The sequence below is a fragment of the Caballeronia sp. AZ7_KS35 genome (assembly GCF_023631045.1).
Taxonomy (GTDB): domain Bacteria; phylum Pseudomonadota; class Gammaproteobacteria; order Burkholderiales; family Burkholderiaceae; genus Caballeronia; species Caballeronia zhejiangensis.
Genome location: NZ_JALQDV010000031.1, coordinates 1 through 52,389, shown reverse-complemented (window position 1 = coordinate 52,389; position 52,389 = coordinate 1). Strand labels below are relative to the sequence as shown.

Below are 52,389 nucleotides of genomic sequence, written 5' to 3'. Positions count from 1 at the left end.
TCCGCCGCCCGAAAACGCTGAGGACACTGGTTCAGCACGAAAGAGCTTCGGCACAGCGCTACGCGCTGCCGCCGGGTCCGCAAGGGAAACCAAAGGGCGGCGATTGCAGTGAGATGGAGACGTTAGTAGAGAAGCACGCGCGGACCCGATTGACCGGTCGGCCGCGAAGCGGGCTGGAGCTGTTTGGTGCTGAACCAGTTTGTTGTGTGGTGCGACGAGGCGGACCGTGCGCGAGCCAAGCCCGGTTGGGCCTATGAGGGCACTCTTTAGGCAGCCCACGAACGACGAGAGGACTACCCAAATTGCGTGTGACCGCGGGCGTATCAGAGGCTGCTTTCTTTGCTTACTTTCTTTGCAGCAGCAAAGAAAGTGAGTGCCGCCCCGCACAGGGGCAGTGCTAATAGACCGACACGATCACAGGATTTCCCCAAAAGCCGAAAAAGAAAAATGCTGACGATAACAAACCTCCACGCCGGTTACGGCAAAGTCAAAGTCCTCCACGGCATCTCACTGAACGTGCCGAAGGCAAAAGTCGTCACGCTGATCGGCTCGAACGGCGCCGGCAAGACCACGACGATGCGCGCCATCTCCGGCATGATCAAGCCGACCGAAGGCGAAATCACAATGGGCGTCGGCAGCAACTCCAAGCGCATCGATTCGCTCGATTCGCACAAGATCGCGCGCCTCGGACTCGCGCATTCACCGGAAGGACGCCGCGTATTCGCGACCATGTCCGTCACCGATAACCTGCTGCTCGGCGCTTTCCCGCGTCTCACATGGTCGCGCCCGAAGGGCGATGTCAGCGCCGATCTCGAACGCGCGATCGAACTCTTTCCGCGTCTGAAAGAACGCCGCAATCAACTCGCCGGCACGCTATCGGGCGGCGAACAGCAGATGCTCGCCATGGCGCGCGCCATCATGCTCAATCCGGACCTCGTCCTGCTCGACGAACCGTCGATGGGTCTCGCGCCCATTCTCGTCGACGAAGTCTTTCGCATCATCGAGCGCCTCAAAGCGGACGGCGTCACGATGCTGCTAGTCGAACAGTTCGCAGCCGCAGCGCTCAATGTCGCGGATTACGGCTACGTGCTCGAAAACGGACGCGTCGCGACACACGGCCCCGCAGAGCAGTTGCGCAACGATCCGTCGGTGAAGGCGGCCTACCTCGGCGCGAGTCACTGATTGCCGCACTGCGGCAGACGCAATCCGCTCTATCATGATCGGAGCGCGACCGCGCGCGTCCGACATCGTGAAAGGAGCTGCCATGATCAGCGGCAAGACCACTCTGATTGCTCACCTCGGCTACCCGACCGAAGCGTTCAAGGCGCCGATGATCTACAACCCCTGGTTCGACAAACAGGGCATCGATGCGGTCGTCGTGCCGATGGGCGTCAAACCCGACGATTACGTCGCGTTCCTGCCGCATCTGTTCAAGCTGACGAACATCCGCGGCGCGCTCGTCACCATGCCGCACAAGATCACGACCGTCGGCCTGATGGATGAAGTGAGTCCCACCGCGCGCATCGCCGGAGCCTGCAACGCAATCCTGAAGCGCGAAGACGGCAGGCTCGTCGGCGATCAGTTCGACGGCGCGGGCTTCGTGCGCGGCGTCGAGCGCAAGGGCCGCAAACTCGCGGGCACACGCGTGCTCGTGCTCGGCAGCGGCGGCGTCGGCTCGCCGATCGCGGCATCGCTCGCGGCGGCGGGCGTCGCGGAACTCGCTATCTTCGACACCAACACGGCGTCCGTCGAAGGGCTCGCCTCGCGCTTGCGCGAGCACTATCCGAACCTGATCGTCAGAACCGATACGAAAGATCCCGACGGCTTCGACGTCATCGTCAACGCGACACCGCTCGGCATGAAGGACACGGACCCGCTGCCGTTCGATATCGACCGCATCGCGCCAGGCACGTTCGTCGGCGAAGTGGTGATGAAGTCGGAATACACGCCGCTCCTGCGCGCCGCGAAAGACAAGGGCTGCGCCGTGCAGGTCGGCACGGACATGCTGTTCGAGATGATTCCGGCGTATCTGGAGTTCTTCGGCTACGGCACCGCCACTGCCGACGAGCTGCGCGCGGTCGCTCAGATCAAATACGCGTAACGAAGCCTGCGCGGACATAACCGCGCTTCGTTCCTATACTTTTATCGACACAGCAAGGCAGACGCTCATCCTCTGACAAATAGGCCGCCCGCATGCGCGGCTCGGAAAAGCAGGGAGGAATCATGGGATCGACTGCACCCGGCTTGCCGGCCGATGACAATCACGCGCCGAAGCCGCACGGCCATCCGGCATTGATGGGGCTCTCGCTCGCGGCGCTCGGCGTAGTCTACGGTGATATCGGCACGAGTCCGCTCTATACGCTCAAGACCGTGTTCGATCCCGCGGGCGGCCTGCCTTTGCAGCCGGCGAACGTGATCGGCATCGTGTCGCTGATCTTCTGGTCGCTCACCATCATCGTGTCGCTCAAGTACGTGACGCTGATCCTGCGCGCCAACAATCACGGCGAAGGCGGCATCATGGCGCTGCTCGCGCTCGCGGCATCGTCGGTGGAATCGAAGAAGCGGCTGAAGCATGTGCTGCTGCTCGTCGGCGTGATGGGCGCGGCGCTCTTTTACGGCGATGGCGTCATCACGCCCGCCATTTCCGTGCTGAGCGCAGTGGAAGGCCTCGAAGTGGCGGCGCCCGGCCTTCAGCCTTATGTCGTGCCCCTCACGCTCGTCGCGCTGGTCGCGCTGTTCGTGATGCAAAAGCACGGTACGTCGGGCATCGGCGCCGTCTTCGGGCCGGTGATGGTGCTGTGGTTCATCGTGCTGGCCGTGTCGGGGCTCATGAACATCAAGGATTCGCCGCATATCCTCGCGGCGCTCAATCCGCTCGAAGGACTCGAGTTCTGCATGCGGCATCGGTGGCTCGCGTTCGTTGCGCTGGGCGCGGTCGTGCTTTCGCTCACGGGCGCCGAAGCGCTCTATGCCGACATGGGCCACTTCGGTTCGCGGCCGATCCGCCTGACATGGTTCGCGATCGTCTTCCCCGCGCTCGCGCTCAACTATCTCGGTCAGGGCGCGCTTCTTATCGCCGATCCCGCCGCGTTGCAGAATCCGTTCTACCGGCTCTTTCCATCGTGGATGCTCTATCCGATGGTCGTGCTCTCCACCATCGCGACCGTCATCGCATCGCAGGCCGTGATCTCGGGCACCTATTCGATGACCAAGCAGGCGATGCAGCTCGGCTTTCTGCCGCGCATGAGCGTCGTGTACACATCGGCGCGGGAGATCGGGCAGATCTATGTGCCGGGCATCAACTGGACGCTCCTGCTCGCAGTGGTCGCGGCCGTGCTCGGCTTCGGCTCGTCGACGGCGCTCGGCTCCGCATACGGCATCGCGGTCACGGGCACGATGCTCATCACCACGTTGCTGACGTTCTTCGTGATCCGCTATGCGTGGCGATACAACTGGGCACTATGTATCTTCGCCACCGCATTCTTCTTCGTGATCGACGCGATGTTCTTTTCGGCGAATTGCCTGAAGATTGCGGACGGCGGCTGGTTCCCGGTGGCGATCGGTCTCGTGATGTTCACGATCATGGCGACGTGGGGACGCGGTGCGCAGATGATGATCCAGGAAGCGCGCGCGCGTGCGGGCACGATGCCGCTCAAGCCGTTTCTCGCCAACCTGCTCGAACGTTCGCCGGCGCGCGTGGAAGGCACGGCGATCTTCATGTCGAACGATCCGAGCGGCGTGCCGCATTCGCTGCTGAACAACCTCATGCATAACCGCGTGCTGCACGAACACACGGTCTTTTTGACGGTCGCGACCGAGCCTGTGCCATGGGTCGACGAAGCGCGCCGCGTGTCGATCGAAACGCTCGGCAACGGCTGCTTCCAGGTGACGGTGAACTACGGTTTCAAGGACGAAGTCGATCTTCCCGCCGCGCTGGAAAAGTGCCGCGGGGCCGGGCTGAAATTCGATCGCGCGACGATCTCGTACTTCATGTCGCGCGCGACCGTCGTGCCGACGCCCGGCGCCGGCATGGCCTTATGGCGCGAACGGCTGTTCGCGATCATGTTGCACAATGTCGGCAACGTCGCGGCCTATTTGCGATTACCGGCCGATCGCGTGATCGAACTCGGCGCGCGCGTCGAGATATGACGGCGCAAATCAGCTGATTTGCGTGCGTTCGACGCAAGCAGGCGGCGCGTATTCAAGCGAAACTCACGATAAGAAATGCGGCAGACAGGAGACGCCATGACCGCCAGCAACACGCCGACCCGCCATCCGTTTCCATCGACAGCGCGCCTCGTCGAACGCGGCAAGATCTCGTCCGCGCGCGAGGCCGTGCGTCTGATCCGCTCGGGCGACACGATCGCGACGAGCGGTTTCGTCGGCATCGGCTTCGCGGAAGAAGTGGCGATCGCGCTCGAAGAACGCTTCGTCGAAGGCGACGATCCCATCGCGGACCTCACGCTCGTGTATGCGGCGGGCCAGGGCGATGGCCGCAGCAAAGGCCTCAATCATCTGGCGCGCGAAGGGCTCGTCAAGCGCGTGATCGGCGGGCACTGGGGACTCGTGCCGGGCCTTCAGAAGATGGCGATAGAGAATCGCATCGAAGCGTATAACCTGCCGCAAGGCGTGATCTCGCAGCTCTTTCGCGATATCGCCGCGCATCGGCCAGGGCAACTTTCGACGGTCGGGCTCGGCACCTTCGTCGATCCGCGCAACGGCGGCGGCAAGCTCAATGCGCGCACGACGGAAGATCTCGTGCGGCTCATGGAGATCGACGGCACGGACTATCTCTACTACAAGACCTTTCCGATCGACGTCGCCATCGTGCGCGGCACGACCGCCGATCTCAACGGCAACGTCACGATGGAAAAGGAAGCGCTGACGCTCGAAGCGTTGTCCATCGCGATGGCCGCGCGCAATTCGGGCGGCATCGTGATCGCGCAAGTCGAGCGGCTTGCGGAATCGAACACGCTCAACTCGCGCCAAGTGAAGATACCCGGCGTGATGGTCGACTGCGTCGTACTGGCAAAGCCCGACAATCACTGGCAGACCTTCGGCGAGCAATACAGCGCGGCGTTTTCGAGCGAATTGCGCGTGGCCGCGAGTTCGGTGCCGCCGATGTCGCTTACGGAACGCAAGATCATCGCGCGGCGAGCGGCGTTCGAATTGATGGCCAATAGCGTCGTGAATCTCGGCATCGGCATGCCGGAGGGCATCGCGAGCGTCGCGAACGAAGAGCAGGTGATCGATCTCTTCACGATGACGACGGAGCCGGGCGTGATCGGCGGCATTCCCGCGGGCGGCCTCAATTTCGGCGCGGCGACGAATACGCAGGCGATCATCGATCAGCCGTATCAGTTCGACTTCTACGATGGCGGCGGCCTCGACATCGCGTTCCTAGGCCTTGCGCAAGCGGACGGCGAAGGCAATCTCAACGTGAGCAAGTTCGGGCCGAAGCTCGCGGGCGCGGGCGGCTTCATCAATATCAGCCAGGCGGCCAAGAAGGTCGTGTTCGTCGGCACTTTCAATGCGGGCAAGCTCGATGTCGCGATCAACGAAGGCAAGCTCGAGGTTCGCCGCGAAGGCGAATGCCGCAAGTTCGTCGATGCCGTCGAGCATCGCACGTTCAGCGGGCGTTATGCGGCGGAGCGCGGGCAGACCGTGATCTATATCACCGAGCGCTGCGTGTTCGAACTCACGGACAAGGGACTTGCGCTGACCGAGGTCGCACCGGGCGTCGATATCGAGCGAGACATCGTCGCGCAAATGGGTTTCGCGCCGATCATGGACACGCCGCCGCGTCTGATGGACGAACGCATCTTCCGCGATGCGCCAATGGGCTTGCGCAATATCCTGCTGAGGCTCGATCTCTCCGAACGCTTCAGCTACGACGCGGAGAAGAATCTCTTCTTCATCAACTTCGAAGGCCATGAAGTGAAGAGCCTGAGCGATGTCGAAGCGATTCGCCGCGAAGTCGAAAAGCAGTTAGCGGGCGTGACGACGAAGCCGCACGCGATCGTGAACTACGATAACTTTTCGATTCGCCCCGACATGCTCGACGCGTATTCGGAAATGGTCACGAAGCTCGTCGATGGACACTATGACCGCGTGACGCGCTATACGACGAGCAGCTTTCTAAGGCTGAAACTCGGCGACGCACTGAAACGTCGCGGCGTCGCGCCGTATATCTACGAAAGCCCTGAAGAAGCGCGCGAACACGAATCGAAACGCGCGTCGGAATGAAGCAAGGGCCGCGATTCGAGCGGCCCTTCGAATGTCATCCGCGAGCGGGGCGACGCGGCGCGGCTTCTCGCTGATTGCGCAGCCTGCTATGACGTATGCCGTAGCCGAAGTAAATGACGACGCCGATCGCCATCCAGACGATGAGCCGTATCCACGTATCGGCGGGCAGGCCGGACATCAGAAAGAGCGATGACAACGCGCCGAGCGGCGCGACCACATACACCGCGGGCGTCTTGAATGCGCGTTCGAGATTCGGCTGCGTGATGCGCAACACGAGCACGCCGATGCACACCACCATGAACGCGAACAGCGTGCCGATGCTCACGAGTTCCCCGACGAGACCGATGGGCAACAGTCCCGCAAGAATCATCACGATGATGCCGGTGATGATGGTCGTGATATAGGGCGTGTGAAAGCGCGGGTGAATCTTCGATGCGAACGGTGGCAAGAGTCCGTCCTTCGCCATCGAATAGAAGATGCGCGGCTGCGACAGCAACAGCACGAGAATCACCGACGTCAGACCGAAAATCGCGCCCAGTTTCACGATGGGCGAAAGCCAGCGCATGCCGATCGCATCGACGCCGACTGCGATCGGGTCCGACACGTTCAGCTTGTCGTAAGACACGATGCCGGTGAGTACGTACGAAACGAGCACGTAGAGAATGGTGCAGATCGTGAGCGAACCGAGAAGGCCGATCGGCATGTCGCGTCGCGGATTGCGCGTCTCCTGCGCGACGCACGATACCGAATCGAAACCGATATAGGCAAAGAACACGACGGCCGCGCCACGCAACACGCCGCTCATGCCGAACACGCCCGACTCGCCGGTATTCGGCGGTATGAACGCGCCGGTCGGATTTTGCGGAGTGACCCAGTGGTTCGTATCGACATAGGCGATGCCCGCCGCGATGAACGCGAGCACGATCAGCACCTTGATGACGACGATGAAGCTGTTCACACGCGCCGACTCGCGTATGCCGATAACCAGAAGAATCGTGATGAGCCCGACGATCACCATCGCGGGCACGTTGAGGATCGCGCCGACATGACTCCAGCCGTGACCGGGATCGTAAGCGAAAGGCGCTTTCGCAAGCTGTTCGGGTATGTCGATGCCGATCGAATGCAGAAAGCTCACGACATAACCCGACCATCCGATCGCGACGGTCGTTGCGCCGACCGCGTATTCGAGTATCAGATCCCAGCCGATGAGCCACGCAATCAGTTCGCCCATCGTCGCATAAGCGTAGGTGTACGCGCTCCCCGATACGGGCACGGTGGAAGCCATCTCTGCATAACACAGGCCAGCGAGCGCACAAACGATTGCGCCGAGCACGAAAGAGATGATGATCGCGGGGCCGGCGTTGGTGGCGGCCGCGTGGCCCGTCAGCACGAAAATCCCCGCGCCGATGATGCAGCCGATGCCGAGCAACACGACATCGAGCGCGGTGAGCGAACGCTTCAGCGCGTGGCCGCCGTGTTCCTGAAGCACTTCCTCGCTTTCGGCCGCTTCGCTTTGCAACGCAGCAACGGACTTTCTTTGCATGACGGTCACGATCGCCTCCTTATGCGGCGGCAGCGTGGCCACGCCGGGTGGCGCGGCGAATTCTGTCGCCTGTTCGACTGCGCGATGATCCAGGTGCCTGCGGCCTTGCACTTGCACGTTCGGTCTGACGTATGTGTCTCGTGATAGCAGATTTCGCCGGCGAATTCGAGCGCGGCGCCGTCCGAAACGCGAGCAACGGACATTTACGAAATATGCTTATTCACGGCGTCGCGGGTACGGAGCAGGAAACGTGCCGCTGGCTATATCCGCCGTGGCTCGTGCGGCGCGACGCATGACCACACGACGCCAGCGGTCATCAATTGCCGATGCATCGCGCACTATAATCAGATTCACGATTGCAATCCTTAACCCGGAAACCGTTCTTATGCATATGGAACGTTCACCGGCCTTTTCCTCACGTGGAGATTTGATATGGCTATACGCATTGGTGATGAAGCCCCCGATTTCACGGCAGAGACGACCGAAGGCACGATTCGCTTTCACGAGTGGATCGGCGACAAATGGGCAATCCTGTTCTCGCATCCGAAGGACTTCACGCCGGTTTGCACGACCGAGCTCGGTTATATGGCCAAGCTCAAGCCCGAGTTCGACAAGCGCAATACGAAGGTGATCGGCCTCTCGATCGACCCGGTGACGAATCACTCGCAGTGGGCGAAGGACATCGAGGAAACGCAGGGCACGGCGGTCAACTATCCGATGATCGGCGACGCGGATCTCAACGTCGCGAAGCTCTACGACATGATCCATCCGAACGCGAGCGGCGCGAATCCGCGCACGGCGAACGACAACGCGACGATCCGCGCGGTGTTCATCGTCGGTCCGGACAAGAAGGTGAAGGCCACGTTCACGTATCCGATGAGCGCGGGCCGCAACTTCGACGAAGTGCTGCGCCTGCTCGACGCGCTGCAACTGAACGCGAAGCACACGGTCGCGACGCCGGTGAACTGGAAGCCGGGCGATGACGTCATCATTCCGACGTCCGTCTCGGATGAAGACGCGAAGAAGAAGTATCCCGAAGGCTTCAAGACGCTGAAGCCCTATCTGCGCACGGTCGCGCAGCCGAAGTAAGACACGGCGCTTCCGGGCGTCTCAGGCGCCGGTCCGCGAAATGCGGACCGGCGCTTTTCATTTCGCTCAGTTATGCCCCGTGCGTCGCTCGGGCGACGTTTCGACTTCGCCGGGCCTGCGCAGCATCTTGTCCACTTCGCCCGCGTGCAGTTCCTCGACCTGGATCATCTGCCGCGCGTATTCCTCCAGCGCGACGGAACGGTCTTCGACGAGCGAGAGCAACTCGCGATAATGACCGAGCGCGACGTTTTCCGATTGCAGCGATTCGCGCAGGATCGTCGCGATGTCGAACGTGTGATTGTCGAGCAGCGGGCCTATTTCAAGCGACGGATACGCGCCGAGGGTCGTGATCCATTCGCCGGCCTGATGCGCGTGCAGCAGGGATTCATCGGCCTGTGCGCGCAGCCACGAGACGATGGGAATGCGTCCGAAGCCGAAGACGAGAAACGAATAGTGCGTGTAACGCACGACACCCGCCAGTTCGGATTCGAGAATCTTGTTCAGGACGCCGACGACCCTTTCCTTTTCGAGCTCTGCCATTCTTGCCTCCGTTTTTCAACGCCGCGCATGCACAGGCATGACTCATTGTAGTCACGCGCGCGGCGCATGCGAGGCGAAAGTGCGGCGTCCGGGCGCGCAAGATGCGCTCCCGGCGGGCCATGAAGGCGATGCGGGCGGCCTGCCCGCCGCTGCATCCGAATGGTGATTCAGAACCGGCTTCAGGCGATTTCTTCGATCCAGAGCGAGGCAGTGCGCGACAGCACTTGCGACATGGCCGCTCGCGCGCCGTCGCCGTCGGCGGTTTCGATCGCGCGCACGAGCCTGCCGTAATCGCCGAGCTGCGAATCGGGCACGCGCGGCAGCGCATGAGGCTGATTGCGCAGCGCCGCCTTCATGGTGCGGATGCCGACGCGCACGACGCTGCCCATCTGCCGTAGCACTTCATCGCCGCTTGCATCGACGATGGCGGCCTGCAGCGCCTCTTCGGCGGCGGACTGCAAGGGTTCGGACGGGCTCGCATGCAGGAGCCGCTGATAGGCCGCGTTGATGGCGATGCGCTGATGCCGGTTCGCACGCGTCGCGGCGAGCGCGGCGGCAGGCGGATCGACGAGCGCACGAAATTCCATCAGCCTGCGGATGCAGTCGGGATCGTGCAGCGCACGCATGCGCCACTCGGCGACTTCCGGGTCCATGATGAGCCATTCGCGTGCAGGCTTGATGCGCGTCCCCGTCTTGGGCCGCACGTCGAGCATGCGGCGCGAGATGAGAATGCTCAACGCCTCTCGCATGATGGTCCGGCTCACACCGTGCTTCTTCGAAAGAATGACTTGTGGCGGAAGCACGTTGTCCTGGTATTCGCCGCTCACGATGCCCGCGACGAGTTGATTCACCACGCGCTTGACGAGCGATGCTTCATATCCATGATTCATGTTTTTGTTCTCGTGATAACGCCCGCGCCTGCGGCTTCGAGCTGCTCGTCGCCGAGCGGCAAGGCCAGCGCTTGTCTAAGTTCACGGCGCCTCGGTGCGCCGCACGGTCGACCGCTCGCGCGATGCGCTTGCCCGGCACGCCGTGTATTTGGTCCCCCGGATTTGACTACTCGATGCGGCCTTGGCCGCACACCCCGCAGCGGTCGGCATTGTTTGGACAGCATCGTCGATCCGCTGAAAGAAGCGTATTGTGCGTGGCCCGTTTTAACAATATGGTGAGCCGCGAATTCGACTGACTATGGTGCGTCCGACCACAAAATCGCGTGGACACGGGCAGATGCGCGAATCCATGCGAAGTCCGCAAGCGTTTGCGCAACATCCGTGACGTAACGAACCGTCCGCAGCCATGTGTTACCTTTTCGAGCCACAGTTCAACATCGCAACGGGAGAAGCGAAACATGAAAGTCGCCGTCATGGGTGCGGGCGCGGTCGGTTGTTATTACGGCGGCATGCTCGCGCGCGCGAGTCACGAGGTCGTGCTGATCGCGCGGCCGACGCATGTCGAGGCGATCGAACGCGACGGCTTGCGGCTCGACACGCAGCATTTCGACGAACGGGTACACGTCGCCGCGAGCACCGATGCGAGCGCCGTGAAGGGCGCGCAACTCGTGCTCTTCTGCGTGAAGTCCACGGACACCGAAAGCGCCGCGAAGGCACTCGCGCCTTATCTCGAACACGATGCGCTGCTGCTGTCGCTGCAAAACGGCGTCGAGAATGCGGAGCGCCTGCGCGAACTGTTGCCGCAAGAGGCGGCGGCCGCTGTCGTGTACGTCGCGACGGAAATGGCGGGGCCGGGGCACGTGAAGCACAACGGACGCGGTGAACTCGTGATCGAGCCATCGACGAAGAGCGAAGGCGTTGCGCGTGCGCTCGTGGCGGCGGGCGTGCCGACCGAAATCTCCGACAACGTGCGCGGCGCGCTATGGGCGAAGCTCGTGCTGAATTGCGCCTACAACGCGCTGTCCGCGATCACGCAGTTGCCTTATGGAAAGCTCGTGCAGGGCGAGGGCATTACACGCACGATGCGCGATGTCGTCGACGAATGCCTTGCGGTCGCGAAAGCGGACAACGTGACGATTCCCGGCGATGTCGATGCCGCCGTGCGCCGTATCGCCGAGACGATGCCGAATCAGTTCTCGTCGACGGCGCAGGATCTCGCGCGCGGCAAGAAGAGCGAGATCGATCATCTGAACGGGCTGATCGTGCGGCGTGGCGAAGCGCTCGGCGTGCCGACGCCGGCGAATCGCGTGCGGCATGCGCTCGTCAAGGCAATCGAGAGCAAGGGTTCGTAGGCGCGTTTTAGACGGACGACGGTCGTTGCCGGGCACGGGCGATGCTGAGTATGAAGCACGCACAGAAATCACCGTGCGCAGGCCAACATACCGGAGGTTCACCATGAAATCGTTCGTCAAAGCCGTGGCCGTCGCCGCTGTAGTGGTGGCGCCGGCGCTTTCATTCGCGCAAACCGATTCGTCGCTTACGCGGGGTCAGGTGAAGGAAGATCTGAGGCAGGTCGAAGCAGCGGGCTACGATCCGTCGCGCTCGGACCAGACTTCGTATCCGTCGGATATCCAGCGCGCCGAGCGCCGCGCATCGGGGCAGAACAATGCCTATAACGCCGATATGAATTCCTACGGCGGCGCGACCAGCGGCCGCTCGGCTGCAGGCATGCGCGCGATGCCGCGGATGGACAACGACGGCACCAAGCCCCTTTATTTCGGTCATTGATGCTGCGAGGGGCCGGGTTCTGCGTGTTCGACGCAACGGCGTTACCATCGATTCTTCCGTTCGCTATGGTGCGTTCGTTCGCAGGAAGACACTCATGGATAAAGCCGTCAAGATTCCCGGTCCCGATCATCCGATCACGATCGAGCGCAGTCCGTCGCGCGTGCTGGTCAAAGCGGGCGGACGCGTGATCGCCGATACGACCGAAGCGCTTTCATTGCGCGAGGCATCGTATCCCGAGGTGCTATATGTGCCGCGCAAGGACGTGGACATGTCGCAACTCGAACGCACGTCGCACTCGACATACTGCCCTTACAAGGGTGAGTGCAGCTATTACAGTATCCCTTCAGGTGGACAAAAGTCGGCCAACGCCGTGTGGTCGTATGAGTCTCCTTATGAGGCTGTTGCGTCGATAAAAGATCATCTCGCGTTCTATCGAGATCGCGTGGATTCGATCGAAACCCGCGAAGCGTAATGCTCAATCGAGAAACGATCTGGCGCGATGTTTGAGCATCGCGCTGAAGTCGTCCAGCCAGCCGATCGAAAGACGCCAGCTCTGCCAGTAGAGATCGACGTCGAAGCGCGCACCCGGCGACACTTCCACCAGGTCGCCGTTTTCGACGTGTTGCGCGACGAGCCGTTGCGGACACATTCCCCACGCCAGCCCCGACGTGCACGCGCGCACGAAGCCCTCGCCATGCGGCACGACATGCGCGGGCGGTTCGATCTCCGCGCGGCTCATGCGTTTGATGAAGCGCTTCTGCAATTCATCCTTTTCGTTGAAATTGACGCAGGGCGCGCGGCGCAACGCATCGCGCGTGAGGCCATCGGCGAAATAGCGCGCGAAGTACGCGGGCGAACATACCGCGCGATAACGCATGCGTCCGAGCTTCATCGAACGCCAGCCGGGAACGGGCTCGGCTTGCGTGGTGATCGCGCCTTGCACATCGCCTTCGCGGATGCGTTGCGCCGTGTGATCCTGATCGTCGACGACGACATCGAGCAGCAGTTCACGTTCGATGCAAAAGTCCGCCGCGGCGTCGATGAACCATGTGCTCATGCTGTCGTCGTTCACCGCGATGCGCAATTTCGCGCGCCGCCCGCTCTGCGCGCCCGGCAAGGCTGGCATGTGCCCGCCGAGTTCGGCTTCGAGCAATTGCACGCGTTCGGTGTGGCGGCACAAGAGCGCGCCGGAAGCGGTTGCTTCGCATGGTTGGCCGCGCTTGACGAGCAGGGCGCCCACGCGCTCTTCAAGGAGCTTCACGCGCTGCGAGACGGCCGAAGGCGTGACGTTCAGTTCGCGCGCCGCACGCTCGAAAGAACCGGTGCGCACGACGGCAAGCAGCGAATCGAGGAGAGCGTAGTCGAGCATTAGCGTTCCTTAATCGGAATTAGAAAGTTTAGCTGTGTGAATGTACATCAGACGCGCAAACTAGAGCCTTCTTCCATTCCGATCAAGCGACGCGATGCAACCGAACCCGTTCAAACTCGAACGCTATTTCTCGCAGCACGAATTCACCGCGCGCCATCTGTTGTGCACTTCCGATCCCGAATCGATGTCGATCGGCGAACTGCTTGCATATGAACCGGACTCGATCGACGGTCTGCGCGATACCTGGCTCGGTTATACGGAATATCCCGGCGCACCCGCGCTGCGGCGCGAACTGGCGACGCTGTACGAGAACATCGATGCTGACGAGATCATCGTGCACACGGGCGCTCAGGAAGCGATCTATTCGTTCATGAACACGATGCTCGCGCCAGGCGATCACATGATCGTGCATATGCCGGGCTATCAGTCGCATTACACGGTGGCCGAGGCGCTGGGCGTGAGCGTTGCGCCGTGGAAGGCGCGGGAAGAAGCGGGCTGGTCGCTCGATCCGGCGGAGCTCGAAACGCTCGTCACGCCGGCCACACGCGCGCTCGTGATGTGCGTGCCGCACAATCCGACCGGTTATCTGCCGTCGCGCGACGTGTTCGATGCGATCGTCGCGTTCGCGCGCAAGCATGGACTATGGCTATTCAGCGACGAGGTGTATCGCGGGCTCGAACATGATCGCGCGGATCGTCTGCCCGCCGCATGCGATGTGTACGAGCGCGCGATTTCACTCGGTGCGCTCTCGAAGACGCACGGGCTCGCCGGCCTGCGCCTCGGCTGGATCGCGACGAAGAGCGCCCAAGTGCTCGAACGCATGAGCACGTTCAAGGACTATCTCACCATCAGCAACAGCGCGCCGAGCGAGTATCTGTCGGCGATTGCAGTGCGCCACACTGATGCGCTTATCGAACGCAATGTTTCGATCATCCGCGCGAATCTGGGCGTGCTAGACGCCTTCTTCGCGCGCCATGCGGATCGTTTCGAGTGGCATCGTCCGCGCGCGGGCACGATCGGTTTCTTGCGGTTGAAGCGCGAAAGCGCCGAGCGGTTCTGCGCAGAACTGCTCGAACGCACGGGCGTGCTGCTCTTGCCCTCGACGCTGGTCGATCACGGCGACGAGCATGTGCGCCTCGGTTTCGGCAGGCGCAACATGCCCGATGTGCTCGCGATCGTCGATGCCTATTTGGATGCGACCGTCACGAGCACCGCGTCCTGACGATAGGCGTCCGGATACATCTGCTTCAGGTTCGCCACTTTCGGCAGATCGTTGATCGCGATATAAGGGCTTTCCGGATGCTCCGTCAGATAGTTCTGGTGATAGCCTTCGGCCGGATAGAAGCCCTTGTAGTCTTCGATCTTCGTGACGATCCTGCCGCCATACACATGCGCATTGTCGAGCTGCGCGATATACGCATTGGCGATTTCGCGCTGCGCTGCGTTCGTCGGGAATACGGCCGAGCGATATTGCGTGCCGTGATCGGGGCCTTGATAGTTCAGTTGCGTCGGATTGTGCGCGACCGAAAAGAAGATCTGCAGCAGCTTGCCGTACGACACCTGCGCCGGGTCATACGTGATCCGCACCGATTCCGCATGACCGGTATCGCCTTCGCTCACGCGATCGTATTGCGCCGTGCCGGCCGCGCCGCCCGCATAGCCCGACAGCGCTTCCTTCACGCCGCGAACGTGCTGAAACACGCCTTGCACGCCCCAGAAGCAGCCGCCCGCGAATACGGCCGTTTCCGTATGCACGGCCGTCGCGCTTTCGTCATGCACGGGCGGCGGAATCTTCACGGCTTCCTCGCTCGAATGCGCGACGCGCTGCAGTGCGAACGCGCCCGCGAACAATACGGCCACGCTGACGGCCTTGAATGTCATGCTGTTGGTCCTGAACATGTCTGCTCCTCAAGAAGTCGCATTCAACCGAACGTGAAGGCATACGCTTCGACGCCGGGGTCGAGAAATTCGATGGTGAACGTGCGGTCGGCGACGGGGCCCGCCTGCCGCACCAACTGATAGAGGCGCTGTTCGGTCACGGTGCCGCTTCCGTCCGCCTGAATGTCGCTGCCATGCGATGCGCCCGGCGCCGCGCCATCGATGCTCACGCGAAAGCGCACCGGCTTGCCATCTTTCGACGGCCCGAGCACGAGATGCAGATCGCGCGCATGAAAGCGATACACGATGCGCCCCGTCGCGCCTTCGAGCGTCGCGTGCTCGGCGCCGACCTTCCACGCGCCCGCGAGTCCCCAGTCGTTGACGTCGAGGGCGTTGGGCGCGGCATAGTCGTGAATGCGATCCTGCGTTTCGCCGCCCGGCGACATGAACTGCTGCGCGCGTTCGTAACCGATATACGTTTCAGGCGAACGCATGTCCGCGTTGTCGGCCTGCATCATCGCGCCCTGACCGATGTCGTTATCGTCATGCTTCGCGCTCGTCGCCATGGCAGGCGCGGCGCCGTGACCCGCTTCGGCAAGCAGTTGCTGAATCACCTGCTCGGAGTGCGCATAATCGCCTTCGCCGAAGTGGTGATAGCGGATATCGCCCTTGGCGTCGATGAAATAATGCGCCGGCCAGTACTGATTATTCAACGCGCGCCAGATCGCGAAGTTGTTGTCGATCGCAACGGGATAATCGATACCGAGATCGTGAACCGCCTTCTTCACGTTATCGACGTTGCGCTCGAATGCGAACTCCGGTGCATGCACGCCGATCACGACAAGCCCCTGATCGCGATACTTCTGCGCCCACGTCTTCACATACGGCAACGTGCGCAGGCAGTTGATGCACGAGTACGTCCATACATCGACGAGCACGACCTTGCCACGCAACGCTTCCTTTGTAAGCGGCGGCGAGTTGAGCCATTGCACCGCGCCATCGAGCGAAGGCAGCGTGCCTTCCACGGGCAGCGGCGCGGGGTTCGGCGACTTCGGCGGCTCGGTGCTCGCGCGCATCATCGCGGGTCCGTTGTTATCGACGTTCGCCGTGTTCGCGGACATCATCATCGCGCCCTGGTTCTTGTTCGAGAGCTTGTCGACGAGCTGTTGTTCGATGCCCGAGGTCGCGACCGTCGATACACGAGCGAGCACGCCGGTGTCCAGCCCGAGCCCGATCGCGACAACGCCGAGCAGCATCGCCCCGCCGATGCCGCGCCGCACCCATTCGCCTGCGCCGAGCGAGCGCTTCATCGCGGCGAACACGCGTCCGCCGATCAGCAAGGCAACCGCGAGCGAGGTCGCCGCGCCCGCTGCATACGCGAGCAGGAGCAGAGTCGTGCCGACGCTCGCGCCGTTGAGCGCCGCGCCCGTCAACACGAGTCCGAGAATCGGGCCTGCGCAGGGCGCCCACAGAAGACCGGTCGCGATGCCGAGCATGAACGATCCGCCGAAGCTCGGCTTGCCGTCGCCGCGTTGCGCGAATGCGGTGAGACGATTGCCCGCGCTCACGAGCGGATGCATCACGCGCTCGGCGAGACTCGGCAACAGCAGTGTGAGGCCGAACACTGCGAGCAGGACGATGGCCGCCCAGCGACCGTATTGATTGGCCTGCGTGACCCAGCCGCCACCGACGGCCGCGAGCGTCGCGACGACGGCGAAGGTCAGGCCCATGCCCGCGAGCAACGGCAAGCCGCTTTTCACGAACGGCTGATCCGCGCGCGAGAACACGAAGGGAAGCACCGGCAGGATGCACGGACTGAGAATCGTCAGCGCGCCGCCGAGATAGGCAAGAACGATGAGCAGCATGATGGTATCGGGTGGTCGAGGTTGATCGGAGTGCTGGCGCGATTCAGGCTGCGCCGGGCGCGAAGTTCATCGCGACGCCGTTCATGCAGTAGCGCAGGCCCGTCGGCTTCGGACCGTCGTCGAAGACGTGGCCCAGATGACCGCCGCAGCGCCGGCAATGCACTTCGGTACGCACGACGCCGAACGAGCCGTCGATGCGCGTCGCGACCGCATGATCGAGCGGCGCCCAGAAACTGGGCCAGCCGGTATGACTGTCGAACTTGGTGCGCGAGGAGAACACCGCCAGCCTGCAACCCGCGCAACTGAACGTGCCCGCGCGATGCTCGTCGTTGAGCGGGCTCGTATAAGGGCGTTCGGTGCCTTCGCGGCGTAATACGTCGAATTGCACCGGATCGAGTAGACGATGCCATTCATCGTCGCTATGGACGATTTCGAAGCTTTCCTGCGTCTTCGGATCGGCCGCGAGCGCGCGAAAGCGTCCGCCCAGTGCGAACGCTGCGGCGGCGGCCGCGGTGCCTGTGAGGAGAAAGCGGCGGCGGGTTTGCATGATGCGTGCCTCGGGTTCGAGTGGTGTACCGGCATCGTATTCGCGCGCGCATCCCCGAGTCCTCACCGAAAGTTAAATTAAATGTGATACTTGGCCGCGCGCTTTTCTGCACAATGGCACAGACGCCCGTCCATTGTTCTGCGGATTGGGCGCGCGTGTTTTTCTCTGCCGATAACATTCCTCATGGATCATCCGAAACGCATTCTGATTGTCGAAGACGACATGCATATCGCCGATGTGCTGAGTCTCAACCTGCGCGACGAACGCTACGAAGTCGTGCATAGCGCCGATGGCGCCGAAGGGCTGCGCCTGCTCGAACAGGGCGGATGGGATGCGCTGATTCTGGATCTGATGCTGCCCGGCGTCGACGGCCTCGAAATCTGCCGGCGTGCGCGCGCGATGACACGCTATACGCCGATCATCATCACGAGCGCGCGTTCGAGCGAGGTGCATCGCATTCTCGGCCTCGAACTCGGCGCGGACGATTATCTTGCGAAGCCGTTCTCGGTGCTCGAACTCGTCGCGCGCGTGAAGGCGCTGCTGCGCCGCGTCGATGCGGTCGCGAAGGACTCGCGGCTGGAGACGGGGCGCATCGAAGTGGCGGGCATCGCGATCGATCCGCTCGCGCGCGAAGCATGGGTGGATGACGCGCGCATCGAACTCACGCCGCGCGAGTTCGATCTGCTTTATCACTTCGCGCGTCATCCGGGCAAGGTGTTCTCGCGCATGGACCTGCTCAATGCAGTGTGGGGTTATCGGCATGAAGGTTATGAGCACACGGTCAATACGCATATCAATCGTTTGCGCGCGAAAGTAGAGAAAGATGCCGCCGATCCGAAGCGCATTCTCACGGTATGGGGCCACGGCTATAAGCTCGCGGCGCAATCGCCTGACGGCAAGGATGGCGCGTCGTGAAGCTCACCTTGTCGCAACGGCTCTTCGCGGTGTTCTGCGTGCTGTTGCTCGCGTGCTGCGGCGCATCGGCGTGGCTGCAGATTCGCGCGAGCGATCTGCGCGAGAAGGAAGTCATTCAGAGTCTTTCGCGCGGGCTTGCGGCGCATATCGCGCGTGACGGCGCGCTCGCCGATGCCAACGACATCGATGCGCCCGCCGTGCGCCGGCTCTTCAGTCAGTTGATGGTGGTGAACCCGAGCGTCGAAGTCTATCTGCTCGATAACACGGGGCGCGTGCGTGCCGACGATGCGCCGCCCGGACATCTCAAGCGCGATCATGTCGATCTCGCGCCGGTGCGGCAGTTCCTCGACGGCGCCGTGTTGCCGATTCTCGGTGACGATCCGCGCAGCGAGGGCAAGCGCAAAGTCTTCAGCGCAGCGCCGCTCGCCGCGCCCGGCAAGCCGCCGTTCGGCTATGTCTATGTCGTGCTGCTCGGCGAGGAGCACGATGCGCTGGCTGCGAAGGCATCGGCGAGCGCGGTGTTGCGCACCACGCTCGCGTCGATGGGCCTCGTCACATTGCTCGGGCTCGTCGCGGGCCTGGTTGCATTCGGGCTCGTTACGCGGCCGCTGCGCCGCCTCACCGAAGCAATGCGCAAGTTCGACGCGCGTGGCGCGCCAGCAGAACCGCCGGCGCTCGCGCGCATCGACACGCCCGATGCGCGGGCGAACGAACGCGACGAGATCGTCGTGCTCGAAAGCGCGTTCGCGCAGATGGCGGAACGCATCGGCGAGCAGTGGCGCGCGCTGGGTCAGCAGGATCGCGAGCGTCGCGAGATGGTCGCGAACATCTCGCACGATTTGCGCACGCCGCTGTCATCGCTGCATGGTTATCTCGAGACGCTGTCGCTCAAGTCCGACACGCTGCCGGATACCGATCGGCGTCGTTATCTGTCGATCGCGCTTGCACAGAGCGCGAAGGTGGGTCATCTCGCGCAGTCATTGTTCGAACTGGCGAAACTCGAACACGGCATGGTCGCGCCCGAAGCCGAGGCGTTCTCTCTCGCCGATCTGGTGCAGGACGTATTCGAAAAGTTCGAACTGCCCGCGCAATCGCGGGGCGTGCGCCTGAATGCCCAGATCGCGCCACGCTTGCCGAACGTAACGGCGGATCTCGGCATGATCGAGCGCGTGTTCACGAATCTGCTCGATAACGCGATCCGTCATACGCCTGCGCAAGGCGTCGTCGACGTGACACTTGCACTTGCGCGCGAACAATCTGACAGAGTGGAAGTCACGATCAGCGATACGGGTACGGGCATTCCGCCGGAAATGCGCAAGGCGCTTTTCATGCGTCCGTTCGCTTCGGGCGGCGCGCATCGCGGCGGGCTAGGGCTGCTCATCGTACAACGCATGCTGCAATTGCACGGCAGCCAGATTCGCCTGATCGATTCGAAAGACACGGGCACCACGTTTCACTTCGATCTGCCCGTCGCCATTACGCAGACCGGCAATGGCGCGCCGCAAGTGCGCGGAGGGCGCGGTTAAAAAGAAGCCCGGCATTTCTGCCGGGCTGAATGGGATGGTCGTCGCCTGCGCCTGATCGCGCTGTTGGATTGCGCGTGCGGCGTTGCCCGGCCTGACCATCCGCGTGGACGTTTTCGTGAAAACCGATACGAAGCAAATTGCAAGGGGCACTATCTTGCCCGCGTTTGATGACGTTTTAGTCTCTCAGACTTAAACCAATCTTAAGAAGTGTGCCGCGTGTGAAGTGCGCGTCGAGCGGCGCAGGTGAAACGGCGCGTAATCTGCGTGGCGTCTTTGCTTAAGCAAGTTATATGGTTTCTTTAGAGGTTCCTCTTCATTGCATTGCGAATTGATCGGCCGATATGGCCGCAGGCGACGATGGAAAAAAATGCCGAACGACAGCCGCGCGCAAGCGCGGAACGTTCTTTCATGTGGAATCTTTCCTTGGTTTCCTGCAATATGTTTGCTAGCATGTAATCGAGTCGCAGCCGCCGCGCATGGTTGCTGGTCAAAAGTTACGGCGCTGTGGCGTGGCAATCAATAAGACCCGCCGAGGTCAATATTAAGCGAAAGCGCACACAAGTCGCGCCGAGTCGCTCGTGTCAGAAGGTTCCCGCGAGTCCACTGCTGCATCATGCAGCGGTGCGGATTCGTGCGCAATGCTATATGTGCATTGTGAAAGGTCTAATAAGCATAGACGTTTATCGCATTTCGTGTTCTTCGCTATATGAGTTCTTTCTTTCAGCGTGGGAAATAGAAACATGCGAATTATTAAAACGTGCTCAACTGAATCTTCATAGACAGGTTTCTTAGACCTGGCCGCATTGCATGACGCTTTCGGCGATGCGCGCAAGGCGATTTGGCGCAATGGCGAGCGTTGCGCATATCTTCTGGCGTTGCAGGTGATTTTCCAGGCAACCGCATGCCGTCTTCGAAATCCGAATGACGGTGGAATGTCACACTCATACGATCCGCGCACCTTGCGGGAGGAAACGTGGAAACGGAACTCAGTCAACGGCTTGCGAAAGTGTTATGGCGGTGTGCATCGCACGGACAAGTGCTGACTTATCAGCGCTTTCATGCGCTATGCGACAAGGGGCTGCCACTGCCGCAGCGTTATGCCGCGCTCGAATCCGCAATCAAGGCACTCGGGGATGTGCACGACATCGATTACGGCGTGCTCATGGCGCTCGACAGCGGCTTGCCCGGCGCCGAGTTTTTCCAGCGCTACCTGCGTCATCGTCACGGTGAATACGTGATGCAGATGGGTGACCCGAAATATCATCGACAGACGCTTGCACGCAAGCGCACGCTCGTCGCGCGCGAACGCGATCGCGTGTATGCACACGCCCGGATGGTCGAGGAGGAGCGGGCGAGACAGGCGGCATGATTTCGCCTCACGCTTCGACTTCTTTCGCGTCATCAAGGCCAGCCTTCGCCAGCACCCAGTCACAGAAACATTTCACTTTTTCGACATCACGTTCGTTGGCGCGATAAGAGAGAAAGTGCGTCTCCCTTGCGAGCGGCGCGAACACACCCGCGCCCAACTCGATCAGATCGCCGCGCGCAAGCTCGCGCTCGGCGAGGCGCGTCGTTTCCAGCGCGACGCCCATGCCATCCACCGCCGCGGATATCGCGAGCGCCGCACGGTCGAACGAAGGCCGCGGCCCGCGTGGCATGTCGAGCCCATTGAGCTCGAACCAGCCGGGCCACGTCACACGGCTGAGTTGCGAGTCGATCAGCGTCATCCTCGCAATGTGCTCCGGCGCTGGCACGCCTTCCTGCAACAAGGACGGAGAACACATCGGGATGATGCGCTCCGTGCCCAGTGCGCGCGAGACGACACCGGCACGTTCGTGTGCGAAGCCATATGAAATGGCAACGTCGACTTCGCGCGCGCGTGCGAGATCGGCGGGCTCAGCGTCCGACGACAGACGTATCGTCACGTTCGGATGGGCCTGCATGAATTCGGGCAGACGCGGCCCGAGCCATTTCACGGCGAAGCTCGGCGCGCAATGAACGGCGAGCACTTGCGCGAGCGGATCGAGCGTGACTTCGGCGCATGCGGCTTCGATGACATCGAACACGCGTCCGAGACTTTCATGCAGGCGACGGCCTTCGGACGTCGTCTCCACGCGCCGGTTGCGCCGATGAAAGAGCGGCCTGCCGAAATACTGCTCGAGTTCCTTGACCTGATGACTGATCGCCGATTGCGTGAGATGAAGCTCGCTTGCGGCAAGCGTGAAGCTTTCCAGACGCGCGGCTGCTTCGAATGCGCGCAGGAGTACGAAGTTCGGAATGCGCCTCATGGAAACACCTTATGCATGAGAGCCTGTCATGGATGGATGAACAGGCATCGTTTGTCTTTCTGGTTTGAGGTGACGAACATGTGAGCGATCCAGACGCATGACATAACCAGGAGACAAAGCATGAGTTCCCACAGTCCGGTTGCGTATCTGACAGGCGATGAATCGTCGACGTATGCGAAGGTGACATGGCGTCTGCTGCCATTTCTCTTCGTGTGCTATCTGTGCGCGTATCTCGATCGCATCAACGTGAGCTTCGCGAAGTTGCAGATGCTCAACGATCTGCATTTCAGCGACGCCGTCTACGGTGCGGGCGCGGGCGTGTTTTTCGTCGGCTATCTGCTGTTCGAGGTGCCGAGCAATCTCATTCTGTTGCGCGTGGGCGCACGTCGCTGGATCGCGCGCATCATGGTGACGTGGGGCGTGATCTCTGCCGGCATGATGTTCGTCACGACGCCGACGAGCTTCTACATCATGCGCTTCATGCTCGGCGTGGCCGAAGCAGGCTTCATTCCGGCGATCCTGCTGTATCTCACGTACTGGTTTCCCGCTTCGCGCCGAAGCAAAGTAACCGCGCTCTTCATGACGGGCATTCCTATGTCCGGCGTCGTTGGCGGGCCGCTGTCCGGCTGGATCATGACGCATATGGGCGGCGCGCACGGCATCGCGGGATGGCAATGGCTCTTCCTGCTCGAAGGCCTTCCGACGGCCGTTCTGGGCGTGGTCGCGTACTTCTATCTCGACGACAAGGTCGTCGATGCGAAGTGGCTCAACGACTCGCAAAAAGCAATGCTCGAAGCCAATCTGCGCGACGAAGAGCCGGCGCATGCGCTGCATTCGGTAAAGGATGGATTGTTGCATCCGAAAGTACTGCTGCTGTCCGTGACGTACTTTTTCTTCACGATGGGGCTCTACGGCGTGAGCTTCTGGCTGCCGACGCTCGTCAAGGCGAGCGGCGTGACCGATCCGCTCGATATCGGCCTGCTCTCGGCGATTCCCTATGCAGCGGGCGCCATTGCGATGCTCGCGGTCGGCCATAGCTCGGACAAGCGTGGCGAGCGACGCTGGCATCTTGCGGGCGCGGGTTTCGTCGGCGCGCTCGGCCTTTTTATGAGCGTGATGTACGCGCACTCCACGTTCTTCGGCATGATCGGTCTCACGCTCGCGACGATGGGCGTAGTCACGACCATCTCGCAGTTCTGGGTTCTGCCGCCCGCGATTCTCAGCGGCGGCGCTGCAGCCGCGGGCCTTGCGCTTGCGAATTCCGTGGGCAGCATCTCGGGCGTCGTGAGTCCCTGGCTCATCGGCGTGATCCAGACGCAGTCGGGTTCGACGGGCAGCGGCGTGCTCGGTCTCGCGGCGAGTTGCGTGATCGGCAGCCTGCTCGTGTTCGCGGTGCCCGCCGCGCTCGTGAACAGCCGCCGTCGCAGCGACTGACTCGCGCACGCCAAGCGAAACGGCCCCTTGAAACAGGGGCTTTCGCCGTCGATGCAACTCGCAACCCGTGCGTGAGATCACGTTGCTTCCGATTCCCGTTCGCGTTGCTCGCTCAGCACGACGCCGAGCCGTTCGACGAGGTTTCTTCGCGCGTTGGCGGTATGCAGATCGGTAAGTTCGGCGGCACGGTGGCCGTTGCCTTCCGCGATGGCCGCCGCGATGGCAGCATGTTCGTCCCAGATCGATTTGCGTTGTCCCGATGCCTGCAGCACGGCGCCCATCACGCGGCGCAGATGAACCCAGTGCGTCTGCGCGGTCTCGGCGATCAACGGATTGCCCGATGCCACGTAGATCGCGTTATGAAAGGCCATGTCGGCATCGATCATCGCCTTGACATCGTCGCTCTTCGACGCGCGCCTGCCATTGGTGATGATCGCCTTGTCGATCTTCGCGCCGCGTTCGGCGGCGAGACGCGCAGCGAGCGAATCCAGCGCGCCGCGAATCTCATAGAGATGACTGATCCATGCGGGGTCGAGCGGCGTGACGAGGAGACCGCGTCCGGGCGCATCGACGACAAGACCGTCTTTCTTCAGCAGACGCAGCGCCTGCAGGACGGGTGAGCGCGAAACCGCAAGCTGTTCGGCGATCTCTTCCTGCGTGATGCGCGTGCCGGGCGCGAGCGAACCCGAACTGATGGCGTCGAGCAGAACTTTGTAGACCTCGTCGACATAGTCGGTGCGGGCCTGGAGCTTGAGAAGTTTGGCGGGCATGATTCGAGCGTAAGTTCTGGATACAGAATACGGCAAGGGTACAGCGGGCCGGCCTTACGCGTCAACGCAACGTTATCGCGTTCCTGTTTTCATTCACGTTTACCCATAGAGACAACGCCGATCCACATCGCTAATCTCTGTATACAGAGTTCGGAGTTCGGAAGCCGGAATTCAGGTCTCAGGCATCGATCGATTCAACCCCACTCGAAACAGGATTTCCCATGACCATCAAATCGGACAAGCTGGAAGGGCATCAGAGCAGCGGCGGCGCGGCCGCGACAGTCAAGAAGCTCGTGCCCTACGGCGGTTACTACGTGAACAAGGTGCCGGGCCACGATCCGGAACTGACGGAGACGGGCCCCGGGACGCCGATGGGTGAATACATGCGCGCCTTCTGGCATCCGGTCTGCATGTCGATGGAGCTGACCGACACGCCGCGCTTTCTGAAGATCCTCAACGAAGAACTGGTGGCATTCCGCGACGGCAGCGGGCGTGTGGGTCTGCTGCACGCGCATTGCGCGCATCGCGGCGCATCGCTCGAATACGGCGCGATTCAAGAGCGCGGCATCATGTGCTGTTATCACGGCATGGTGTTCGACGTGGACGGCGCGTGCCTGCATGTGCCGTTTCCGAAGGGCGAAGAGAAAGAGGCCGAAAAGTACGCGTGTTCCATTCGGCAGGGTGCGTATAAGGCAGTCGAGCGTCACGGTCTCGTGTTCGCTTACATGGGGCCGCCGGAAAACGAGCCGCCGTTTCCGGAGTGGGAAGGCGACTACACCGTGATGCCCGGCGACGAACTCGTGCCCTACAGCAACTTCCAGCATTGCAACTGGTTGCAGGTTCAGGACAACGCCGCCGATAACTTTCATCCGACGGCATTGCATGCCGCGAAGAACGTGGTGAAAGGACAGTTCCAGGGCACGACGTTCGACGAAGTCGGCGCAGCGTCGATGGAAGTCGCGCCCGACATGCATTTTCAGCCGGTCCAACAAGGCCGCAGTCTCGCGTGTGCGGGCGCGCGCCGCGTGAACAAGGACCGCTTGTTCGTGCGCGTGCAGCATCAAGTGCTGCCAAATCTGAGCCTGCATGCCTATACATCGGAAGATGGTTCGAAGAAGAAGCTCTTCAGCCGCTTTCATATCATCCGATGGACGGTTCCGGTCGACGACCAAAACAGCAAGATGATCGGCTGGCGCGTCATGGGCCCCGGCATCGATACGCGCGGTATCGGCAAGAAGGAACTGGTGGGCTATGAGTCGATCGACTTCCTCGACGGCCAGGTCGCGATGCGTCGTCCCGAGCGCTTCGCCGAATACACGATCGAGGACATCGTGCCGATTCCGCCCAATCATCGTGAGCGTGCGAACTACAAGCAGGCGCAATACGCGCCCGGCGACTACGAAGCCATCATCAGCCAACGGCCAATCGCGGTGCATGCGCTCGAGAATCCGACCAAGTTCGACGCGGGCCTGTTCCTGTTCCGCAAGATGCTGCGCGACGCGTTGCGCGGTTCGAATCCGGCCGCGTCGGCGCAAAACTTCGCGGAATGGTTTCGTGAGAACGCGGGCGCGCCGAATAGCTTCTGCTCGGGCAATGTGTTCGAGATCCCCGAAGGCGAAACCGTCGAAGAAGAAGTCATGCGCCGTCGCAAGGTGACGAAGCAGATCGTTGCGATCCTTGCGGAAAGCGAAAAGCTGAAGGGTGATGCACGTACCGCATTCGTACGCGAACGCTTCGAGGAACTCGAACTCGCGATGAAGCAATAAGCCGGCCGACGCGAGGGCGCACGGCGCTCTCGCGATGCGGGATCATCGATTCGAGGAAGTCGACCATGTCAACACAATCCATCTCGACCGACGCGCAGAGTCAGACCTTGAATCTGCTCGTGCGTCAGGTCCGCTTCGAAGGCCGAGGCATCAATTCATACGAACTCATCGATCCCGACGGTGCGCCATTGCCGCCTTTCACGGCGGGCGCGCATATCGACATTCATCTCGAGGGCGGCGTCGTGCGGCAGTATTCGATCAGCAATGCGCCACGCGAGCGGCATCGCTATGTGATCGCCGTATTGCGCGATGAACGCGGGCGCGGCGGTTCGAAGGCGCTTCACGAGCAATTGCGCGTGCAGGACATCGTGCGTGTAAGCCGGCCGCGCAATAACTTTCATCTCGTCGACGGCGCGCGCCGCGTGTTGCTGATCGCGGGCGGGATAGGCATCACACCATTGAAGGCGATGGCGCATGAACTCGACGATGCCGGTATCGAATACGAAATGCATTACTGCGCGAAAGATGCGGGCAGCGCAGCGTTCGCCGAGGAATTCGAGCACATGCGCGCAAGCGGGCGTCTGCATTTTCATTTCGATGGCGGCGATCCATCGGCGGGCCTCGATATCGGGGACTTGCTGAATGCGCCCGGCGAAGGCGAGCACGTCTATTGCTGCGGTCCAGGCGGCTTCATGCAAGCGTGCGCGGATGCGGCGCGGCACTGGCCGTCCGGAACGGTGCATTTCGAGCACTTCAAGGCACCTGAGCGCAACGCTGGCGAGCAGGCCGCCAACGATGCGAACGACAGCTTCATCGTGCGTATCGCGAGCACAGGACAGGAAATCGAAGTGACGAAGGACGAGAGCATTGCCGATGCACTGGCGGGAGCGGGCGTGTTCATCGAGACATCATGCTGCGCGGGCTTGTGCGGTACGTGCAAGGTGCGTTATCTCGAAGGAGACGTCGAGCACAACGACTGCATCATGAGCGAAGAAGAAAAGACCGACTATCTGACCGCGTGCGTGTCGCGTGCGACGAGCAAGGTACTCGTATTGGATCTCTGATAGAGAATCGATCTTCCAAAAAGTCATATAGGCAGGCGAGGGGACTCGTCTGCAGCCAATCTGACGTTATGCCGACGAACCTTGCATAAAGAAATGAGCGGTAGCTCACACAAGCTATGTCTTATGCGCCAATAGGTAGCTCATTCGCACCTATTCGCCGGTGCAAGCCGTGTTACGAAGAGGACGCTTAATATAATCGTCTCAATACCTCGCGATCCCGTATTCGGCGGGACGTTGACGGCCAGGCATTGCAAGAACGGGACGACGAGTCATCGATCCTTGCGCGCCACCAAAGACGAGGACGAGATCGATATGAGACCGGTTGTATTCGGGAACCGATTCGGATGGCTGCACGCCGGAAGCGGCACGCGCGGCGTAGTGCTCTGCAATACCTATGGGCACGAATACGTGTGGACATATAGCGGCATGCGGCATCTCGCCGAAGCGCTGTCCGCGCGAGGCATATGGGTGCTGCGTTTCGACTATCGAGGCACGGGCGACTCGGCGGGCGCCGATCTCGCACCGGATCAATTCCAATCGTCGGTCGATGACGTCGACGCGGCCATCGAATGGCTGAAGACATCGACAGGCATAGAGCACGTCACGTTATGCGGCTTTCGCGTGGGCGCCGCGTTCGCGCTCGAGGCCGCATTGCGTCAACCGGTCGATGACCTCGTACTGCTCGCACCCGTTGCGAGTGGCCGCGTGTATATGCGCGAGTTGAGCATCGTGCGCAAGACATGGCTCGAACTGCTTGCACCGCCTTTGCGTGAGATGCAAAAGGACGACGCGCGGCTCAACGTCCTCGGCCAGGTTTATAGCGATGAATTCAAAGGCTCATTGCAGGCGATCGATCTCGTCGCGAGCGTAAGAGACGCTGCGGCGGCACCAGCGCGTCGCGCGTTGGTCATGAATATGAAGGCGGGCGGCACGGATCCATTGTGCGACGCGCTCATCGAAAAGGGCGTGGAAGCACAGGCGCGTCCGTTCGAAGATCTCACTGGCTTTCTTCAGGAAACTGCATTCAACGCATTGCCGCGCGCAGCGTTCGCCCAAGTCGTGGAATGGATCGCTGGCAAGGATTCATCAAACAGGCAAGCGCCGTCGTCGGCCGATGCCGTTGACTGGTCCGCTCTAAAGATAGACACACCCGAAGCTATCGAACGCCCAGTACGCATCGGCGACGAAAAGCTTTTCGGCATTTTGTGCGAGCCGCGCACGGGGGCCGCGCGAGGTCCGGTGTTTCTCATTGCGAATACATCGGCGAGTGCGCGCGTCGGCGACAGCCGGCTATCCGTTCGCATTGCACGCGAGCTTGCGCGGCGCGGCATTGCATCATTGCGTTTCGATGCGCGAGGCCGAGGCGACAGTCCGGCCGCGCCCGGCGCAGTGCAATCGGATACGGCGTTCGGCCGAATCTATAACCAGATCGCGACTGACGACACCGCGGCCGCCGCACGCTGGCTCGCGCGGCAGGGCTACAAGTCGATCTTTGCATTCGGCGTGTGCTCGGGCGCTTATCACGCGCTCAAGGCGGCGGTCGCCGAGAATGCGATCAACGGTGTCGTCACAGTCAATCTGCCGACGTTTAAAAGACCGGCGGACGTCGCGCCCGACGGCTTGCGTCAATCGACGCGCAATTCCATGGCGGGTTATGCATTCTCGATGCTCGATCCGCAGAAATGGAAAGCGATCCTGCGCGGCGAAAAGCAGTTGATGCGCGTATTGCGCTTCGTGCTCGGCTATATGGCGACGCGCGCGCGTTCGCGTATCGTCGATGTGTTGAGGCTCGACCGCCTGAGCAGCACGGCGCCGGAGCTCGCGACCGAACCGGGACCGATCATTCGTGCGCTCGATGCCAAAGGCGTAAAGACAGCGCTCGTCTATGGCGCGTACGATGCGGGCATGGATCTGATCGCCGCGCATTTCGGCAAGCTGGGCGCGCGACTGTCGCGCTATCCATCCGTGCGAATGGCGATCTTTTCGGACCTCGATCACGCCCTCTTCATGACGACCGGTTCGGCGCATGTGGTCGCGGTGTGCGAACGTATCGCGAAGGAAAACACATCGCCCGTTGCAGATCCGGTCTTTTCAGGCAGAGAACCCGTCGTCTTGTGATTGAAGCGAGCTTGCTTCGGCGCGTCGGTCATGCGTCAGGCGAGCTCGCCGTGACTTGAGTATCCTTCGCTATTGGAACGTGCCCATATCGGGCAGCGTCCAGTGGGGAACTCATGTCGGCGGACTTCGTCCGGCACATGCGCGCCGCGAGATCCGCTCAACACAACGCACAGGAGTCTGGCGATGTCGATTGAAAAAGTTATATACCGTGCACATGCTCATGTCACTGGCGGGCGCGACGGCCGCGCGACCGTGCCCGAAAGCAATCTGGATCTCAAGCTGACAACCCCGAAAGAACTCGGCGGCGGTGGTGGCGATGGCACCAATCCCGAGCAACTCTTCGCCGCAGGGTATAGCGCGTGCTTTATCGGCGCGATCAAATTCGTCGCCGCTCGCGACAAGATCACGCTGCCGAAAGATGTCGCGGTGGATGGCAGCGTGGGCATCGGTCAAATCCCGAACGGTTTCGGCATCGAGGTCGAATTGAAGATCTCGCTACCGGGAATGGATCGCAGCGAGGCACAGGCGCTTGTAGACAAGGCGCATATCGTCTGTCCTTATTCGAATGCAACGCGCAATAATATCGACGTCAAATTGACGCTGGCATAAGCATGTCGAATGTTCGGGGGCCTTTCTCCTGAACGCTCGAATGCACGCGGAGGAAGCGATGCTGACATCTGGAATCGATCACGTAGGTCTCACTGTGCGCAATCTCGACGCAACGCGTGACTTTTTCGTTCAATGTCTCGGCTGGCAGATCGTCGGCGAGCGGTCCGAGTATCCCGCCGTATTCGTATCGGACGGAAAGCTGCTGGTTACGTTATGGCAGGTGAAGGATGAATCGGCGCCTATAGCATTCGATCGGCGAAAGAATATCGGGCTTCATCATCTCGCATTGCGCGCAACGGATGAAGCCGCACTCGCGACGATTCTCGAGCGCGTGTCGACATGGCCGGGAGTGGCAGTGGAATTCGCGCCGGAACTGCTAGGAGCCGGTCCAAAGCGCCACATGATGATTTACGAACCGGGCGGCATCAGGATCGAATTCGATTTCGATCCGCGTGTATAGATTGAAACTCCGGACCGCAAAGAAAACGGCGGAGTCGTGCACGAACTCCGCCGTTTGTGTGAATACAGTGTCAGGCAATCAGAAACGGCGTCCGATCTTTAACCGATGCGAGCCATGCGGGTGCGCGGCCACGACCGCTCCACGTTGCGCCGCTTTCCGGATCGCGATAGAGCGCGGGTTGAGGACCGCGCGGTTGTCCCTTTGCTTTGCGCTTGACAGCAGCGCGCGTTTTTCCTTTAGCCTTGGTTCCCTGCGCGCTTGCTCCAACCGCAAACTTGCTACGGTCCTTTGCATTGGCGATCCAGCCCGGCGCGCGTCCGCGGCCGCTCCAGGTCGCACCGGTCTTTGGATCCCGATAGGCGACTGCGCCGGGCTTCTTCGCGGAAGCCGAACTGCCCGCCTTCTTGCGTGAACCGGAATAGCTTTCGATGTCCGAGATGGTCAATCCATGGCTCGACATCAGGTGATGAATCTTTTGCAGCGCATTCTCGGATTGTTTTGCAACGAGCGCATCCGCTTTCGCTTGAAGTGCTTCGATACGCGCCTGAATACTTTCTAGCGTTGACATGAGTTACCTCTAATAGATCGTCGATCGCACTATGCCATGCACATCCGCAATGCGCTAGAGGAGATTCGTGTAAATGCGTAGCAGTGGAAAGTCTAGAATATCGCTCCAGGACGGTAAGTGGTGAGACGCACATTGCAAATCCAGATTTCACTCCGGTTCGAATAAGAAATGGAAAGTTGTTTTAGACATTTTCTTATCCGTTCGTGCGCGTCTCCAAGTTGCGAAACATCAATCGTCAATTGCAGTAAGCGCTGATTCAACTTCCGCGATAGGTGCCGAAACTCCAAGGCGAACAAAGCAGCGGGACGTGATAGTGCTGCGTCGCATCGGCGAGCGTGAAGCGAACCGGCACGACGTCCGCGAAGACATCGGGCGTCTTGAAGTAATCGGCGACCCAGAAGCGCAACTCGAAATTCCCCGCTCGCGCTTGCGCCGCCGGCAGGATCGGCGAGTCGGTGCGTCCGTCGCGATTGGTGCGCGTGCGCGCGAGCAGCGTGGGCGGCTCGCTGCCGATATCGAACAATTCGATCTGCATCCCGGCGGCGGGTTTGCCGAGTGCGACGTCGAGTACGTGGGTGGTAATGCCTGCGGCCATGATGTTTTCTCCTGATCTCGCGTTCGAGTACTTTCCGGCTCAACTGCCGCGGTAGTAGTTGTAGCTCCACGGTCCGAACAGCACCGGCAAATGAATGCGCTGATTGACGTCCGTGATGCGAAAGCGCAGCGGGATCTTCGAGAGAAACATCGGCTGCGGAAGATCCGCCTTGCGTGCGGCGAAGTATTCGTCCACATGCAGCAACAACTCATAAGTCCCCGCGCGATAGGTATCGCCGATCAGGAGGGGAGGCTCGCTGCGTCCGCTTGCAGCCAGCGTGATCGTCTGAAGGAACTTCGAACGCCCGTCGTCGATCGCAAACAGCTCCACGCGCATACCCGAAGCGGGCGTGCCATGCCATGTGTCCAGGCCGTGCATCGTGAGGCGTGGGCTCAGGCCATCCTGTTGCACCGGGCCGGTCGTCTGATTCGGCGCGGGTGCATCGGCGGACAGCGCCGTCTTCGCGATCAGCATGCTGCCGCCAAGTGCCACGGATTGCAGAGCAAAGCGACGGCGACTCACGTCGAATGCAGGGGATGATGTGTTCTTGTCGCGCATGTCAGGCCCCTTGTTTGTTGCCGAGCTTGCGGATGCCGACGATCACGAGCACCGCGGCCAGCACTTCGATTACGGCCACGAGGTACAGGCCGGTCGTCACCTTGCCCGTCGCGTTCTTGATGAGTCCCATCACATAGGGCGCGCCGAAGCCTGCGAGATTGGAGACGGAATTGATGAGCGCCACGCCGATTGCGGCCGCACTGCCAGCGAGATAGCGGTTGGGCAGTTGCCAGAAAACGGGAATCGCGCTCATGGTGCCGATGAGCGATGCGGTCATCGCGAGCAGCGCGATCACCGGCGAGATCTTGTCGAAACCCATCAGCATCGCGAGCGCGGCCATCGATATGCCTCCGACGATTGCCGCACCGCTGAAGTGCCAGCGCACTTCATTGCTGCGATCCGAGTGCGCGCCGTTGATGATCATGCCCACAGCACCGCACAAATAGGCGACCGCCGCGATCCAGCCGACCGCCATCGGCGTGCTGATGCCAACGTCCTTGATGACGGTGGGAATCCAGAAAGTGAGCGTCGAGTTCGCACACAGCAGGCAGAAGAAGATCGCGATCAGCAGCCACACCTTGCGGTTCTTGAAGAGCGAGCGCCAGTCGTGACCGCGTTCGCCCATCGCTGCGTTGTCGCGTTGCAGGGCATCGAGCACGACGCGCTTTTCATCATCGGAAAGCCAGCGCGCCTGCTCGGGCTTGTCGGTCATGTAGAAGTACGCGAACACACCGGCCAGCACCGACGGAATACCTTCGATGATGAAGAGCCACTGCCATCCGTGCATGCCGTGCACGCCGCCCATCGACGTCATGATCCAGCCGGCGAGGGGACCGCCGAGCACGCCCGCGATCGCAGAAGCCGACATGAACGTGCCGAAGGCGCGCGCACGCCGCTGCGACGGATACCAGTAAGTGAGGTAAAGAATGACGCCCGGATAAAACCCTGCTTCGAATGCGCCGAGCAGGAAGCGCAGGACATAAAACTGCGTGGGCGTGGTGACATGCGTTTGCAACATGCAGATGACGCCCCAGCATATCGTGATACGCATGATGGTCTTTTTCGCGCCGATCTTCTGCAGCAGCATGTTCGACGGCACTTCGAAGAGAAAGTAGCCGATGAAGAAGATGCCCGCGCCGAGACCGTATACGGCTTCGCTGAAATGCAGCGAGTCGAGCATCTGCAGCTTCGCGAAGCCGATGTTGACGCGATCCAGCCAAGCGAGCACCCACAGCACGCCGAGGAACGGCAGCAGGCGCCATGAAACCTTGCGATAGACGCTTGCTTCGGCGCTTTCGACCGCGCTCGCGAAAACCGGCATCTCCTGTTTGATGAGCGACATGGTTTCTCCTTTCCAGTCGGTTTGCGTCGCGCGGACACGGCCGTGCGCTCGGTTGGAAGCAAGTATAGAAACGGCCAAAAAATCGGGAACGGGGGACGAGCCAATAGGCCCCATAGCAACATGTATATGGGTTCGAAAGCCTTGTGCGATAGGGCTTTGCACGGTTTTTCGCCGCACTTTTCACGCCTTATGGATTACCCTAGCGCGCCTCGCATGAAGCGGTTCCCGCAGTGCCGGCTGGCAAAATAGCGGCGCAGCCACGCGAACAATAGAGACACCGAAATCATCATGAATCGCACCGACGATCCATTCGATACCTATCTGCTGCGCGTGCTGTGCACGCTGATCGGGGAACGCAGCGTGTCACGCACGGCCATTCGTATGAACCAGTCGCAGCCGGCCATCAGCTCGGCGCTCAAGCGTCTGCGCGCCATCTTCAACGATCCGCTGCTTACGCGCGAAAAGAACGCGATGGTGCCGACCGAACGCGCGATTCAGCTCGCGCAGAGCGCACAGGCCGCATTGAGTGCGCTCGATAACCTGCTCGTATCCGACGATCATTTCGATCCCGCGACAACCGAGCAAAGCTTTACCGTCGGAATGCCCGATTACCTGGCGCCCCCGTTTTTTGCGCATGTCGTGCGCGAATTCAGGCACGCTGCACCACGCGCGCGCCTCATTGCGGTGCCGCTTTCGGCTTCATTCAATTACGAACAGGGGCTTTCCGAAGGCTCGCCCGATATCGTGATCGGCAACTGGCCCAATCCGCCAGAGCATCTTCATTTGTCGGTATTGCTGGAGGACGATGTCGTGTGCGTGGTCGCGCGCGATAGCGTCTATGCGCAATCAGGCAAGTTCGATGCCCAGGACTATCTGAGTGCATCGCATATCGTGCCCACGCCATATTCGCGCGACCAGCGCGGCGTCGTCGATACGGGACTCAGCACCATGCGCGTGCATCGCGATAACCGCGTGAGCTGCCCGTACTTCAATCTCGCGCCGAGCCTGATTCCGGGCACCGATCTTATTCTCACGACCGGCAGGCATTTCGCGAATTATCACGCGCAGCATCTTCCGCTCGTTGTGCTCGACGCCCCGATCGAATTTCCATTCATGCGCTTTTATCAGTTGTGGCATCCGTCGCGGCATCGCTCGGCATCGCACGTCTGGCTGCGCGGCATGCTGACGGCGGCCGCTCAGGAATTGCGCGCGCTGCGCGACATGCATCGCGCGTAGCGCTATCGTGTTCTGTTATGCGGTCAATAGGATCGGCTGTCTCGCCGCCCGCTCGCGCGGTTCCTATACTCGGCACGAATTGCCATCGACACGCCATAGGAGACGCGAGCATGTCACAGTCGATCAACCTGGAGCCGGTCAATTCGCTGGACCGCGCGGCATTCATTGGTGCATTCGCAAGCGTGTTCGAGCATTTTCCGCAAGCGGCGGAGGGCGCGTGGAGCGTGCGGCCGTTCGCATCCGCCAATGCCTTGCATGACGCGATGATGGATGTCATCCGCAATCTGGACGACAAAAGCCAGCGCGCATTTCTGAACCTGCATCCGTTGTTATCGGGCGCAAACATTCGCTCGGGAACGATGACGGCCGATTCCGATGCCGAACAAAAGAGCGCCGGGCTCGATGCCATGTCGATGGAACAGGAAGCGTCGCTCGATCGTCTCAACAGAGCTTATCTCGAGCGGCATGGCTTTCCGTTCATCATCTGCGTGCGGCACTACACGCGCGAAGGCATCTTCAGCGCGCTCGAACGTCGCATTGGACGCAGCACGCAGCAGGAACTCGATGAGGCGCTCGCGCAAATCGCAGCGATCACGCGTGCGCGGCTGAATACGCGTCTTTCGGCGTTGAATTGATCAGTGTGCGCGAGCCTGAAAACGAATCAGGCTCGCGCGCACACTACCGCGCATCACATGCACGCGGCACGCGATGAAAGTTTCGATCGAAATAAATCAGGCTATCGCCGTCGTCGCGCACGCGGATCGCGGTGGTTTGCACGAACATCACGGAGTGCGATCCTACTTCCTTCGCCTCGACGATCGTCCCTTGCAGGCTGGCGAGCGCATCGCGCAACACCGGCACGCCGTTCGCGCCTTCGTCCCACACCGGTAACGAAAAGCGCTCGTCCATCGACAATTGCGTGAGACCGGCGAAGTGTCGCGCGATCTGTTCGAGGTGACCCGGCAACACGTTCACGCACACATTGCGATTGTTCACGAATGCGGCATGCATGGCGCTCGACCTGTTGATGCAGACGAGCAGCGTAGGCGGCGCATCCGTGACCGAGCACACCGCGCTCGCGGTAATGCCGCAACGGCCATGCGTGCCTGTCGTCGTGATGACATTCACTGCTGCGCCCAGATGAGCCATGGCCTGGCGGAACAGCTTGCGCACCTGATCGATATCGGAAAGGTCGGGACGGGGCAGCGCGGACATGGGAGCGTCTCCTGTTCGTTTCATGTTCAGGTTGTGTATAGCAAATGGTCAATCAAGCGTACGCGCTGAACCGCACAAATAAAATCGGCACGTCCCGCCCGCTCGCCCGGCGTAGTTACCGAACGCACTAAAGCTTTTACCTATCTCGCGTCATCGAGGTAAAGAAAGGACTTTCGCGGCGAATTTCGGCTGGTTATCATTGGCGCATCAAAAAACCGACCCTGCGATGAGACAGCCGAATCCTCCGGCGCGCTTGGTCCCTGATGCGCGCATCGAAAGAGCAATCGCAATGAATTCTTCCGCTCCCATGGTCTATATCGTCGATGACGACAACGGCATGCGTACCTCGCTTGCATGGCTGCTCGATTCAGTCGGCGTGAAGTCGGAAGGGTTCGCCAATGCCGCCGATTTTCTGCGCGCATTCGATGTGAGTCGTCCCGCTTGTCTCGTGCTCGATGTACGGATGCCGGAGGCGAGCGGATTCGACGTGCAAGCCGAACTCAACCGCCGCGGTGCGACTTTGCCGATCATCTTCGTGAGCGGTCACGGCGACATTCCGATGTCCGTTCGCGCGCTTCAGCATGGCGCGATCGATTTCGTCGAGAAGCCCTATAACTCCCAGCAAATGCTCGATCGCGTGCAGCGCGCGATGAAGCTCGCGATGCAGCGTCACGCGAAAGACCAGCGGCAACGCGAGTTGCGCGAGCGCGTCGACTCGCTGACCGGGCGCGAGAAGGAGGTCTTGCGCGGCGTGATCGAGGGCAAAGCGAGCAAGCGCATCGCCGCCGATCTGCAGATCAGCGTCAAGACCGTCGACGTGCATCGCGCGAGCATCAAGGACAAGCTCGGAGCTGCGTCCATCGCGACGCTCGTGCGCGATGTGCTCGAAGTATGGAGCCCATCCGGCGACGAGCGCGCATGATCCGAACTCGCTAACGCATGTAAAGGCCGCCGTTCACGTCCCAGCATGCACCGTTGGCGAAATACGCATCCGGTGATGCGAGCAGCACGGCCACGTCGGCGATGTAATCGGCCGAGCCGAGACGTCCCACGGGAATGCCGGCGATAACCTTGTCGAGTTTGTCGGCAGGCACGCTCTCATGCACGATCGGAAGGTCGAGCGGACCAGGCGAGATCGCGTTGACGGTCACGCCGCGCGCGGCCAGATCGCGCGCAAAAACCTTGGTCAATGTAATCGCACCGCCTTTGGCGGCCGCGTAATGCGCGCCGGTCGCCGAACCGCCGTTCTGTCCCGCCAGCGATGCGATATTGACGATGCGACCCGCGCCGCGATCCGCGAAATAGAGGCCGAATACCTGACAGCCGAAGAGCACGCTGCGCAGATTGATATCGATGACCTGATCGAACTGCTCTGCGGTAATCTCCATCACGGGCACGACTTTCGATGCACCCGCGTTGTTGACGAGCGCATCGATTCGGCCCCAGCGTTCATGCACGGCATCGCGTGCGTGTTCGAAGTCCGTCTTCGACGTCACATCCAGCCTGATGGCGAATGCGCTGCTCTGGTCCGCACTCAGCTCGCATGCGAGCGATTGCGTTGCTTCGATTGCGATATCGGCCAGCGCAACCCTATAGCCTGCGGCATGAAAGCGGCGCGCGACCACGGCGCCGAGGCCGCGCGCGGCACCCGTGATGAGCGCGATTCTGTTGGACATGTTCGAGTTCCCTTTCTAATGAGCGAGAGCGGCCGCAATGTATGCGGCGACGGTGCAGAGCGTTGCGTTACGGCACCGACAATGCACGTCCGACACGCGCCTCGATCTTTCCATAACGCCACAGGCTGTATTCGCCGACGGGCGTCGTGCGATAGAGATTGCATACCGCGGCGGCCGTATCGAAGTCTGCTACGTCGGCCATGATGTAGAAGGTCCACGGCGCGCCATCGGATTGGCCGACGACGAGACGATCGTCGTCCATCACGCCCAGCACGCGCACGTTCTCCATCGCTTCGACAGCAGCGAGCATCTTGCCGTAGGCTTGCCATACTTCGCCGATCTTCTCGCGCGGCAAATCAAAAAAGTTCTGCGTTACGCCGCAGCAAAAGAGCACGCGCAAAGGCAGGTTTCGGTTATCGGTCATGAAGCGTTACTCCTGATGTTATGCGTTATGCGATGAATGGGGATCAAAGATAGCCGGGAATGGGCGGCACACCGACGAACACGGCACCCGCGCCGTCGTAGTTCCCCTCGCCGAGAAATGCGTGTTGCGTGACGACCATCGCGTCGCGCATCAGGCGTTGCAATGGATGCGTGCGATAGATCGCCATCGTGCCGCCTAGTCGATAGGCGCGATTCACGACATCGGCGCCCTCACGCGCAATCTGCGTTGCGCAGAGGCGTAGCAGGCTCACTTGTTCCGGCATAACTTCATTGCCCGCGAGAATCGATTGCCATACGCTGTCGGTCGATTCGTAGAAGAAGGCCCGTGCGCTGCGCAGTTGTGCTTCCGCTTTTGCAAGCTCGATCCGGTAGTAGGCGCGGTCGGCGAGTTGCGGCGCGCCTGTCGTTGTCTTGCGGCCTCCGGCCATATGATTCGCGACATCGAGCGCTGCGCGCGCCAGACCGAGATTCACGACGGCGAGCACTTGCGCCGCATAAGCGATGGTCGGATAGCGATAGAGCGGTTCATCGACCGTTGATGGGCCACCTCGAACGAACGTCCAGTCTTCAGCAACGAATTGATCCGTCACGCGCAAATCGTGACTCCCGGTGCCCTGCATGCCGACGACGTTCCAGTTCTCGACGATCTCGACTTGCGCGGGGCGAAACACGGCCGTACGCGGCTTGCCTGGTGCTTCACCCGGCTTGCTGGTGCCGATGCCGACGCCGAGCCAGTCCGCGCCCTTGCAGCCGCTCGCGAACTTCCATGTGCCGCTCACGCGATAGCCGCCCGATGCTGGCTGTGCGTTCTGAACGGGGAAGAGGCCGCCCGCAAACACCTGGTCGGGACCGTCGGCGTAGATTGCAGCTTGCGTCGCAAGCGGCAACGCGGCGAGATAGAGATTCGCTGATCCAAAACTCGCGACCCATGCGGCGGAGCCGTCAGCGACAGCGATGCGCTCGATCATCTGCAGAAATTCTCCCGGTGCGCGCGCGTCACCGCCGAATCGTTTTGGCGTGGCCGCACGATAGATACCTGCGCGCTTGAGCTTGTCGATGACATCGCGCGGTACGTGCGACACGCGGTCGAATTCATCGCGACGCCGGGCGATTTCGGCGATCACATCGTCGAGCGCTATCGCGTCGGGTTGACTGGACAGATCGTCGCGAAGGGCGACTGCAACCGCGGATGCTGACATGGGGACATCTCCTTTTCGTTCGTATGGCGCATGAGATTGAGTTGAAGTGCTTTCGAGCCACACGCAGTAATGCCAGTCTAGGAATGCAAAAAGGCGGAAACAATTGGGAAGGCGAGCGTGCGATTCGGTGAGGCCTCCCGTCCGGCTAAAGAAATCTTTAGGGACGTGCGGGACGCGCCGATGCTATGGTTAGCGTTGCAACCATGTATCCCATGCGCCACGACATGAACTTCCCCACCGAAGACGATTTCCACCGCCTGCTCGATGCGCTGACGCAATGCGTGCTGCTACACGAGGCCGAAACGAAGGCCATCGTGTGGGCCAATCGCGCAGCATGCATCGCGCTGGGTTTTTCGGTGGAAGAATTGCTTCCGCTCAAGGCGCACGATATGACGCGCGACGACATCAGGTATCGTCGCGAAATTGCCGTGAATGCGATGGATCGCTCCATCACGGAAGGTCCGCAAAGTTATGAGTGGTGTTATCGCTCGCGCGCGGGCGTCGACATGCTGTCCGAGGCAATCGCGACATACGTACCGCTCACGGGACGCGAAGTTGTGATGGTGCAGTTTCGCGACATCAGCGCTGAAGATGCAATGCGGCAGAAATTGCGCCGCTATGAAACACGCTTGCGCGAATACATGCAGGATCTGGGTGAGGGCGTTGCAGTGCTGACGCCGCGCGGCAAGGTGAGTTTCATCAGCGAATCGGGACGACGCGTGCTTGGTGTCGCGAACGATGCGCCGCTCGGCGTCGCGCTCGACTATTGCACGAGAGCCGATCGCGACCGGCTCGTCACCCAGTTGCGCAGTGCGACGCGCCAACATTCGACGCCCGCGCAACGCTATGCGATCACGCGTCGTGACGGCGCGAAACGATGGCTGCGCATAACATGCAGGCGCATCGATATCGAAGACGGCACACTGGTTCATTTCCGCGACATCAGCGATGAAGTGGCGATCGAGGAAGCCCGGCGAAGCGAAGCGCGGATGCTCGAATACGCGGGACGTTATAACGCTATGGGCGAAATGGCGACCGCGATCGCACACGAGTTGAGCCAGCCGCTCGCTGCCGTGCGCAACTTCATCGAAGGCGCGATTCAGCGGCTCGCGCAGCCAGATTCCATCGACAGCGCGATCTGGGGCCTGCGTGCAGCGGACCGGCAAGCAGAGCACGCGGCGCATATCATCAAGAGCGTGCGCGAGTTCATCGTGAAGCGGGAGCCTGCCGAAGCTCAGACCGATCTTCGCGACGTGCTCGCGGATGTCGCTTACTTCATCCAGTTGCGCGCGCGAGACGAAGGCGTGACGGTCAGGATCGAGCCATCGCACGAGCCGTTGCCGATACGTTGCGAGCGCGTGCTTATCGGTCAGGTGATCCTCAATCTGGCATTCAACGCAGTCGAAGCAATGAGCGGCATGAAACCGTCTGCCGGCACCGTCACGCTTGCCGCGATGACGAACGGAAAGACAGCCGAACTGCATGTGATCGACGACGGACCAGGCGTGCCCGATGATGCGCTCGAACGCCTGTTCGACGGCTTCTCGTCGTCGAAGGCGGGCGGCAACGGCATCGGCCTGTCGCTGTGCAAGAACATCGTGTCGCGTCACGAAGGACGGATCTGGGCGCAACGCGCGGCGGGCGGCGGACTGGAATGCTGCTTCGCGTTGCCCTTGTTGCACCATACGGATTGACACGACGTTGCGCGTTGAGTGAGCAACATGGATCACAAGCGCTCGGCATATCGAGGTGTCGGCGTCGCGCCGGAGGGCATGCTCTCATGCAGGCCCGGGCTATCGATCGTCACGCGCGCTTCACGCGTTTCGCGTTCGAGACTCGATCGGTATTGGCTGCATCCGACGAAAAGCAGCACGGCAGCAAGCCCGATCGCCACGGCATTGATGATGGCCATCGAGTGACCAACCGCGAGCGGCGATCCGAATACCTTGTCGGTGATAAGCGCGACGAGCGTCGTGCCGAGACCCAGTCCGATGAGATTCGATACCAGCAGGAACATCGCGGATATCTGTGCGCGCATCTGGTTCGGCGCAAGTGCCTGCATGGCGGCGGCGGAAGTCGGCAACGGGAACGACGCGAAGAACATCGCCACGACGAGCCATGCGAGCGATGCGGCGAGGCTCGTCGTCTGAGTGAACGCGATCGCAGGAGCGAGCATGCATGCCGCGCCGATCCACGCTGCGCGCATCGGCGCATCGGTGTGTCCGCGACGCAGCAGCCAGTCGCTGAGCCAGCCGCCGCAGAAGACGCCCGTCGTATTGGCGACGAGCATCACGATGCCGAGCATATAACCCGTTTCGACCGGCGAGAGAGCGAAACGGCGCATATAGAACGCAGGTGTCCAGCTCATCAGACAGTACAGGCCCATCGCATAGAACGAGAAGCCGACGTAGTGGCAGAAAAAGGTCTTGCGATGATTGGCGATGAAACGCAGCGCATCGCCCATCGCGACTCGCTTGACCTTGCCCGACCCGTCCTGCGCAAGTCCTTTGCGCGCGGGATCGCGTACCGTCAGCATGAAGACGAAGGCGACGAGAAGACCCGGCAATCCGACGATGAAGAACGTCAATTGCCATGCGCGTAGTTCGCCGACCAGCGGCAAGGCGAACACGCTCGCGTGCTTGAGCAATGCAATCACATAACCGCCGACAAGAAATGCAATGCCGCCGCCGATGAACGAGCCGAGCGAATAGATGCCGATTGCACGGCCCATCTTTTCCTTGGGAAAAAAATCCGCGAGCATCGAATAGGTTCCCGGCGATAGGGCGGCTTCACCCACGCCGACACTCATGCGCGAGACGAACATGTGAACGAAGCTCTGACTCAGGCCGCATGCCGCGGTCGCGACGCTCCACAGCGCAATGCCCGCAGCGATGATGCGCGGACGTGCGAAACGGTCCGCGAGGTACGCGATCGGCATGCCCATCACCGCGTAGAAAAGCGAGAACGCGAAGCCGTGCAAGAGACTGAACTGCGTATCGCTGAGATGCAGATCGCGCTTGATCGGCTCGATCATAAGCGCGAGCACCTGCCGGTCGATGAACGAAAACACATAAGCCAGCATGCAGATCACGACGACATACCACTCGTATGTATAGCGCTTGCTTTTGGGCTTCATGGTGGTTGGGAAGTGAGGTTCGGGTGTGAGGCAGTGTCGATGCGGAGGATATCGGCGTCAAATTCGCCGAAAAGGGATGCGATCATCAGTGAGGCAAATTTGAATCGACATCGGCGGCATTTATCGATAGATGCGCTTTTGACTGATTTGCCGTGTCGCGAGGTCAAAACGCAGACTTCTGATCTGCGAACCTTCTTGGGCGCACTATCAGGGTGCAATCCTTGCGAACTAGTAGTTAAAGTAATTACTCAACTTCGCGATAGCGCGTGATCGCCTACGCATGAGCGCATGCGTTTTTCAATCGTGCATTCCTAGGATTGCGCAACAGGCACTAGAGGAGAAGAATCGAAAAGCTTGACGCCAAAAAATTGAAAACCTATAAGCAGTCGCGTCGAGGCGACGCAAGCAGCAGGAGGAGGGCATGTACGCCAACTACGAAACCTTCGAGGACGCCGACCACCACGCGCATGCGCTGGCGGGGTGGGAGCAGCGCTATGACCAGGTGGGCGAGGGCGCATTCCGCAGCACGGTGAAGCAGGTTTCATTAGCGGGCGTTCAGGTCTTTCAGGAATCTGCGAACGTGCGTATCGTTCAGCGCGGGCAATTGCCGGCCGGATTCGTCACGTTCGGACTCGTGCTCGGCGGTGGCGCGCCGTTCTCGTTTCAGGGCGTGCGGGTCGACGAAAACGCGCTCGTCGTCGCGCCCGGCGACAAGGAATTTCTTCTGCATTCGCCGCCCGATATGTCGATGCTTGGCGTCGCCATCGATGCGCAATTGCTTGCTTCAGCGGCGGACGCGGCGGGCGTCGATGTGCAGGACGAAATCCTCAGCCGTCATGTGCTGAGCATTCCCGGCGCGGCCGGCGCGCGTGCGGGTAAGCGCATCATCGCGGCGGTCGAGACCGTGCTGGCGGACCGGAATCCGATTTTGTCCGATGATGGCGCGCATTGCTTCACACATACGGTCACCGAAAGCATCCTCGACCTCCTGACGTTTCATGTACCGACGCGCGAGGACCGGCTCACTTATGCGTGCCGCGCCGACGTCGTGCGGCGCGCACACGATCTCGTGCTTGCGCGTCCGGAGCAGCCGATATCGGTGCTGGATTTATGCGAAAAACTGCGCGTGAGCCGCCGCACCATTCAAAACAGCTTTCAATCCGTCACGCAGATGAACCCTGTAAGTTATCTGCGAGCCGTGCGCCTTGCTCAGGTGAGACGGCTTCTTACGACGACATCGCAAAGCGAAGTACCGGTTCGCGAGGCTGCAATGCGCTGGGGATTTTCCAACCTCGGCCACTTCGCGAGCGATTACAAAAGCCTGTTCGGCGAACTTCCCTCTCAAACGCCGCGCGCCCGCTGAACAGCGCTTCACGCATTCCTGGTTGCCGATAACAGGCCGCATTGTCGCGGCTTGATATCGGCATTCGTGCTTCGAAAATCTGCGCGAAAAGCCTCATCTCTGTCGGCTCCCTTTCGAATGCTCCATTTCGGCACGCACGCGCTGCCGGTTCCGAAGTGCTTCTTTTTATTGTCGTCTTTAGAGTCGTTTCGACGATAAACAAGGAGACGCACAGATGGAGATGAGACGGCTAGCCACCGCCATGGGGGCCTTACTGTATGGACTGCTTGCGTGTCAGCCGCACGCGGGCGCGGCCGAAAAGCCGGAAGGACTGACGGTTGCGAAGGTCCCGCCCTATAGCCCGCATCGCGTGTTCGTGACGGATGTGTCGTTTGCGAGCATGACCGATGCGCGCGTTCATGTCTTCGACGGCGACACGAAGCGCTTCCTCGGCGAGATCGATGCAGGCTTCGCTCCGGGCTTCACGATCTCCCCCGACCACAAGACGAGCTATGTCGCGACGACGTATTTCGCGCGCGGCAGCCATGGCGCACGCACCGATGTAGTCGAGATCATCGATAACACGACGCTCGAGGTGACCGATGAAATCGTGATCCCGGCCAAGCACGGTCAGACCGTGCCGACGCCTTACAGCACGATCCTCTCGGAAGACGGTAGCCGACTTTACGTGTCGAACATTACGCCGTCGACATCGGTCACGGTCATCGATACGGCCGCGAAGAAGGTTCTCGGAGAGATCGACACCGATGCTTGCGTGCTCGCGTATCCGAGCGGCAATGACCGCTTCTCGGCACTGTGCGAGAGCGGCAAGGCGCTCACCATCAAGCTCGATGCAAGCGGCAAGGAAGCGAGCCGCAAGCTCTCCGACGCGTTCATCGACGTCGATAAAGACCCGGCCTTCATCAACGCGGTGCGCGACGGCAACCAGTATCTCTTCACCACGTTCAACGGCAACGTGCGTACCGCCGATTTCTCCGGCGATGCACCGGTGTTCGGAACGTCGTGGTCCTTGCTGAGCGATCAGGAACGCAAGGCAGGCTGGCGTCCGGGAGGCTTGCAGCAGACCGCGCTGAATGTGGGCACACATCGTCTTTACGTGGCCATGCACAAGGGCGCGGACGGTTCGCATAAAGAGCCGGGCACGGAGATCTGGGTCTACGACACGCAGAGCAAGAAGCGCGTAGCACGCTGGGATCTCGCGAAGCAGAAGATCGATCCGCTGCTCGCGATTCAGGTCAGCACCGATGACAAGCCGCTCTTCTACGGCCTCACGCCGACATCCGATCTCGTCGTGATGGACGCGACGACCGGCAAGCGCCAGCACGTCGAAAAGCAACTCGGCACGACGTCGACGTTGCTGCTCAACCCTTGAGGTGACGCGATGATCGATCCCGTCATTCTCATGGTGTGCATCGCAAGCGCGACGATCATCGCACTTGCGGGCACGGCGCCGAAGTGGCGCGAACCATCACGCTTTCGCGCTTCGCTCGAAGCGTTCGCCTTGCTGCCGTCGTTCGCAGTGACGCCGTTGTCGTTCGCGTTGCCTGCACTCGAAGCGGCTGGCGCGATCGGCGTCTTGTTCGCCGATACCCGCATGGTCAGCGCCATCGTGCTGGCCGCGCTTTTCGTGCTCTTCGGCGCGGCGCTCGCGATCAACGTGCTGCGCGGTCATACCGACATCGATTGTGGCTGCTCGGGCTTCGTCGCAGCAAGCTCATCGACGCGCACGCCTAAGTCGATCGGATGGTGGCACGTCGCGCGTGCTCTGATGCTCGCCGCGCTCGCGGCCGCCGCACTCATTCCCGCTACGAGCCGCGCGCTGATGTGGTTCGACTATCTGAGCGCAGGCGCCTGCACGCTTTTCGCCGTCGCCGCGTGGTTCACGCTCGACGTGCTGCTGGTCAATCTTCCCAAGCTCGATTCTCTGAGGAATTCATGATGCAAACCGCCCTGATGATTTCGGCCGCACTGTCGTGGGCCGCTTTGCTCGCGCTCGGCGCGATCTGTCTCGCACTTGTTCGCCAAGTCGGCATTCTCTATGAACGCATGATGCCCGCGGGCGCGCTCATGATCGACAAGGGACCGGCCGTCGGCGCGATCGCACCGGTGTTCGAACTCGGCGATATCGCCGGCCGCGCAGTGAAGGTCGGCGGCCTGTCGAACTCGAAGCGCAACACGCTCGTCTTCTTCCTTTCGCCGACGTGCCCCGTGTGCAAGAAGCTGCTGCCTTTGCTTCCGTCGATCCAGGCGCGCGAAGGTTCGGTCGACATCGTGCTCGCCAGCGATGGCGAATTCGAAGAGCACGCCGCGTTCTATCGCAAGTCCGGTCTTTCGCAATATCCGTATGTGCTGTCGCAGGAACTCGGCCTTTCTTATCAGATCGGCAAGCTGCCCTATGCCGTGCTGCTCGATGACGAAGGCAAGGTCCGCGCGAAAGGTCTCGTGAACACGCGTGAACATCTGGAAAGCCTGTTCGAAGCGAAGGAACGCGGTGTCGCGTCGCTGCAGGAATTCGTGCACGGCAAGCACGATGACCACGCGCATCACGGCCATCACGACCACGAAGCGCAAGTCGGGCAGCACGCCTGAAGACGCCGATAACTTTTCCATTCCTACAGGTGAGCGTCCATGAAATGGCTGGATTCATTCTTCGAACATAAGGCGCGCGGCGTCGCGCAACGCAGTTCGCGGCGCAGCGCGATGGCGAAGCTCGGGAAAGTGCTGGTCGGATCGGCAATGGTGCCGCTGTTGCCGGTCGATCGCACCGCCTATGCAACGGAGCCGAAGAAGCCGGGTTCATCGGCGAGCGATGATCCGACGAGTTGCGACTACTGGAAGTATTGCGCGATCGACGGCTGGCTTTGCAGCTGCTGTGGCGGCACGTCGAGCAGTTGCCCGCCGGGCACGACGCCTTCGCCGATCACGTGGATCGGTACGTGCCGCAATCCGCACGACGGCTCGGATTACATCGTGTCGTACAACGACTGCTGCGGCAAGACGAGCTGCGGACGCTGCTTCTGCAATCGCAATGAACGCGAAAAGCCGCTTTACAAGCTATCGCTCAATAACGATATCAACTGGTGCATGGCGAACGGCAATTCGAATTACCACTGCTCGGTATCGGTCCTGTTGGGAGCGACAACGCAATGAAGACTGCAAGTGTTTTGATGGCGGCGTTGGTCGCCGGCGCAATGAGCTTTGCTTCGGGCGCTTTCGCACAGACAGTGCATTACCCGGGCGGCAAATCGACCTTCGATGGCAAATGCGCGGTCTGTCATCAGGCAGGCGGAAAAGGCATGGACGGACTTGCGCCGCCGCTCGTCGAATATCCCGGCAAATATGCGGGCTCTGCCGATGGCCGCGCGCAGTTAGGGCACACCGTGCTCTATGGCATGTTCGGCCCGATCAAGGTCAAGGAGAAAAGCTATAACTTCAAGATGCCGAGCTTCGCATCGCTCTCCGATGAAGAGATCGCGGATGTATTGAACTACGTCGTGTTCGATCTGAACGCGCAGCATGGTTCAGCGAAGCCTTTCGACGTCGCCGAAGTCAAGGCATGGCGCGCGGGCCCGCTCGATCAGACCGCCGTGCACCAGCGTCGCGAAGCAGTCGTGAAGGGCCTGGGGCTATGAAGCCGCGCGCGATGCTCGTCGCTGCGACGCTGGCCGCGCTGTCGACGACGGCGGCATCGCAGACGCAGGCGTACGACGCGGCGCGCGCGCGACAGGACTGGGTGCTCAATTGCATGGGATGCCACACCGCCGACGGCTCGGGCATTCCCGGCAAGGTGCCCGCATTGCGCAACTCGCTCGGTCATTTCGTCTCGCTTCCCGACGGCCGTCAGTTTGTGATGCGAGTACCGGGCGCTGCCAATTCCGCATTGAACGACGCAGAGCTCGCGAACGTCTTGAACTGGTTGCTCGCGACGATGAACGAGCAATCGAGGCCCGCATCGTTCAAGCCTTATACGGCGGAAGAAATTGCGGCGCATCGCAGACCCGCGCTCACCGATGTCGCGCGTATCCGCATGAAGCTCGTCAAGGAATTGCAGGAGAACGGCGTGAACGCCGTCCCGGAACATTACTAGGAGACAACCCGATGAATAACAGCCAGCATCCCGCGATGCTCGATTCCACGCGCGCATTCCTCGCATCGGCGAAAAAAATGCTCATCGATGGCGCATGGGTCGATAGCGCGAGCGGCGCGACACTCGATGTGATCGATCCCGCCGATGGAGAACTGCTCGCACGCGTGCCGAGCGCCGACGAAATCGATGTCGATCGCGCCGTGCAAGCCGCACGCCGCGCGTTCGACGACTCCGCATGGTCGCGCATGAAACCGACCGATCGCGAGCGTCTCTTGCTGCGCGTTGCCGATCTTATCGAAGCGAACGCGCGCGAGCTCGCGGAAATCGAATCGCTCGACAATGGCAAACCGGTCACGGTCGCCCACGGGCTCGATGTGTCGATGGCCGCGCAATGCTTCCGCTATATGGCCGGCTGGGCGACCAAGATCGAAGGCAGCACGCTGGAAGCATCGATTCCATATAGCCCGTCGAACGATTTCTTCGGCTATACGCGCAAGGAAGCGGTCGGCGTCGTCGGCGCAATCATTCCGTGGAATTTTCCGCTGCTGATGGCATCGTGGAAACTCGCGCCCGCGCTCGCGACTGGCTGCACCGTCGTGCTGAAGCCTGCGGAAGACACGCCGCTTTCCGCATTGCGGCTCGCGATGCTGATCGAAGAGGCGGGCATCGAGAAGGGTGTCGTGAATGTCGTCACCGGCCTCGGCCGCACGGCGGGCGCGGCGCTCGCGCGTCATCCGGGCATCGACAAGATCGCGTTCACGGGTTCCACGCCGACGGGTAAAGCTATCGGTCACGCGGCGCTCGATAACATGACGCGCATGTCGCTCGAACTCGGCGGCAAATCGCCGGTTATCGTGCTGCCGGATGTCGATATCGATAAAGCGGCAGAAGGCGTCGCCAATGCGATCTTCTTCAACTCGGGACAAGTCTGCACTGCGGGCTCGCGCGTCTATGTGCACGAGAAAGTATTCGATCGCGTGATGGAGCGTGTCGCGGCGATCGCGCAATCCTTGCCGATGGGACCGGGCCTCGATGAATCGACGCAGATCGGCCCGCTGGTTTCCGCACGGCAAATGGATCGTGTGCTGAGCTATATCGAAGCGGGCCGCGATGAAGGCGCGCGTGCTATCGCGGGCGGTGCGCGCAAGGACGGCGCCGGTTTCTTCGTGAAGCCGACAGTGCTCGTCGATACCGATCATTCGATGAGGGTCGTGCGCGAAGAGATCTTCGGACCGGTGCTCGTCGCGATGCCGTTCATCGATATCGACAGCGTGGTCGCCAAGGCAAACGACACGCCTTATGGACTCGGCGCGAGCATCTGGTCGAACGATCTCTCGGAAATTCACAAGCTCGTGCCGCGCATCAAGGCGGGCACGGTATGGGTCAATTGCCACTCGCTGCTGGATAACGCGATGCCGTTCGGCGGATTCAAGCAGTCGGGTTTCGGGCGCGAGCTCGGACGCGCGGTGATCGACATGTACACAGAGACCAAGTCGGTGCTGATCAACTACGCGTGAGGACGCTTGCATGACAACTAAAACGATCGCGCGGCAACTTGTCTCGACAGCGGCGCTCGCCGTGTGCGCGAGCGCATCGGCGCAAAGCAATGTGACGCTGTATGGAACGGTGGATGCAGGGCTGACTTATACGACGAATCAGCAATTCACCAATGCGGACGGGAGCGTCGGTTCGGGGCATAACTTCGCGTTCTCCGGCGGCAATCTCGTGCCTTCACGCTTCGGCTTGCTCGGTGTGGAAGATCTCGGCGGCGGCTTGCAAGCGAAATTCAACGTGGAGAACAGTTTCTATACGGGAACGGGAAGCCTGGTGCAGGGCGGGGCGCTATTCAACCGTCAGGCTTGGGTGGGCCTCGCGCACGAACAGTTCGGCACGTTGTCCCTCGGACGTCAATACGACTCGTATAGCGATTTCCTCGGGCCTTACGTATCGAGCAATTCGTGGGCGACGCTTTATGGTTCGCATATCGGCGACGTCGATAACCTTAACGAAGCGTTCAACTTCAACAACGCGATCAAATACACGAGCCCGGACTGGAATGGCTTTTCGGTGGGCGGCACTTATAGCCTCGGCGGCATTGCAGGCGACTTCGGGCAACGGCGCGGATATTCGTTCGCCGCGGCTTATACGCGTTTGCCCATCTCGATCAGCGCAGGTTATCTGAACCTGCACAATCCGCTCGATGCGGCTTTGGGCGGAGCAAACGGCTACATCGGCGATTTCGCGTGTTCGAATCCGTCGGCACTCTATTGTCAATTGCAGAACGCGGAAGCGTTGAAGGCGTATGGCGCGGGCGCATCTTATGCAATCGGGCCGGCGACTATCGCGCTGACTTATACGCATAGTCGTCTCGAGCATAGCCAGTACTTCGCCGATAGCGCTAATCCGCAGGGCCGCGACATCGCGTTCGATATCGGCGAAGTGAATCTGACTTATGCTGCGACGCCGTTCCTGCAACTCGGGCTTGCCTACATCTATAACAATGCGAAGCCGGACGGGGGTTCATCGACGCGTTTTCATCAAGTGAACGTCGGCGCGAACTATGCGCTGTCCAAGCGTACTGCGCTGTATGGCGTCGCGATCATGCAGAAGGCGGTCGGCGCGGGACTAGGCATCGATCCGGCGACGGGTGGACCGGCGAATTACGCGCAGATTCCCAATCTGCCGAATTCGAACAGCGATCGCCAGTTGTCCGTGACGCTCGGCATACGGCATAACTTTTAAGTATTTCCAGGGGCGTGCTTTGACCCGGCCGGAACGATTTCCCGCCGGGCTTTTTTCCCGCGTTCAAGAGATACGCATGATTTCATGAACGTTGATACGATCGCAGCATGAACATTAAGCGCGATGTACATGCCGATCTGTACGGAGTCGATGGCTGCAAGGCGGGCTGGTTCGTCGCGAAGCAATGCGGTCGCACCGGAACGATCGCGACGAAAGTTATCGGCCGCTTCGAAGATCTGCTCGAATGGAAGCGCGCGAATGCTATCGTTGCTGTGGATATGCCGATCGGTCTTTCATCGAATGGCGTTCGGACGTGTGACACGCTCGCTCGAAAAATACTCGGACGTCCGCGCGCAAGCTCTGTCTTTACGCCGCCGATTCGCGCGGCTTTAGTCTCGTCGAGCTATGAAGAAGCGTGTGCGGTCAATCAGGCCGTCACTGGAAAACGAATCTCCATTCAGGCATTTCACATTCGCAACAAGATTGCAGAAGTCGATGACATGCTGCGCACGCTCGCCGATGAAGATGTGCGCGTCTTCGAAGTGCATCCCGAGTTGAGCTTCATGCATCTGCGAATGGAGCAGGGCGGTCCGGCGCACGGCCTGCGCGAAAGCAAGGCGATTGCATCGGGATTCGCATTGCGTCGCGCGTTGCTCGTGCGATGCTTCGGCGGCTCGATCGATACGGCGCTCGCGGCGCGCAAGCCCGCGCAAGCGTCGCTGGACGACGTGCTTGACGCATTCGCGGCGTTATGGACCGCGCGCCGAATCGTTTCGGGAACGACATTCCGTCTGCCCGACGACATCGAGTTCGATTCGGAAAGTCTTCCCATGGCCCTTCATTGCTGATGTTGGCGGACGGTTTCGTCAAAAGAATTCGAATACGACGGCGAGCACGGCGGTATAAAATTGAGACGTACTCGTATCGCGCTCGAATGCGCCCGCTGCCATGGAAACTCCGTCGGGCAAAGAAGCCTCCCGCAAGCGGATGACGCCACGCACGCTCAACGTGCTGACGGCGCTCATCGGACTTGCCACGCTCGCATTGGGCGTCGCCTGGTTGATCTATACGTGGATCGTCCATCTCGAAGTGCCGTACTTCGCGATTCCGCTCGTGCTGACGGTGCCGGTGATCGTCGCGGTGGCGTTCCGCAACTGCTGGGACTGACGCGCCTGAAATGAAAACGCACCGTGGCGATACGATCGCGACGGTGCGTCTGAATGTCGTTGGTAGGCTCGATTGGACTCGAACCAACGACCCCCACCATGTCAAGGTGGTGCTCTAACCAGCTGAGCTACGAGCCTACGGAAGCCGCGAATTATAGGGGAAAGTTTCGCGTTGTGGGGATTCTCAGGCGCAAATTTTTGATCGAGGATTTTTCGGACGTGAAGACCGCTCGACCGCAACTTCGTCAGTTTACATAACACAAATTATCGGAGTTTTATTTGTAGGAGCAACATGAGAATGTCGTGTTCTAGCAAGATACAAATGTCGTGTTTTTGCGACCACTGGCAAGCTGGCGA

At 60.9% G+C, this 52,389-nt stretch carries 52 protein-coding genes and 1 tRNA gene; 34 read left to right on the top strand and 19 right to left on the bottom strand.

Translation table 11 applies throughout. From position 1 onward, the window contains the following. The first annotated feature begins 447 nt into the window (after window positions 1–447). From NCT05_RS19730 to NCT05_RS19715, 4 genes are all read left to right on the top strand, one after another. Window positions 448–1,182, top strand: coding sequence for an ABC transporter ATP-binding protein (locus tag NCT05_RS19730; protein ID WP_008353276.1), 735 nt, complete (start codon window positions 448–450; stop codon window positions 1,180–1,182). Window positions 1,183–1,264: 82 nt separating this feature from the next. Then, window positions 1,265–2,101, top strand: a complete 837-nt coding sequence (locus tag NCT05_RS19725) for a shikimate dehydrogenase family protein (protein ID WP_008353278.1) — start codon at window positions 1,265–1,267, stop codon at window positions 2,099–2,101. Window positions 2,102–2,223: 122 nt separating this feature from the next. Then, on the top strand, window positions 2,224–4,149 hold the full coding sequence (locus NCT05_RS19720) for a potassium transporter Kup (RefSeq protein WP_008353280.1): 1,926 nt from the start codon (window positions 2,224–2,226) through the stop codon (window positions 4,147–4,149). Between the two features lie 96 nt (window positions 4,150–4,245). Then, window positions 4,246–6,246 (top strand): acyl CoA:acetate/3-ketoacid CoA transferase, encoded by a 2,001-nt coding sequence (locus tag NCT05_RS19715; RefSeq protein WP_250440628.1) that lies wholly within the window; start codon window positions 4,246–4,248, stop codon window positions 6,244–6,246. A 34-nt stretch (window positions 6,247–6,280) separates the two neighbouring features. Here NCT05_RS19715 and NCT05_RS19710 read toward each other — a convergent pair whose 3' ends face one another. Then, complete coding sequence (locus NCT05_RS19710; RefSeq protein ID WP_175979570.1) at window positions 6,281–7,789, bottom strand: amino acid permease; 1,509 nt, start codon at window positions 7,787–7,789, stop codon at window positions 6,281–6,283. A 432-nt stretch (window positions 7,790–8,221) separates the two neighbouring features. Between NCT05_RS19710 and NCT05_RS19705 the strand changes: the two genes are divergently transcribed. Next, the gene (locus NCT05_RS19705; RefSeq protein ID WP_008353285.1) at window positions 8,222–8,878 is read left to right on the top strand and encodes a peroxiredoxin; all 657 of its coding nucleotides are present in this window, start codon (window positions 8,222–8,224) and stop codon (window positions 8,876–8,878) included. Window positions 8,879–8,944: 66 nt separating this feature from the next. Here the strand turns inward: NCT05_RS19705 and NCT05_RS19700 are convergent, their stop codons facing one another. Further along, window positions 8,945–9,418, bottom strand: a complete 474-nt coding sequence (locus tag NCT05_RS19700; RefSeq protein ID WP_175979372.1) for a ferritin-like domain-containing protein — start codon at window positions 9,416–9,418, stop codon at window positions 8,945–8,947. A gap of 37 nt (window positions 9,419–9,455) precedes the next feature. On the opposite strand from NCT05_RS19700, the gene NCT05_RS36810 reads away from it, so the two are divergent. Then, window positions 9,456–9,584: a hypothetical protein gene (locus NCT05_RS36810; RefSeq protein ID WP_268811586.1), complete on the top strand. Its 129-nt coding sequence runs from the start codon at window positions 9,456–9,458 to the stop codon at window positions 9,582–9,584. Window positions 9,585–9,597: 13 nt separating this feature from the next. Here NCT05_RS36810 and NCT05_RS19695 read toward each other — a convergent pair whose 3' ends face one another. Further along, on the bottom strand, window positions 9,598–10,308 hold the full coding sequence (locus NCT05_RS19695; RefSeq protein ID WP_008353287.1) for a FadR/GntR family transcriptional regulator: 711 nt from the start codon (window positions 10,306–10,308) through the stop codon (window positions 9,598–9,600). Window positions 10,309–10,766: 458 nt separating this feature from the next. Here NCT05_RS19695 and NCT05_RS19690 point away from each other — a divergent pair, with 458 nt between their 5' ends. The 3 genes from NCT05_RS19690 (at window position 10,767) to NCT05_RS19680 (ending at window position 12,568) form a co-directional block, all read left to right on the top strand. Continuing rightward, complete coding sequence (locus NCT05_RS19690; RefSeq protein ID WP_250502999.1) at window positions 10,767–11,660, top strand: ketopantoate reductase family protein; 894 nt, start codon at window positions 10,767–10,769, stop codon at window positions 11,658–11,660. Between the two features lie 103 nt (window positions 11,661–11,763). Further along, window positions 11,764–12,096, top strand: coding sequence for a DUF4148 domain-containing protein (locus NCT05_RS19685; protein ID WP_008353289.1), 333 nt, complete (start codon window positions 11,764–11,766; stop codon window positions 12,094–12,096). Window positions 12,097–12,190: 94 nt separating this feature from the next. Next, on the top strand, window positions 12,191–12,568 hold the full coding sequence (locus NCT05_RS19680; protein WP_008353290.1) for a DUF427 domain-containing protein: 378 nt from the start codon (window positions 12,191–12,193) through the stop codon (window positions 12,566–12,568). 3 nt (window positions 12,569–12,571) lie between these two features. Here the strand turns inward: NCT05_RS19680 and NCT05_RS19675 are convergent, their stop codons facing one another. After that, window positions 12,572–13,465 (bottom strand): LysR family transcriptional regulator ArgP, encoded by an 894-nt coding sequence (locus NCT05_RS19675; RefSeq protein ID WP_250435856.1) that lies wholly within the window; start codon window positions 13,463–13,465, stop codon window positions 12,572–12,574. A 94-nt stretch (window positions 13,466–13,559) separates the two neighbouring features. Between NCT05_RS19675 and NCT05_RS19670 the strand changes: the two genes are divergently transcribed. Then, window positions 13,560–14,687 carry an aminotransferase class I/II-fold pyridoxal phosphate-dependent enzyme gene (locus tag NCT05_RS19670; protein WP_250502998.1) on the top strand — a complete coding sequence of 376 codons (1,128 nt, stop codon included), beginning with the start codon at window positions 13,560–13,562 and terminating at the stop codon, window positions 14,685–14,687. On the opposite strand, the gene msrA is transcribed toward NCT05_RS19670, so the two are convergent. The 3 genes from msrA to msrB are packed head-to-tail and all read right to left on the bottom strand — an operon-like array spanning window position 14,651 to window position 17,755. Further along, window positions 14,651–15,346 (bottom strand): peptide-methionine (S)-S-oxide reductase MsrA, encoded by a 696-nt coding sequence (gene msrA, locus NCT05_RS19665; RefSeq protein WP_250503000.1) that lies wholly within the window; start codon window positions 15,344–15,346, stop codon window positions 14,651–14,653. The two genes, NCT05_RS19670 and msrA, sit on opposite strands and share 37 nt — an antisense overlap. 41 nt (window positions 15,347–15,387) lie before the next feature. Beyond that, window positions 15,388–17,208 carry a cytochrome c biogenesis protein DipZ gene (locus NCT05_RS19660; RefSeq protein ID WP_250502997.1) on the bottom strand — a complete coding sequence of 607 codons (1,821 nt, stop codon included), beginning with the start codon at window positions 17,206–17,208 and terminating at the stop codon, window positions 15,388–15,390. 43 nt (window positions 17,209–17,251) lie between these two features. Beyond that, entirely contained in the window at window positions 17,252–17,755 is a 504-nt protein-coding gene (gene msrB / locus NCT05_RS19655; protein WP_250502996.1) for a peptide-methionine (R)-S-oxide reductase MsrB, read from the bottom strand. Between the two features lie 183 nt (window positions 17,756–17,938). Here msrB and NCT05_RS19650 point away from each other — a divergent pair, with 183 nt between their 5' ends. The 3 genes from NCT05_RS19650 (at window position 17,939) to NCT05_RS19640 (ending at window position 21,565) form a co-directional block, all read left to right on the top strand. Beyond that, window positions 17,939–18,670, top strand: a complete 732-nt coding sequence (locus tag NCT05_RS19650) for a response regulator transcription factor (RefSeq protein ID WP_250502995.1) — start codon at window positions 17,939–17,941, stop codon at window positions 18,668–18,670. Beyond that, window positions 18,667–20,196 carry a sensor histidine kinase gene (locus tag NCT05_RS19645; protein ID WP_250435852.1) on the top strand — a complete coding sequence of 510 codons (1,530 nt, stop codon included), beginning with the start codon at window positions 18,667–18,669 and terminating at the stop codon, window positions 20,194–20,196. The genes NCT05_RS19650 and NCT05_RS19645 overlap by 4 nt, the downstream gene beginning before the upstream one ends. A gap of 973 nt (window positions 20,197–21,169) precedes the next feature. Next, window positions 21,170–21,565 carry a hypothetical protein gene (locus NCT05_RS19640; protein ID WP_250502994.1) on the top strand — a complete coding sequence of 132 codons (396 nt, stop codon included), beginning with the start codon at window positions 21,170–21,172 and terminating at the stop codon, window positions 21,563–21,565. Window positions 21,566–21,572: 7 nt separating this feature from the next. Here NCT05_RS19640 and NCT05_RS19635 read toward each other — a convergent pair whose 3' ends face one another. Beyond that, window positions 21,573–22,484: a LysR substrate-binding domain-containing protein gene (locus NCT05_RS19635; RefSeq protein ID WP_250502993.1), complete on the bottom strand. Its 912-nt coding sequence runs from the start codon at window positions 22,482–22,484 to the stop codon at window positions 21,573–21,575. Between the two features lie 120 nt (window positions 22,485–22,604). On the opposite strand from NCT05_RS19635, the gene NCT05_RS19630 reads away from it, so the two are divergent. Further along, window positions 22,605–23,918: an MFS transporter gene (locus NCT05_RS19630; RefSeq protein WP_250502992.1), complete on the top strand. Its 1,314-nt coding sequence runs from the start codon at window positions 22,605–22,607 to the stop codon at window positions 23,916–23,918. A 77-nt stretch (window positions 23,919–23,995) separates the two neighbouring features. On the opposite strand, the gene NCT05_RS19625 is transcribed toward NCT05_RS19630, so the two are convergent. Then, window positions 23,996–24,688, bottom strand: a complete 693-nt coding sequence (locus NCT05_RS19625; RefSeq protein WP_008353303.1) for a GntR family transcriptional regulator — start codon at window positions 24,686–24,688, stop codon at window positions 23,996–23,998. A 221-nt stretch (window positions 24,689–24,909) separates the two neighbouring features. Between NCT05_RS19625 and NCT05_RS19620 the strand changes: the two genes are divergently transcribed. The 5 genes from NCT05_RS19620 (at window position 24,910) to NCT05_RS19600 (ending at window position 30,705) form a co-directional block, all read left to right on the top strand. Further along, a complete protein-coding gene (locus NCT05_RS19620; RefSeq protein ID WP_175979359.1) occupies window positions 24,910–26,454 on the top strand; it encodes a Rieske 2Fe-2S domain-containing protein in 1,545 nt (514 codons plus the stop codon). 65 nt (window positions 26,455–26,519) lie between these two features. Next, the gene (locus tag NCT05_RS19615) at window positions 26,520–27,518 is read left to right on the top strand and encodes a PDR/VanB family oxidoreductase (protein ID WP_250502991.1); all 999 of its coding nucleotides are present in this window, start codon (window positions 26,520–26,522) and stop codon (window positions 27,516–27,518) included. A 312-nt stretch (window positions 27,519–27,830) separates the two neighbouring features. Beyond that, entirely contained in the window at window positions 27,831–29,636 is a 1,806-nt protein-coding gene (locus tag NCT05_RS19610; protein WP_250502990.1) for an alpha/beta fold hydrolase, read from the top strand. 183 nt (window positions 29,637–29,819) lie between these two features. Then, complete coding sequence (locus tag NCT05_RS19605; protein WP_250502989.1) at window positions 29,820–30,245, top strand: organic hydroperoxide resistance protein; 426 nt, start codon at window positions 29,820–29,822, stop codon at window positions 30,243–30,245. A 58-nt stretch (window positions 30,246–30,303) separates the two neighbouring features. Continuing rightward, the gene (locus NCT05_RS19600; RefSeq protein ID WP_033536174.1) at window positions 30,304–30,705 is read left to right on the top strand and encodes a VOC family protein; all 402 of its coding nucleotides are present in this window, start codon (window positions 30,304–30,306) and stop codon (window positions 30,703–30,705) included. Between the two features lie 70 nt (window positions 30,706–30,775). Here NCT05_RS19600 and NCT05_RS19595 read toward each other — a convergent pair whose 3' ends face one another. The 4 genes from NCT05_RS19595 to NCT05_RS19580 all read right to left on the bottom strand — a co-directional run bounded on the left by NCT05_RS19595 (window position 30,776) and on the right by NCT05_RS19580 (window position 33,768). Then, window positions 30,776–31,273, bottom strand: a complete 498-nt coding sequence (locus tag NCT05_RS19595) for an H-NS family nucleoid-associated regulatory protein (RefSeq protein WP_008353314.1) — start codon at window positions 31,271–31,273, stop codon at window positions 30,776–30,778. A 256-nt stretch (window positions 31,274–31,529) separates the two neighbouring features. Continuing rightward, entirely contained in the window at window positions 31,530–31,868 is a 339-nt protein-coding gene (gene uraH / locus NCT05_RS19590; RefSeq protein WP_008353315.1) for a hydroxyisourate hydrolase, read from the bottom strand. 39 nt (window positions 31,869–31,907) lie between these two features. Further along, window positions 31,908–32,426 carry a hydroxyisourate hydrolase gene (locus tag NCT05_RS19585; protein ID WP_175979356.1) on the bottom strand — a complete coding sequence of 173 codons (519 nt, stop codon included), beginning with the start codon at window positions 32,424–32,426 and terminating at the stop codon, window positions 31,908–31,910. A gap of 1 nt (window position 32,427) precedes the next feature. After that, on the bottom strand, window positions 32,428–33,768 hold the full coding sequence (locus tag NCT05_RS19580) for an MFS transporter (protein WP_250502988.1): 1,341 nt from the start codon (window positions 33,766–33,768) through the stop codon (window positions 32,428–32,430). Between the two features lie 288 nt (window positions 33,769–34,056). Between NCT05_RS19580 and NCT05_RS19575 the strand changes: the two genes are divergently transcribed. Then, window positions 34,057–35,004, top strand: a complete 948-nt coding sequence (locus NCT05_RS19575) for a LysR family transcriptional regulator (RefSeq protein ID WP_008353318.1) — start codon at window positions 34,057–34,059, stop codon at window positions 35,002–35,004. 110 nt (window positions 35,005–35,114) lie between these two features. Continuing rightward, the gene (gene uraD / locus NCT05_RS19570; RefSeq protein ID WP_008353319.1) at window positions 35,115–35,639 is read left to right on the top strand and encodes a 2-oxo-4-hydroxy-4-carboxy-5-ureidoimidazoline decarboxylase; all 525 of its coding nucleotides are present in this window, start codon (window positions 35,115–35,117) and stop codon (window positions 35,637–35,639) included. Window positions 35,640–35,682: 43 nt separating this feature from the next. Here uraD and hpaC read toward each other — a convergent pair whose 3' ends face one another. Then, window positions 35,683–36,219, bottom strand: coding sequence for a 4-hydroxyphenylacetate 3-monooxygenase, reductase component (gene hpaC, locus NCT05_RS19565; RefSeq protein ID WP_008353320.1), 537 nt, complete (start codon window positions 36,217–36,219; stop codon window positions 35,683–35,685). Window positions 36,220–36,508: 289 nt separating this feature from the next. Here hpaC and NCT05_RS19560 point away from each other — a divergent pair, with 289 nt between their 5' ends. After that, a complete protein-coding gene (locus tag NCT05_RS19560; RefSeq protein WP_175979354.1) occupies window positions 36,509–37,141 on the top strand; it encodes a response regulator transcription factor in 633 nt (210 codons plus the stop codon). 10 nt (window positions 37,142–37,151) lie between these two features. Here NCT05_RS19560 and NCT05_RS19555 read toward each other — a convergent pair whose 3' ends face one another. The 3 genes from NCT05_RS19555 to NCT05_RS19545 form a co-directional block, all read right to left on the bottom strand. Beyond that, a complete protein-coding gene (locus tag NCT05_RS19555; RefSeq protein WP_250502987.1) occupies window positions 37,152–37,895 on the bottom strand; it encodes an SDR family NAD(P)-dependent oxidoreductase in 744 nt (247 codons plus the stop codon). Between the two features lie 67 nt (window positions 37,896–37,962). Beyond that, window positions 37,963–38,319 (bottom strand): hypothetical protein, encoded by a 357-nt coding sequence (locus NCT05_RS19550; protein WP_250502986.1) that lies wholly within the window; start codon window positions 38,317–38,319, stop codon window positions 37,963–37,965. Between the two features lie 43 nt (window positions 38,320–38,362). Next, on the bottom strand, window positions 38,363–39,538 hold the full coding sequence (locus tag NCT05_RS19545; protein ID WP_250502985.1) for an acyl-CoA dehydrogenase family protein: 1,176 nt from the start codon (window positions 39,536–39,538) through the stop codon (window positions 38,363–38,365). Window positions 39,539–39,762: 224 nt separating this feature from the next. Here NCT05_RS19545 and NCT05_RS19540 point away from each other — a divergent pair, with 224 nt between their 5' ends. Then, on the top strand, window positions 39,763–41,232 hold the full coding sequence (locus tag NCT05_RS19540; protein ID WP_250502984.1) for a sensor histidine kinase: 1,470 nt from the start codon (window positions 39,763–39,765) through the stop codon (window positions 41,230–41,232). A 32-nt stretch (window positions 41,233–41,264) separates the two neighbouring features. Here NCT05_RS19540 and NCT05_RS19535 read toward each other — a convergent pair whose 3' ends face one another. After that, the gene (locus NCT05_RS19535; RefSeq protein WP_250456780.1) at window positions 41,265–42,674 is read right to left on the bottom strand and encodes a spinster family MFS transporter; all 1,410 of its coding nucleotides are present in this window, start codon (window positions 42,672–42,674) and stop codon (window positions 41,265–41,267) included. A gap of 421 nt (window positions 42,675–43,095) precedes the next feature. Here NCT05_RS19535 and NCT05_RS19530 point away from each other — a divergent pair, with 421 nt between their 5' ends. The 11 genes from NCT05_RS19530 to NCT05_RS19480 all read left to right on the top strand — a co-directional run bounded on the left by NCT05_RS19530 (window position 43,096) and on the right by NCT05_RS19480 (window position 52,033). Further along, window positions 43,096–44,037 carry a helix-turn-helix domain-containing protein gene (locus tag NCT05_RS19530; protein ID WP_250502983.1) on the top strand — a complete coding sequence of 314 codons (942 nt, stop codon included), beginning with the start codon at window positions 43,096–43,098 and terminating at the stop codon, window positions 44,035–44,037. Window positions 44,038–44,278: 241 nt separating this feature from the next. Next, window positions 44,279–45,409: an amine dehydrogenase large subunit gene (locus NCT05_RS19525; protein WP_250502982.1), complete on the top strand. Its 1,131-nt coding sequence runs from the start codon at window positions 44,279–44,281 to the stop codon at window positions 45,407–45,409. A 9-nt stretch (window positions 45,410–45,418) separates the two neighbouring features. Beyond that, the gene (locus NCT05_RS19520) at window positions 45,419–45,976 is read left to right on the top strand and encodes a MauE/DoxX family redox-associated membrane protein (RefSeq protein ID WP_008353336.1); all 558 of its coding nucleotides are present in this window, start codon (window positions 45,419–45,421) and stop codon (window positions 45,974–45,976) included. Beyond that, window positions 45,973–46,626, top strand: a complete 654-nt coding sequence (mauD, locus tag NCT05_RS19515) for a methylamine dehydrogenase accessory protein MauD (RefSeq protein ID WP_250435832.1) — start codon at window positions 45,973–45,975, stop codon at window positions 46,624–46,626. The genes NCT05_RS19520 and mauD overlap by 4 nt, the downstream gene beginning before the upstream one ends. Before the next feature lie 39 nt (window positions 46,627–46,665). Beyond that, complete coding sequence (locus tag NCT05_RS19510) at window positions 46,666–47,187, top strand: methylamine dehydrogenase light chain (protein ID WP_175979345.1); 522 nt, start codon at window positions 46,666–46,668, stop codon at window positions 47,185–47,187. After that, the gene (locus NCT05_RS19505; protein ID WP_175979344.1) at window positions 47,184–47,669 is read left to right on the top strand and encodes a c-type cytochrome; all 486 of its coding nucleotides are present in this window, start codon (window positions 47,184–47,186) and stop codon (window positions 47,667–47,669) included. Before NCT05_RS19510 ends, NCT05_RS19505 begins: the two co-directional genes overlap by 4 nt. Then, window positions 47,666–48,124, top strand: coding sequence for a c-type cytochrome (locus NCT05_RS19500; RefSeq protein ID WP_008353340.1), 459 nt, complete (start codon window positions 47,666–47,668; stop codon window positions 48,122–48,124). The genes NCT05_RS19505 and NCT05_RS19500 overlap by 4 nt, the downstream gene beginning before the upstream one ends. A gap of 11 nt (window positions 48,125–48,135) precedes the next feature. Beyond that, complete coding sequence (locus NCT05_RS19495; RefSeq protein WP_250502981.1) at window positions 48,136–49,641, top strand: aldehyde dehydrogenase family protein; 1,506 nt, start codon at window positions 48,136–48,138, stop codon at window positions 49,639–49,641. Between the two features lie 10 nt (window positions 49,642–49,651). After that, window positions 49,652–50,866 (top strand): porin, encoded by a 1,215-nt coding sequence (locus NCT05_RS19490; RefSeq protein ID WP_250502980.1) that lies wholly within the window; start codon window positions 49,652–49,654, stop codon window positions 50,864–50,866. 107 nt (window positions 50,867–50,973) lie between these two features. Continuing rightward, window positions 50,974–51,714 (top strand): DUF429 domain-containing protein, encoded by a 741-nt coding sequence (locus tag NCT05_RS19485; RefSeq protein WP_250502979.1) that lies wholly within the window; start codon window positions 50,974–50,976, stop codon window positions 51,712–51,714. Window positions 51,715–51,814: 100 nt separating this feature from the next. Beyond that, window positions 51,815–52,033, top strand: a complete 219-nt coding sequence (locus tag NCT05_RS19480) for a hypothetical protein (RefSeq protein ID WP_033536141.1) — start codon at window positions 51,815–51,817, stop codon at window positions 52,031–52,033. Window positions 52,034–52,093: 60 nt separating this feature from the next. Here the strand turns inward: NCT05_RS19480 and NCT05_RS19475 are convergent. Beyond that, window positions 52,094–52,170: transfer RNA gene (locus NCT05_RS19475), tRNA-Val, on the bottom strand. Window positions 52,171–52,389 lie beyond the last annotated feature (219 nt).

Bases quoted from the DNA above. Each gene is read 5' to 3' on its own strand.
- NCT05_RS19730 (WP_008353276.1), top strand. From the start codon at position 448: ATGCTGACGATAACAAACCTCCACGCCGGTTACGGCAAAGTCAAAGTC.
- NCT05_RS19725 (WP_008353278.1), top strand. From the start codon at position 1,265: ATGATCAGCGGCAAGACCACTCTGATTGCTCACCTCGGCTACCCGACC.
- NCT05_RS19720 (WP_008353280.1), top strand. From the start codon at position 2,224: ATGGGATCGACTGCACCCGGCTTGCCGGCCGATGACAATCACGCGCCG.
- NCT05_RS19715 (WP_250440628.1), top strand. From the start codon at position 4,246: ATGACCGCCAGCAACACGCCGACCCGCCATCCGTTTCCATCGACAGCG.
- NCT05_RS19710 (WP_175979570.1), bottom strand. From the start codon at position 7,789: ATGCAAAGAAAGTCCGTTGCTGCGTTGCAAAGCGAAGCGGCCGAAAGC.
- NCT05_RS19705 (WP_008353285.1), top strand. From the start codon at position 8,222: ATGGCTATACGCATTGGTGATGAAGCCCCCGATTTCACGGCAGAGACG.
- NCT05_RS19700 (WP_175979372.1), bottom strand. From the start codon at position 9,418: ATGGCAGAGCTCGAAAAGGAAAGGGTCGTCGGCGTCCTGAACAAGATT.
- NCT05_RS36810 (WP_268811586.1), top strand. From the start codon at position 9,456: ATGACTCATTGTAGTCACGCGCGCGGCGCATGCGAGGCGAAAGTGCGG.
- NCT05_RS19695 (WP_008353287.1), bottom strand. From the start codon at position 10,308: ATGAATCATGGATATGAAGCATCGCTCGTCAAGCGCGTGGTGAATCAA.
- NCT05_RS19690 (WP_250502999.1), top strand. From the start codon at position 10,767: ATGAAAGTCGCCGTCATGGGTGCGGGCGCGGTCGGTTGTTATTACGGC.
- NCT05_RS19685 (WP_008353289.1), top strand. From the start codon at position 11,764: ATGAAATCGTTCGTCAAAGCCGTGGCCGTCGCCGCTGTAGTGGTGGCG.
- NCT05_RS19680 (WP_008353290.1), top strand. From the start codon at position 12,191: ATGGATAAAGCCGTCAAGATTCCCGGTCCCGATCATCCGATCACGATC.
- NCT05_RS19675 (WP_250435856.1), bottom strand. From the start codon at position 13,465: ATGCTCGACTACGCTCTCCTCGATTCGCTGCTTGCCGTCGTGCGCACC.
- NCT05_RS19670 (WP_250502998.1), top strand. From the start codon at position 13,560: ATGCAACCGAACCCGTTCAAACTCGAACGCTATTTCTCGCAGCACGAA.
- msrA (WP_250503000.1), bottom strand. From the start codon at position 15,346: ATGACATTCAAGGCCGTCAGCGTGGCCGTATTGTTCGCGGGCGCGTTC.
- NCT05_RS19660 (WP_250502997.1), bottom strand. From the start codon at position 17,208: ATGCTGCTCATCGTTCTTGCCTATCTCGGCGGCGCGCTGACGATTCTC.
- msrB (WP_250502996.1), bottom strand. From the start codon at position 17,755: ATGCAAACCCGCCGCCGCTTTCTCCTCACAGGCACCGCGGCCGCCGCC.
- NCT05_RS19650 (WP_250502995.1), top strand. From the start codon at position 17,939: ATGGATCATCCGAAACGCATTCTGATTGTCGAAGACGACATGCATATC.
- NCT05_RS19635 (WP_250502993.1), bottom strand. From the start codon at position 22,484: ATGAGGCGCATTCCGAACTTCGTACTCCTGCGCGCATTCGAAGCAGCC.
- NCT05_RS19630 (WP_250502992.1), top strand. From the start codon at position 22,605: ATGAGTTCCCACAGTCCGGTTGCGTATCTGACAGGCGATGAATCGTCG.
- NCT05_RS19625 (WP_008353303.1), bottom strand. From the start codon at position 24,688: ATGCCCGCCAAACTTCTCAAGCTCCAGGCCCGCACCGACTATGTCGAC.
- NCT05_RS19620 (WP_175979359.1), top strand. From the start codon at position 24,910: ATGACCATCAAATCGGACAAGCTGGAAGGGCATCAGAGCAGCGGCGGC.
- NCT05_RS19615 (WP_250502991.1), top strand. From the start codon at position 26,520: ATGTCAACACAATCCATCTCGACCGACGCGCAGAGTCAGACCTTGAAT.
- NCT05_RS19610 (WP_250502990.1), top strand. From the start codon at position 27,831: ATGAGACCGGTTGTATTCGGGAACCGATTCGGATGGCTGCACGCCGGA.
- NCT05_RS19605 (WP_250502989.1), top strand. From the start codon at position 29,820: ATGTCGATTGAAAAAGTTATATACCGTGCACATGCTCATGTCACTGGC.
- NCT05_RS19600 (WP_033536174.1), top strand. From the start codon at position 30,304: ATGCTGACATCTGGAATCGATCACGTAGGTCTCACTGTGCGCAATCTC.
- NCT05_RS19595 (WP_008353314.1), bottom strand. From the start codon at position 31,273: ATGTCAACGCTAGAAAGTATTCAGGCGCGTATCGAAGCACTTCAAGCG.
- uraH (WP_008353315.1), bottom strand. From the start codon at position 31,868: ATGGCCGCAGGCATTACCACCCACGTACTCGACGTCGCACTCGGCAAA.
- NCT05_RS19585 (WP_175979356.1), bottom strand. From the start codon at position 32,426: ATGCGCGACAAGAACACATCATCCCCTGCATTCGACGTGAGTCGCCGT.
- NCT05_RS19580 (WP_250502988.1), bottom strand. From the start codon at position 33,768: ATGTCGCTCATCAAACAGGAGATGCCGGTTTTCGCGAGCGCGGTCGAA.
- NCT05_RS19575 (WP_008353318.1), top strand. From the start codon at position 34,057: ATGAATCGCACCGACGATCCATTCGATACCTATCTGCTGCGCGTGCTG.
- uraD (WP_008353319.1), top strand. From the start codon at position 35,115: ATGTCACAGTCGATCAACCTGGAGCCGGTCAATTCGCTGGACCGCGCG.
- hpaC (WP_008353320.1), bottom strand. From the start codon at position 36,219: ATGTCCGCGCTGCCCCGTCCCGACCTTTCCGATATCGATCAGGTGCGC.
- NCT05_RS19560 (WP_175979354.1), top strand. From the start codon at position 36,509: ATGAATTCTTCCGCTCCCATGGTCTATATCGTCGATGACGACAACGGC.
- NCT05_RS19555 (WP_250502987.1), bottom strand. From the start codon at position 37,895: ATGTCCAACAGAATCGCGCTCATCACGGGTGCCGCGCGCGGCCTCGGC.
- NCT05_RS19550 (WP_250502986.1), bottom strand. From the start codon at position 38,319: ATGACCGATAACCGAAACCTGCCTTTGCGCGTGCTCTTTTGCTGCGGC.
- NCT05_RS19545 (WP_250502985.1), bottom strand. From the start codon at position 39,538: ATGTCAGCATCCGCGGTTGCAGTCGCCCTTCGCGACGATCTGTCCAGT.
- NCT05_RS19540 (WP_250502984.1), top strand. From the start codon at position 39,763: ATGAACTTCCCCACCGAAGACGATTTCCACCGCCTGCTCGATGCGCTG.
- NCT05_RS19535 (WP_250456780.1), bottom strand. From the start codon at position 42,674: ATGAAGCCCAAAAGCAAGCGCTATACATACGAGTGGTATGTCGTCGTG.
- NCT05_RS19530 (WP_250502983.1), top strand. From the start codon at position 43,096: ATGTACGCCAACTACGAAACCTTCGAGGACGCCGACCACCACGCGCAT.
- NCT05_RS19525 (WP_250502982.1), top strand. From the start codon at position 44,279: ATGGGGGCCTTACTGTATGGACTGCTTGCGTGTCAGCCGCACGCGGGC.
- NCT05_RS19520 (WP_008353336.1), top strand. From the start codon at position 45,419: ATGATCGATCCCGTCATTCTCATGGTGTGCATCGCAAGCGCGACGATC.
- mauD (WP_250435832.1), top strand. From the start codon at position 45,973: ATGATGCAAACCGCCCTGATGATTTCGGCCGCACTGTCGTGGGCCGCT.
- NCT05_RS19510 (WP_175979345.1), top strand. From the start codon at position 46,666: ATGAAATGGCTGGATTCATTCTTCGAACATAAGGCGCGCGGCGTCGCG.
- NCT05_RS19505 (WP_175979344.1), top strand. From the start codon at position 47,184: ATGAAGACTGCAAGTGTTTTGATGGCGGCGTTGGTCGCCGGCGCAATG.
- NCT05_RS19500 (WP_008353340.1), top strand. From the start codon at position 47,666: ATGAAGCCGCGCGCGATGCTCGTCGCTGCGACGCTGGCCGCGCTGTCG.
- NCT05_RS19495 (WP_250502981.1), top strand. From the start codon at position 48,136: ATGAATAACAGCCAGCATCCCGCGATGCTCGATTCCACGCGCGCATTC.
- NCT05_RS19490 (WP_250502980.1), top strand. From the start codon at position 49,652: ATGACAACTAAAACGATCGCGCGGCAACTTGTCTCGACAGCGGCGCTC.
- NCT05_RS19485 (WP_250502979.1), top strand. From the start codon at position 50,974: ATGAACATTAAGCGCGATGTACATGCCGATCTGTACGGAGTCGATGGC.
- NCT05_RS19480 (WP_033536141.1), top strand. From the start codon at position 51,815: ATGGAAACTCCGTCGGGCAAAGAAGCCTCCCGCAAGCGGATGACGCCA.